Origin of the sequence: Roseateles sp., from assembly GCF_039595295.1 — a bacterium.
Lineage (GTDB): Bacteria > Pseudomonadota > Gammaproteobacteria > Burkholderiales > Burkholderiaceae_C > Roseateles.
This window is the reverse complement of the sequence record NZ_JBCNLU010000010.1, coordinates 114,774-171,259: the sequence shown is the minus strand read 5'-3', so window position 1 is coordinate 171,259 and position 56,486 is coordinate 114,774. Positions and strand designations below refer to the sequence as shown.

General features: G+C 69.6%; 43 protein-coding genes, 2 tRNA genes and 3 pseudogenes. 20 read left to right on the top strand and 28 right to left on the bottom strand.

All coding sequences use genetic code 11. The features are described 5' to 3' along the window. The 5 genes from ABDW59_RS10435 to ccsA form a co-directional block, all read right to left on the bottom strand. Positions 1–835: ATP cone domain-containing protein (locus tag ABDW59_RS10435; RefSeq protein ID WP_343629667.1), on the bottom strand; the 835-nt coding region annotated here is incomplete at its 3' end. A 632-nt stretch (positions 836–1,467) separates the two neighbouring features. After that, entirely contained in the window at positions 1,468–3,105 is a 1,638-nt protein-coding gene (locus ABDW59_RS10430; RefSeq protein ID WP_343629665.1) for a sigma-54 dependent transcriptional regulator, read from the bottom strand. Beyond that, positions 3,095–4,789, bottom strand: coding sequence for an ATP-binding protein (locus tag ABDW59_RS10425; RefSeq protein ID WP_343629664.1), 1,695 nt, complete (start codon positions 4,787–4,789; stop codon positions 3,095–3,097). Before ABDW59_RS10425 ends, ABDW59_RS10430 begins: the two co-directional genes overlap by 11 nt. A gap of 14 nt (positions 4,790–4,803) precedes the next feature. Next, positions 4,804–5,091, bottom strand: coding sequence for a PP0621 family protein (locus tag ABDW59_RS10420; RefSeq protein WP_343629663.1), 288 nt, complete (start codon positions 5,089–5,091; stop codon positions 4,804–4,806). A 31-nt stretch (positions 5,092–5,122) separates the two neighbouring features. Then, complete coding sequence (gene ccsA, locus ABDW59_RS10415) at positions 5,123–5,956, bottom strand: cytochrome c biogenesis protein CcsA (protein ID WP_343629662.1); 834 nt, start codon at positions 5,954–5,956, stop codon at positions 5,123–5,125. A 48-nt stretch (positions 5,957–6,004) separates the two neighbouring features. On the opposite strand from ccsA, the gene ffh reads away from it, so the two are divergent. Then, positions 6,005–7,399 (top strand): signal recognition particle protein, encoded by a 1,395-nt coding sequence (ffh, locus tag ABDW59_RS10410; RefSeq protein ID WP_343629661.1) that lies wholly within the window; start codon positions 6,005–6,007, stop codon positions 7,397–7,399. Between the two features lie 71 nt (positions 7,400–7,470). Here the strand turns inward: ffh and ftsY are convergent, their stop codons facing one another. Further along, positions 7,471–8,763 (bottom strand): signal recognition particle-docking protein FtsY, encoded by a 1,293-nt coding sequence (gene ftsY / locus ABDW59_RS10405; RefSeq protein WP_343629660.1) that lies wholly within the window; start codon positions 8,761–8,763, stop codon positions 7,471–7,473. A 102-nt stretch (positions 8,764–8,865) separates the two neighbouring features. Between ftsY and ABDW59_RS10400 the strand changes: the two genes are divergently transcribed. Beyond that, positions 8,866–8,942 (top strand) — tRNA-Met (locus tag ABDW59_RS10400). A gap of 138 nt (positions 8,943–9,080) precedes the next feature. Further along, the gene (locus ABDW59_RS10395; protein WP_343629659.1) at positions 9,081–9,383 is read left to right on the top strand and encodes a hypothetical protein; all 303 of its coding nucleotides are present in this window, start codon (positions 9,081–9,083) and stop codon (positions 9,381–9,383) included. 77 nt (positions 9,384–9,460) lie between these two features. Here ABDW59_RS10395 and ABDW59_RS10390 read toward each other — a convergent pair whose 3' ends face one another. The 6 genes from ABDW59_RS10390 to ABDW59_RS10365 all read right to left on the bottom strand — a co-directional run bounded on the left by ABDW59_RS10390 (position 9,461) and on the right by ABDW59_RS10365 (position 19,749). Then, entirely contained in the window at positions 9,461–10,912 is a 1,452-nt protein-coding gene (locus ABDW59_RS10390; protein ID WP_343629658.1) for a hypothetical protein, read from the bottom strand. 274 nt (positions 10,913–11,186) lie between these two features. Next, positions 11,187–12,644, bottom strand: coding sequence for an efflux transporter outer membrane subunit (locus tag ABDW59_RS10385; RefSeq protein WP_343629657.1), 1,458 nt, complete (start codon positions 12,642–12,644; stop codon positions 11,187–11,189). Next, complete coding sequence (locus tag ABDW59_RS10380) at positions 12,641–13,852, bottom strand: efflux RND transporter periplasmic adaptor subunit (protein ID WP_343629656.1); 1,212 nt, start codon at positions 13,850–13,852, stop codon at positions 12,641–12,643. Before ABDW59_RS10380 ends, ABDW59_RS10385 begins: the two co-directional genes overlap by 4 nt. Beyond that, entirely contained in the window at positions 13,842–17,087 is a 3,246-nt protein-coding gene (locus tag ABDW59_RS10375; protein ID WP_343629674.1) for an efflux RND transporter permease subunit, read from the bottom strand. Before ABDW59_RS10375 ends, ABDW59_RS10380 begins: the two co-directional genes overlap by 11 nt. Before the next feature lie 215 nt (positions 17,088–17,302). After that, on the bottom strand, positions 17,303–18,760 hold the full coding sequence (locus tag ABDW59_RS10370; protein ID WP_343629655.1) for a GntP family permease: 1,458 nt from the start codon (positions 18,758–18,760) through the stop codon (positions 17,303–17,305). Between the two features lie 2 nt (positions 18,761–18,762). Next, entirely contained in the window at positions 18,763–19,749 is a 987-nt protein-coding gene (locus ABDW59_RS10365) for a patatin-like phospholipase family protein (protein WP_343629673.1), read from the bottom strand. A 431-nt stretch (positions 19,750–20,180) separates the two neighbouring features. Here ABDW59_RS10365 and ABDW59_RS10360 point away from each other — a divergent pair, with 431 nt between their 5' ends. The 3 genes from ABDW59_RS10360 to miaB all read left to right on the top strand — a co-directional run bounded on the left by ABDW59_RS10360 (position 20,181) and on the right by miaB (position 22,924). Then, on the top strand, positions 20,181–20,912 hold the full coding sequence (locus ABDW59_RS10360; protein WP_343629654.1) for a hypothetical protein: 732 nt from the start codon (positions 20,181–20,183) through the stop codon (positions 20,910–20,912). An 81-nt stretch (positions 20,913–20,993) separates the two neighbouring features. Beyond that, positions 20,994–21,428, top strand: coding sequence for a hypothetical protein (locus ABDW59_RS10355; protein WP_343629653.1), 435 nt, complete (start codon positions 20,994–20,996; stop codon positions 21,426–21,428). 107 nt (positions 21,429–21,535) lie between these two features. Then, positions 21,536–22,924: a tRNA (N6-isopentenyl adenosine(37)-C2)-methylthiotransferase MiaB gene (gene miaB, locus ABDW59_RS10350; protein ID WP_343629652.1), complete on the top strand. Its 1,389-nt coding sequence runs from the start codon at positions 21,536–21,538 to the stop codon at positions 22,922–22,924. A gap of 46 nt (positions 22,925–22,970) precedes the next feature. Here the strand turns inward: miaB and ABDW59_RS10345 are convergent, their stop codons facing one another. Continuing rightward, positions 22,971–23,243: a hypothetical protein gene (locus ABDW59_RS10345; protein WP_343629651.1), complete on the bottom strand. Its 273-nt coding sequence runs from the start codon at positions 23,241–23,243 to the stop codon at positions 22,971–22,973. Positions 23,244–23,373: 130 nt separating this feature from the next. Between ABDW59_RS10345 and hemA the strand changes: the two genes are divergently transcribed. The 6 genes from hemA (at position 23,374) to ABDW59_RS10315 (ending at position 28,853) form a co-directional block, all read left to right on the top strand. Beyond that, a complete protein-coding gene (gene hemA / locus ABDW59_RS10340; protein ID WP_343629650.1) occupies positions 23,374–24,720 on the top strand; it encodes a glutamyl-tRNA reductase in 1,347 nt (448 codons plus the stop codon). Positions 24,721–24,886: 166 nt separating this feature from the next. After that, the gene (gene prfA / locus ABDW59_RS10335; RefSeq protein ID WP_343629649.1) at positions 24,887–25,978 is read left to right on the top strand and encodes a peptide chain release factor 1; all 1,092 of its coding nucleotides are present in this window, start codon (positions 24,887–24,889) and stop codon (positions 25,976–25,978) included. After that, the gene (gene prmC, locus ABDW59_RS10330) at positions 25,975–26,814 is read left to right on the top strand and encodes a peptide chain release factor N(5)-glutamine methyltransferase (RefSeq protein ID WP_343629648.1); all 840 of its coding nucleotides are present in this window, start codon (positions 25,975–25,977) and stop codon (positions 26,812–26,814) included. The genes prfA and prmC overlap by 4 nt, the downstream gene beginning before the upstream one ends. Before the next feature lie 258 nt (positions 26,815–27,072). Next, a complete protein-coding gene (locus tag ABDW59_RS10325; protein WP_343629647.1) occupies positions 27,073–27,687 on the top strand; it encodes a hypothetical protein in 615 nt (204 codons plus the stop codon). Between the two features lie 267 nt (positions 27,688–27,954). Beyond that, positions 27,955–28,269, top strand: a complete 315-nt coding sequence (gene grxD, locus ABDW59_RS10320) for a Grx4 family monothiol glutaredoxin (protein WP_343629646.1) — start codon at positions 27,955–27,957, stop codon at positions 28,267–28,269. After that, complete coding sequence (locus ABDW59_RS10315) at positions 28,269–28,853, top strand: UbiX family flavin prenyltransferase (protein ID WP_343629645.1); 585 nt, start codon at positions 28,269–28,271, stop codon at positions 28,851–28,853. The genes grxD and ABDW59_RS10315 overlap by 1 nt, the downstream gene beginning before the upstream one ends. A gap of 12 nt (positions 28,854–28,865) precedes the next feature. On the opposite strand, the gene ABDW59_RS10310 is transcribed toward ABDW59_RS10315, so the two are convergent. The 3 genes from ABDW59_RS10310 to ABDW59_RS10300 form a co-directional block, all read right to left on the bottom strand. Beyond that, positions 28,866–29,417, bottom strand: coding sequence for a lytic transglycosylase domain-containing protein (locus ABDW59_RS10310; RefSeq protein WP_343629672.1), 552 nt, complete (start codon positions 29,415–29,417; stop codon positions 28,866–28,868). A gap of 71 nt (positions 29,418–29,488) precedes the next feature. Further along, complete coding sequence (locus ABDW59_RS10305; RefSeq protein ID WP_343629644.1) at positions 29,489–30,589, bottom strand: DUF418 domain-containing protein; 1,101 nt, start codon at positions 30,587–30,589, stop codon at positions 29,489–29,491. Then, positions 30,586–32,328 (bottom strand): proline--tRNA ligase, encoded by a 1,743-nt coding sequence (locus tag ABDW59_RS10300; RefSeq protein WP_343629643.1) that lies wholly within the window; start codon positions 32,326–32,328, stop codon positions 30,586–30,588. Before ABDW59_RS10300 ends, ABDW59_RS10305 begins: the two co-directional genes overlap by 4 nt. A gap of 136 nt (positions 32,329–32,464) precedes the next feature. On the opposite strand from ABDW59_RS10300, the pseudogene ABDW59_RS10295 reads away from it, so the two are divergent. Further along, positions 32,465–32,977 (top strand): annotated as a pseudogene (locus ABDW59_RS10295) (RNA pyrophosphohydrolase); the annotation flags it as partial. A gap of 312 nt (positions 32,978–33,289) precedes the next feature. On the opposite strand, the gene proB reads toward ABDW59_RS10295, so the two are convergent. The 4 genes from proB to rplU all read right to left on the bottom strand — a co-directional run bounded on the left by proB (position 33,290) and on the right by rplU (position 36,531). Beyond that, positions 33,290–34,423, bottom strand: a complete 1,134-nt coding sequence (gene proB, locus ABDW59_RS10290; RefSeq protein WP_343629642.1) for a glutamate 5-kinase — start codon at positions 34,421–34,423, stop codon at positions 33,290–33,292. Between the two features lie 67 nt (positions 34,424–34,490). After that, positions 34,491–35,687 carry an Obg family GTPase CgtA gene (cgtA, locus tag ABDW59_RS10285; RefSeq protein WP_343629641.1) on the bottom strand — a complete coding sequence of 399 codons (1,197 nt, stop codon included), beginning with the start codon at positions 35,685–35,687 and terminating at the stop codon, positions 34,491–34,493. A gap of 236 nt (positions 35,688–35,923) precedes the next feature. Then, positions 35,924–36,181, bottom strand: a complete 258-nt coding sequence (gene rpmA, locus ABDW59_RS10280; protein ID WP_343629640.1) for a 50S ribosomal protein L27 — start codon at positions 36,179–36,181, stop codon at positions 35,924–35,926. A gap of 38 nt (positions 36,182–36,219) precedes the next feature. After that, entirely contained in the window at positions 36,220–36,531 is a 312-nt protein-coding gene (gene rplU, locus ABDW59_RS10275; protein ID WP_067065598.1) for a 50S ribosomal protein L21, read from the bottom strand. 388 nt (positions 36,532–36,919) lie between these two features. Between rplU and ABDW59_RS10270 the strand changes: the two genes are divergently transcribed. Beyond that, a complete protein-coding gene (locus ABDW59_RS10270; RefSeq protein ID WP_343629639.1) occupies positions 36,920–37,849 on the top strand; it encodes a polyprenyl synthetase family protein in 930 nt (309 codons plus the stop codon). Positions 37,850–37,865: 16 nt separating this feature from the next. Then, positions 37,866–37,942 (top strand) — tRNA-Pro (locus ABDW59_RS10265). 110 nt (positions 37,943–38,052) lie between these two features. On the opposite strand, the gene ABDW59_RS10260 is transcribed toward ABDW59_RS10265, so the two are convergent. From ABDW59_RS10260 to ABDW59_RS10235, 6 genes and pseudogenes are all read right to left on the bottom strand, one after another. Next, complete coding sequence (locus ABDW59_RS10260) at positions 38,053–39,474, bottom strand: amidase (RefSeq protein ID WP_343629638.1); 1,422 nt, start codon at positions 39,472–39,474, stop codon at positions 38,053–38,055. A gap of 7 nt (positions 39,475–39,481) precedes the next feature. Beyond that, positions 39,482–40,273 (bottom strand): annotated as a pseudogene (locus ABDW59_RS10255) (alpha/beta hydrolase); the annotation flags it as partial. 156 nt (positions 40,274–40,429) lie between these two features. Next, positions 40,430–41,860, bottom strand: a pseudogene (locus ABDW59_RS10250) (M81 family metallopeptidase); the annotation flags it as partial. Between the two features lie 59 nt (positions 41,861–41,919). After that, positions 41,920–43,698, bottom strand: coding sequence for a serine hydrolase domain-containing protein (locus ABDW59_RS10245; RefSeq protein WP_343629637.1), 1,779 nt, complete (start codon positions 43,696–43,698; stop codon positions 41,920–41,922). Between the two features lie 5 nt (positions 43,699–43,703). Beyond that, complete coding sequence (locus tag ABDW59_RS10240; protein WP_343629636.1) at positions 43,704–45,182, bottom strand: MFS transporter; 1,479 nt, start codon at positions 45,180–45,182, stop codon at positions 43,704–43,706. Between the two features lie 2 nt (positions 45,183–45,184). After that, complete coding sequence (locus ABDW59_RS10235) at positions 45,185–47,617, bottom strand: TonB-dependent receptor (protein ID WP_343629635.1); 2,433 nt, start codon at positions 47,615–47,617, stop codon at positions 45,185–45,187. A gap of 217 nt (positions 47,618–47,834) precedes the next feature. Here ABDW59_RS10235 and ABDW59_RS10230 point away from each other — a divergent pair, with 217 nt between their 5' ends. Genes ABDW59_RS10230 through ABDW59_RS10220 form a run of 3 tightly spaced genes read left to right on the top strand, consistent with a single transcriptional unit; the run spans position 47,835 to position 52,281 of the window. Further along, complete coding sequence (locus ABDW59_RS10230) at positions 47,835–49,517, top strand: serine hydrolase domain-containing protein (protein ID WP_343629633.1); 1,683 nt, start codon at positions 47,835–47,837, stop codon at positions 49,515–49,517. Beyond that, a complete protein-coding gene (locus ABDW59_RS10225) occupies positions 49,514–51,121 on the top strand; it encodes a M81 family metallopeptidase (protein ID WP_343629632.1) in 1,608 nt (535 codons plus the stop codon). Before ABDW59_RS10230 ends, ABDW59_RS10225 begins: the two co-directional genes overlap by 4 nt. Next, complete coding sequence (locus ABDW59_RS10220; RefSeq protein ID WP_343629631.1) at positions 51,118–52,281, top strand: FAD-dependent oxidoreductase; 1,164 nt, start codon at positions 51,118–51,120, stop codon at positions 52,279–52,281. The genes ABDW59_RS10225 and ABDW59_RS10220 overlap by 4 nt, the downstream gene beginning before the upstream one ends. Before the next feature lie 166 nt (positions 52,282–52,447). Here the strand turns inward: ABDW59_RS10220 and dgcA are convergent, their stop codons facing one another. Further along, a complete protein-coding gene (gene dgcA, locus ABDW59_RS10215) occupies positions 52,448–53,434 on the bottom strand; it encodes an N-acetyl-D-Glu racemase DgcA (protein ID WP_343629630.1) in 987 nt (328 codons plus the stop codon). Then, positions 53,424–54,452: a DUF1611 domain-containing protein gene (locus tag ABDW59_RS10210; RefSeq protein ID WP_343629629.1), complete on the bottom strand. Its 1,029-nt coding sequence runs from the start codon at positions 54,450–54,452 to the stop codon at positions 53,424–53,426. Before ABDW59_RS10210 ends, dgcA begins: the two co-directional genes overlap by 11 nt. Before the next feature lie 350 nt (positions 54,453–54,802). Between ABDW59_RS10210 and ABDW59_RS10205 the strand changes: the two genes are divergently transcribed. After that, positions 54,803–55,378, top strand: a complete 576-nt coding sequence (locus ABDW59_RS10205) for an RNA polymerase sigma factor (protein WP_343629627.1) — start codon at positions 54,803–54,805, stop codon at positions 55,376–55,378. Continuing rightward, positions 55,375–56,460, top strand: a complete 1,086-nt coding sequence (locus tag ABDW59_RS10200; protein ID WP_343629625.1) for a FecR domain-containing protein — start codon at positions 55,375–55,377, stop codon at positions 56,458–56,460. Before ABDW59_RS10205 ends, ABDW59_RS10200 begins: the two co-directional genes overlap by 4 nt. Positions 56,461–56,486: the final 26 nt, after the last annotated feature.

Here is a 56,486-nt window from a genome sequence, read left to right as displayed (position 1 = left end):
CGCCCAGGCGGGCCAGGTCGTACTGCTGCAGCTTCTCGTCCAGCAGCTCGGCCTGCACGCCCTTCTTGATGAAGCCGGGGAAGTAGTCGGCGTACTTGGTGGCCATGTCGGCCTGCGTGTACTCCTGACCCAGGATCTCCTTGCGGATCGTGTGCATCAGCAGACGAGCGGTGGCGCGGGTGTAGCCCGGGTCCTTCTCGATCAGCGTGCGGGCGGCCAGGATGGCGGCCTTGTAGACCTCGTCGATGGGCACGCCGTCGTACAGGTTGCGCTTGGTCTCGGCCAGGATCGGGTCCGGCTTGACGTCGGCGCCCAGGTTCTCGCAGCTGGACGTGATCAGCGCCGACAGCTTGTTCAGGTCCAGCGGGACCCGCACGCCGTTCTCGGTCACCGAGATGCCGGACTCCAGCACCGCGGCCTGCTGCTGCTCGCCCTGGCGCGCACGCTCTTGCGTGCGGCGCTCGCGGTACAGCACGTAGGCGCGCGCCACTTCATGGTGGCCGCCGCGCATCAGCGCCAGCTCGACGTGATCCTGCACGTCCTCGATGTGGAAGGTGCCGCCGCCCGGACGCGAGCGCACCAGAGCGCGCACCACGGAGTCGGTCAGCGCGTCGACGGTCTCGCGCACGCTGGCGGAGGCCGCGCCGCTGGTGCCGTGCACCGCGAGGAAGGCCTTCATCATCGCCACGGCCACCTTGCTGGGCTCGAAGTGCACCACCGCGCCGTTGCGGCGGATGATCTGGTGCTGCGGGAAGCTGGCGGCGGCGGAAGTGGACTCGCGCGGGGTCTGAGCCAGGCCCGTTTCAGCGGTCGGTGTGGCGGCGACTGTCTGCATGGGATCCTCGTCTGTTCTGGGGTCTAAAAACAAAGAAAGCTGCGCCCGGCCCGGGTTCAAAGCGTGGGCCCGACGGTCAGGGATTCAGGGGGTGTTCGCGATGCTGCGGAAGCTCCGTGGACTGTGCGTCCATGCCCGGCGAGAGGGTCGCCGCGGGCCGGAACAAGACTTCTGTAGGAGCATTCATCGCCTGTTTGCGAAGACCGCAGGATAGCATGCAAAACACTATATCTAGTGGTCCGCCCACCTTCAAGGAACTACCGCTAGTGCCATCTCGGCTTGACTCCCGGCACCCGCTGGGCTAGCCGGAAAGCCGGTCGGCGCGCAGCCCCGATGGATTCGCGCATCGGGTCCGAAGCGCGAGGATTGGCGCGGTCTGCGGGACCGAAACGCCCGCCAGAGCCCATGTCCGCTGAGCTCTCGTCGATGGCGGTTTGATGACGGTCCGGACCGGGTGTCCCCGGGGATCAGGACAAGCCCCATCAGGACCTTCCCGAAGCCGTCGAGGCGGTGGGGTCATGGTCGTCCTGCGAGCGACGCGGGCGAGGATCGAGCGCGCGATGGCCGTGATCCGTCATGCGCCGTCCTCATGCGGCGGCTCATGCGCGGAGCGCGGATCGATCAATGAAACATCAGGCCTCGTCGCCGCCGATCGAGATTCCCAGCCGCGCCATGCGGTAGCGGATCTGCCGCAGCGACAGGCCCAGGCTGGCGCCGGCCGCGGTGCGGTTGTTGCGGTACTGCTCCAGCGCCCGCAGCAGGATGCGGCGCTCGACCTCGTCCAGATAGACGGCCAGGTCCTTGGGCAGCGGACTGCCGTCGCGCAGCTCGGGCGGGAGCGACGCGCCGGAGGCGGCCACAACGGGCGCGTCCAGGGCCGCCTCCAGCGCGCCATAGGCCGACTCGCTCACGACCGCGTCCGCGCCCAGCAGGCTGTCGGGCAGGCCCAGGTCCTCGAGCTCGATGCCATCGCCACCGGACAAGGCCAGCGCACGATGCAGGAGGTTCTCGAGCTCCCGCACATTGCCGGGGAAGTTGTAGCGCGACAGCGTCGCCAGCGCCGCCGGCGTGAGCCGCGGCACCGGCGACACGCCGGCATCGGCGGCGATGCGCTCCAGGATGCGGGTGCTGATCGGGGTCAGGTCCTCCATGCGCTCGCGCAGCGGCGGGACGCGGATCTGGATGACGTTGAGCCGGTAATACAAGTCCTGCCGGAAGCGGCCCGCGGCCACCTCGGCCGCCAGGTCCTTGTGGGTCGCGCTGAGCAGACGGACGTTGACCGGCATCTCGGCCACCGCGCCGACCGGCCGCACCGAGCGCTCCTGCAGCGCGCGCAGCAGCTTGGACTGCATCGCCAGCGGCAGGTCGCCGATCTCGTCGAGGAAGAGCGTGCCGTTGTGGGCGGCCTGGAAGAAGCCCTCGCGGTCCTCGCTCGCGCCGGTGAAGGCGCCCTTGCGATAGCCGAAGAACTCAGCCTCGAGCAGCTGCTCCGGGATCGCGCCGCAGTTCACCGCGATGAAGGGCTGCGGGCGGCGCGCGCTGACGTCGTGGATCGCGCGGGCGACCAGCTCCTTGCCGGTGCCGGACTCGCCGTGCAGCAGCACGGGCGCCATGCTGCGCGCGACCTTCACGATCAGGTCCCGCACCTGGCGCATCGCGGCGGAGTCGCCGACCAGTCGATCCAGCGCCGACGAGGTGCCGGCCGCGCGCGCCTCGGCGGACGCGGGGCTGCGCTTCTCGGTCACCGGCTTGCGCGGCTCGGCCGGCGCGGCGGACGGGGGGCGAGCCGCGGCGGACCCTCCGCCGCCGAACGACGCGGCGGGGGCCGAAGCCCCGGATGCGGGCGGCGTCGCCGCGATGGCGGACGCGAACGCGCGCGGCGCCGATTCCTCGCTCTTGGGCGCGCGGCCCAGCGCGGACGCCACGACCATGCGGAACTGGCGCAGGTCCACCGGCTTGGTCAGGTAGTCGTAGGCGCCGGCCTTGAGCGCCTCGACGGCGTTCTCGGCCGAGCCGTAGGCGGTGATCACCAGCGCGCGCTCGCCGCGGCCCTGCTGCTCCAGCCAGCGCAGGATGTCCAGGCCGCTGCCGTCGGGCAGGCGCATGTCGGTGATGACGGCGTCGTAGCGGCGCGCGCCGAGCAGCTCCACCGCGTCCTCCACGGTGCCGGCGCTGTCCAGCGTGTAGCCCTCGCGCAGCAGCGTCATTTCATAGAGGGTGCGCAGGTCGGGCTCGTCGTCGACGACCAGCAGGCGGGGATCAGCGCTCATGGGAGAAGAGGTCTTGTGCGGGAGGGGGCGGCGGCGAAGCCAGACGCGGCAGCAGCACGCGGAATTCGTTCATGTCGGCGGGCTGTCGGTGATAGTCGATGCGACCGCCGTAGCGCTCGCACAGCTCCCGGCAAATGTACAGGCCGAGGCCGGAGCCGCGACTGCGCGTCGAGAAGAAGGGCTCGAAGAGATGACGTTCGACCTCCGCCGGGATCGGGTCGCCGCGGCTGAGCACCGACACCCGCGCCCAGTCGCCCTCCTCGGCCAGCTCCACGCGCAGCGTGCCCGGACCGGGATGCGCGTGCCGCAGACCGTTGTCGAGCAGGTTGATCAGGATGCGGCGCAGGTGCTCGGGGTCGAAGCTGATCAAGGGGGTCTCGCTGCCGATCTCCAGCCGCAGCGGGCTGGACTCGTCCAGCGGCAGGCGCTGCGTGTCGGCCCAGTCGACGGCGATCTCGCGCAGCAGCGGGGCCAGCGTCAGCGTCAGCGCCACCGGCGGGATGCCGGGCGCGACCTCCATCACGTCGTCGACCAGCCGCTTCAGACGCTCGACATTGGACGCGACCATGCGGGTCAGCGGCTCCAGGCGCGGCTCGCGGGCCAGGTCCTCGGCCAGCAGCGCGTTGGCCTGCGCGATCGCGGTCAGCGGGTTGCGGATCTCGTGCGCGATGCCGGCCGACACCCGGCCCATCGCGGCCAGCTTCTCCTGGCGGTTGCGGGCCTCGAGCAGGCGGTTGTCCTCGATGAAGAGCACGCACAGGTCGTCGCCGTCCAGCGGACGCGGCGTGAAGCGCATGCGCACCCGCAGCGAGCGCTGCGAGCCGCGACCGAAATCCAGCAGCAGATCGCGACCCGTCTCGGGCCAATGCTCGCCGCCGAAGGCCTGCTCGATGGCGCGCAGCAGCGGCAGCCAGGCAGGCGCGGCGTCGAGCCGGAACGGACCGGCTCGCAGCGCGGCGCCCTCGGCCAGCAGCACGCGCGCCGCCGGGTTGGCGGTGCGCACCAGACCGCGCCGGTCGACCACGGCCACGCCCTCCTCCATCTCCTCGATCACGAGGCGGTTGAGGTCGGCCTGCTGGCGCGCGTACTCGAGGCTGCCGCGCGCGGCGCGCTCCTCGCGGGCGAGCCGTCCGGCGATCTCGTTGGCCAGCAGCGTGACCACGAACAGACCGCAGCCCAGCAGGCCGGCCTGGCTCAGCCGCAAGCCGCCCTCGTGTCCGATGAACACCACCCACGCGCCCATGCCCAGCAGCACCAGGCTCGCGAGCGCCGCGATGCCCAGCGCGCGCAGCCGCGGCTGCAAGGCGCCGCCCATCAGCGCCGGCATGAAGAACAGCGCGCCGTAGGCGCCGCTGGGCTCGTGCACCTGCAGCAGGCTGAACAGCAGCAGGTCCACGCCGATGCTGACCAGGATCTGGCGCGTCGTCAGGCCGGGTCGGTCCCGTCCCTGCGCGTCGCCGCCGCCGAACCAGGTCGGCAGCAGCCAAGCCAGCACCGCCTGCACGCCGTAGATCAGCGACAGCAGCGCCACCCAGCCGGCCGGTCGGGCGCCCATCATGCCGGCCAGCGACTGCGTCGCCAGCACCGCCAGGCCCAGCGCGGCGCGCGCGCCCATGAAGGCGCGGAACAGCCGCTGGACGGTGCCGGCGCTGATGGCGCCGGCGGTCGGATCGGAGTGCGGCATGCGTGGCTGCGCGATCAGGAGCGATCCGCCCGCGGCGCGCCGAGGCGGGCCTCGTGCGCGCTGCGATGCTCGGCGCTGCAGAACACGCCGCCGCGGCCGGGCAAGGCTTCGCTCGCCGGCAGGTGGGTGCCGCATTCGGCGCAACTCACCATGGGCTCGAGATCGCTCACGGCGCTCGGGGCCGGCGGCGCGGGCGGGGCGTCGCGGCGCGGGGATGGACGCTCGGGCGGGCGGCCGCGTTTGAAGCCGAGCACGAAGGCGACGACCGCCAGCAGGACGACCCAGAAGAGAATTTTGATCACGATGCGTGGAGATGGCCGAAGAGAAGGCGGCTCAAGGCGTGGGCCGCTGGAGGATGACCTCGAGCACGAAGCGCGAGCCCGCGTAGGACAGCAGCAGCAGCCCGGCGCCGAAGTAGAGCCAGCGGGTGGCGCGCTTGCCGCGCCAGCCGAACACGCGGCGGCCGGTCAGCAGGCCGGTCAACACGACCCAGCCCAGCACGGCGAACAGGGTCTTGTGGTCCCACTTCCAGTGCGGGGTGAAGGCCACGCCCAGCAGCAGCGCGATCGACAGCACCACCACGCCGGCGGTGACGAACTGGAAGGTCAGCCGCTCCAGCCGCAACAGCGGCGTGCCGAAGGCGGGCGCGCCCTGCCCTTTCTGCGCGCGCATCTGGCGCTCGGCGCGATTCAGCATCACCGCATGCATCACCGCGACGCCGCACAGGCCGTAGGACGCCAGGCCCATCGCCCAGTGCAGCGGCGCGAGCGGGGAGCCCGCCTGCGGCCGGTATTCGCCCGGGAACATCCAGGCCAGCAGCATCACGATCAGGCCGAGGATGCTGAGCAGGCGCTGCGCAGAGGGCAGCGGCAGGAAGCGGCTCTCGACCAGGTAGACGCCGGTCACCAGCCACAGCGTCATCGACAGCGAGGGGGCGAAACCGAAGCGCGCCGCATGCGCGCCGTCGACCGGCGCGGCGCCGATGCCGCCGATGTCCACGACCAGCGCGGCCAGGTGCAGGACCCAGGCCAGGACCAGCACGGAGCGCCAGGTGCGGGGACGTTGGCGCGCCCAGGCCGCCGCGCCCGCGTAGGCCAGCGCGCCGGCGGCGCTGAAGACGGCCAGAAGGTGGCCGCTGGGCTCTGCGGAGGCGACGGATAAAATCATCCGCAAAGTGTAATGACGCGCGCCCCTCTTATCAGGGGCGCCTATACGATGGCTTCCACCCTGACCGATCGACTGAGCCGGCTCGTGAAGACGATGCGCGGCCAGGCCCGCATCACCGAGTCCAATGTGCAGGACATGCTGCGCGAGGTGCGCATGGCGCTGCTGGAGGCCGACGTGGCGCTTCCGGTGGTCCGCGACTTCATCGCGCGGGTGAAGGAGAAAGCGCTGGGCCAGGAGGTTGTGGCTTCGCTGAACCCGGGCCAGGTGCTGGTCTCCGTGGTCCACAAGGAACTCGCCGCCACCATGGGCGAGGGCGTGGCCGACCTGAACCTGGCCGCCCAGCCGCCCGCGATCATCCTGATGGCCGGTCTGCAGGGCGCGGGCAAGACCACGACGACCGCCAAGCTCGCCAAGCACCTGATCGAGAAGCGCAAGAAGAAGGTGCTGACGGTCTCCGCGGACGTGTATCGCCCGGCCGCGATCGAGCAGCTCAAGACGGTCACGAAGCAGGCCGGCGCCGAATGGTTCCCGTCCGCGCCGGACCAGAAGCCGCACGACATCGCGCTGGCGGCGCTGGATCACGCCAAGCGTCACTTCTTCGACGTGCTGCTGGTCGACACGGCCGGCCGGCTGGCGATCGACGAGGCCCTGATGGCCGAGATCCGCGATCTGCACGCGACGCTGAATCCGGTGGAGACGCTGTTCGTCGTCGACGCGATGCAGGGCCAGGACGCGGTGAACACCGCCAAGGCCTTCAAGGAAGCGCTCCCGCTGACGGGCATCGTGCTGACCAAGCTGGACGGCGACTCGCGCGGCGGCGCGGCGCTTTCGGTGCGGCAGGTCACCGGCGCTCCGATCAAGTTCGCGGGCGTATCCGAGAAGATCGACGGCCTGGAGGTCTTCGATGCCGACCGTCATGCCGGCCGTGTGCTGGGCATGGGCGACATCGTCGCGCTGGTGGAAGAGGTCCAGAAGGGCGTGGACGTCGAGGCGGCGCAGAAGCTGGCCGAGAAGCTCAAGTCCGGTGACGGCTTCGACCTGAACGACTTCCTGGCGCAGATCTCGCAGATGAAGAAGATGGGCGGGCTGTCGGGGCTGATGGACAAGCTGCCCACGCAGATGACCGCCAAGGCCGGCGCGGCCGACATGGACAAGGCCGAGCGCGACATGAAGCGCATGGAAGGCATCCTCAACGCGATGACCGCGAAGGAGCGCCGCCAGCCCTCGCTGCTGATGGACGGCAAGTCCAAGGCCAGCCGCAAGCGCCGCATCGCCGCCGGCGCGGGCGTTCAGATCCAGGAGGTCAACCGCCTGCTGAATCAGTTCGACCAGATGCAGGGGATGATGAAGAAGATGAAGGGCGGCGGCCTGATGAAGATGATGAAGAAGATGGGCGGCCTGAAGAACCTCATGGGCGGCGGAGGCGGCGGCTTCCCGATGTGATCGGTTCGTCCGCGACGCACCAACGAAAAGAGCTCCCTCGGGAGCTCTTTTGCGTTTGGGCGAGGCGAGTCTTATTCGAGCAGCGCCTGCGCAAACTCGCGCGCGTCGAAGGTCTGCAGGTCCTCGAGCTTTTCGCCCACGCCGATGAAGTAGACCGGGATGGGCCGCTCGCGCGCGATGGCCGCGAGCACGCCGCCCTTGGCCGTGCCGTCGAGCTTGGTCACGATGAGCGCGGTCAGGCCGAGCGCGTCGTCGAAGGCCTTGACCTGGGTCAGCGCGTTCTGGCCGGTGTTGCCGTCCACGACCAGCAGCACCTCGTGCGGCGCGCCGTCCTGCGCCTTGCCGATCACGCGCTTGATCTTCTTGAGCTCTTCCATCAGATGGATCTGCGTGGGCAGGCGGCCGGCGGTGTCGGCGATGACGACGTCGCTGCCCCGCGCCTTGCCGGCGACGACGGCGTCGAAGGTCACGGCGGACGGATCGCCGCCCTCCTGGCTGACGATCTGCACGCGGTTGCGGTCGGCCCAGACGGCGAGCTGCTCGCGCGCGGCGGCGCGGAAGGTGTCGGCGGCGGCGAGCAGCACGTTGGCTTCGGCCTCGGCCAGGTGGCGGGTCAGCTTGCCGATGCTGGTCGTCTTGCCGGCGCCGTTCACGCCGACGACCATCACCACGGTGGGCGTGTGCTCGCCGATCACCAGCTGGCGCTGCAGCGGCTGCAGCAGCTCGGTGAGCGCGTCCACCAGCAGGTGGCGAACGGCGGCGGGATCGGTGGCCTTGGCGTCCTTGACGCGGCGCTTCAGGTCGTCGAGCAGGAACTCGGTCGCCTTCACCCCGGCGTCGGCCATCAGCAGCGCGGCTTCGAGTTCTTCATAGAGCGCGTCGTCGATCTGCGTGCCGGTGAAGACCTGGGCGATGCTGGAGCCGGTCTTGCGCAGCCCCTGGCGCAGCTTGTCCATCCAGCTCTTGCGGGGAGCGGGTTCGGGCGCGGCGACCGGTGCCGGAGCAGGTGCGGGAGCAGGCGCCGGAGCCGGAACGGGAGCGGCCACGATCGGCGCGGGCTTCGCGACGGGAGCAGGCGCTGGGACCGGTGCTGGTGCGGGGACAGGTGCCGGCGCGTGGATCGGGGCAGGCGCAGGGACCGGCACGGCGACGGGAGCTGGCGCCGGAGCGATCACAGGCGCGGGAGCCGGCGCAGCGACGGGCGGCGGGGTCAGGGCTTGCGGCGCGGGAGCGACGGGAGGAACGGGAGCAGGAGCCGGAGCGGGCTCGACGGCCGGAGCGGGTGCGGGCGCGGCCTCTGGGGCGGGCGCGGGAGTGGGTTCATTCGAGCCGAAGCCGAGTTTTTTCTTGAGGAAGCTGAACATGGAGAGCTCGTGAGGAACGGGCCGCCGAAACTTTTTTTGGTGTCGACGTCGGCAGGACTTGCATTGTCAACGAAAAGCTTGCTATAGTCGCGTTCTTCGCAAGGCGCTTTAGCTCAGCCGGTTAGAGCGACGGAATCATAATCCGCAGGTCCGGGGTTCGAATCCCTGAAGCGCCACCAAATTTCAAAGCCCGCAAGACGCAAGTCTTGCGGGCTTTGTTCATTGGGCCCGAGGGTCTCGATCGTCAGCAAGTGCAGATCAAACTCTTGCCACCCACCCCCACACCGAGGTCGCTCAACTACCCAGAAAGGGGCGACATGCCTACGCTGAAGAAAAGCGACCTCAAGTACAGCGACTACAGCTGGACGGCCGTGCCGGGAGACGACCCGACGAAGACCGCCGACGATGCTGATCGCTTCAGCCGCAAGGAAGGCTACGAGGTGCTCACCTTGATCAACTCCCTCACCGCCAAGAATGGCGCGGATCTGGATCTTCGCGTTCGACAGATCTGCGAATGGATGATCCACGAGCAGTTGCCCTCCAACATCCAAGGGCGCTCCAAGGTGAAGGCCTGGATCTTCGAGAACTACCCCCTGTTATCGAAGCGATATCCGTTCTGATCGCCGGTCTCGGCGGAAATCGAACAGGCCCTCGCGGAGCGAACCGCACGCCGCGAGGGCCTCTTCATCTCAGGCGCTCAATTGCAGCTCAAGGTCCCCAACCCCTTCCCCGCCCCCGCCACGTTCAGCAGCTTCTGCTTCACGCAAGCCGGATCCTGCACCGTGTACGAGTACGGGATCCCCACCGGGAAGTTAGCCGTCGTGGTCCAGTCGCTCGCATCCCGCGAGGGGCTGGATCCGCTCGCGACCCAGGTGATGCCGTAGGTCGCGAAATCGGCGGGGCTCCTCACGTTGTTGTTGCGCAGCTCCCAGTAGCCGATGGACGAGCTGTCCCGCGAGGTCACCGGGTTCTGCGCGTTCTCGAAGTAGTTGCCCTCGATCAGCGAGTAGCCGCCCATCCGGATGTTCGCGCCCGACGTCAGCACCTTCGAGTACAGGTTGTTGTAGAGGTGCGTGTAGCCCGCGCGCTGCAGTGGCAGGCGCGAGCCGACGTTGCTGTACACGTTGTGGTGGAAGGTGATGTAGCGGTCGCTGGCGTCGCTGTCGCTGGAGCCGATCAGGCCGACCTTGTGGTGGTCGCGGATCAGGTTGTAGGAGTAGGTGATGTGATGCGCGCCGGCCTTGCTGTCGATCAGGCCGTCGAACTCCAGATCGCCCGCGCCCGAGCATTCCGCCGTCGAGCTGAACAGCGTGTTGTGGTCGATCCAGATATAGCCCGGGAACTTGCCGCTCTGGCCTTCGATGCCGATGGCGTCGATGGAGCCGGGCAGCAGACCGATGGTCATGTTGCGGATGATGATGTTGGTCGCCGCCGCCTTGATCGCCAGCCCGAAGTTGGCCGCCGAGCCGTTCACGCCCTCGATCGTCACGTCGCTCTTGTTCTTGATCTCGACGACGGCGCCGGCCGGCATTTTCCATTGCGCGCAGGGGTCGGGAATCGTGCCGAAGTCGAAGGTCCCCGCGTAGCGGATCACCAGCCCGCCGCTGCCGCTGTAGGCGTTGATCGCGGCTTGCATCTCGGCCGCCGTGGTCACGGTCACCGGCGTGGCCGAGCCGCCACCACTGACCTGTCCCGCGTAGCCCCCGCTATGACCGGCCGGGGACGGAGACGGTGCAGGCGACGGCGAAGGCGCCGGGGACGGCGCGGGCGATGGCGCCGGAGCGGGCGAAGGCGCGGGCGTGCCGACCGGCCCGACCGCGCATTTCTCCTTCACGCCGGGATTCGGATCGGCGCCGTCGAAGGTCGCGGACGTGCAGGCGACGTTGCCGCTGAGCGTCTTGATGACCCACTTGTCCTTCACGCCGAAGGACACCTGGCGGGCGGTGTCGCCGGCCTTGCAGGTGCCCCCTTCGTCCGCGCATTTGGAGAAGCCGGACGGCCAGTCCACGGCCTGCGCCGCGCCGAGTGGCGCCATGGCGCCTGCGACCACCGCCATGAGGGTCAGGCCTTGCCTGGGGCCGGGCGCGCGCAGCACGGGCGGCTTGGGCGCGATCAGCGTGGCGGTCTCGTTCGAATGGATGCTCTTCATCGAATGTCTCCCAGTTCGTTGTTGGGGCGATCCGGCGCGGGCATGGCTCCGCCCTCACCGGTCTCCGGTGAATCGAAAAATCGACAAGGAACCCAACTGCCTATCCCTCCGCCTCGCGCGACGCGGACCAGCAGGATCCGCATCGGGGACGGTGACCGTGGGCAGCGGCCATGTGTCGACGCGCCAGCGCGCAGGCGCGGCCACGTCGACAACCGGCGCAGACTATCGAGAACGCCTGAATTCGGAAAGGCGTTTTACATTTACCGGGTCAGCGTTACGGGTTTTGATTCGGCCCCGCCCAACCCCCACCCAGCGCCCTGACCAACGCCACCGTCGCGCGGCGCTGGCGGGTCGCCAGATCCACCGCGCTGCGGCGCGCCTGCAGGCCGGCGGTCTGCGAGGTCACGACCTCCAGATACGCCGCCGCGCCCGCGCGGTACCGATTCGTCGCCAGCGCGAGCGAACGCTCCGCCGCATCGACCGATTTGCGCTCCGCCTCCAACGCTTCGCCGTATCGGTCCAACAGCACCAGCTGATCCTCGACCTGCTGGAAGGCCGTCAGCACCGTCCCGCGATAGCGCTCCGACACCTCGTCCAGCGAGGCCTTCGCGCGCGCTTCCTCGGCCTTGCGGCGGCCGCCGTCGAACAGGTTGAAGGCCAGCGTCGGACCGATGGCCCAGAACAGATTCGGCGCCTCGACGAAGCGGCCCAGGTCTGCCGTCTGGAAGCCGCCCTGCCCGCCCAGCACCACCGACGGGAAGTACGCCGTCTTGGCCACGCCCAGCGTCGCCGTCGCGGCCACCACGCGCTCGCGCGCGGCGACGATGTCGGGACGCCGCTCCAGCAGCGTCGACGGCAGACCCGTCGGCACCACCGGCATCGCCAGCTCGACCTTCGCCGGCGCGATGCTGAAGGTCGACGGGTTCGCGCCGACCAGCGCGGCGATCGCGTGCTCCAGCACCGCGCGCTGGGCCTGCGACTGCCGATGCTGCGAGCGCGCCGATTCCAGTTGGCCCTCGGCGCGCGCCTGATCCAGCCCCGACGCAATGCCCGCCTTGTGTCGCCTGTCGATCAGATCGAAGGCGCGGGCATAGGCTTGCTCGGCATCGGCGAGCAGCTCGTCATCGCGGTCCAGCCCGCGCAGCGCGAGCATGGCGTCCGCCAGCTGCGCCTGCAGCGCCAGCCGCGCCGCGGCGAGATCCGCCTGCGCCGCATGCTCGGACGCGAGCCCCGCCGCCACCTGCTGCGAGATGCGACCCCACAGGTCCACCTCATAGCTGACGTCCAATCCCAACGTCGCGCTGTTGTACCAATCGGGCGAGGTCGGCCCCAGCACCCGCAAGGGGCGGCGCTCCGACTGACGGTCCCGCTGCACGTTGAGCGAGCTGTTCACCGTCGGCGTCTGCGCTGCGCGCAGCGTGTCGGTCGCGGCCCGCGCCTGCTGATAGCGCGCCAGCGCCGACGCGAGATCGGGGCTGTTGTCGACCAGCCGCTGTTGCAGCGCGTCCAGCTCCGGATCACCGTAGGCCTTCCACCAGCCGTCGAAGACGATGGCGGGTGAGCTGGACGTCGCCGCTTCGACCCACGGCCCGCGCGCTTCCTTGAAGGCCGGCGCGGCGGGGACCTCGGGCAGTTGCACTTTGGGCGCCTCGGCGCAGCCGGCGGCCAGCGCGACCGTCGCGGCCGCGGCGACCGCGATCAGGCTCGCGCGACGCAAAGCCGGGGCGCTCACGAACGGCCCTTCGCCGATGCCGCCGCCGCGGGCTGCGACGCCGGTTGAGCCACGCGCACCACGTCGCCTTCGCTCAGGCCGTCGGGCGGGTTCTCGATGACGCGGTCCTTGGCGCTCAAGCCGGCGCCGAGCTCGACCCGCGTGCCCATGTCGCGCGCGATCGTGACCTTGCGCAGACGGACGCGGTTCTCCGCATCGACGGTCGCGACCTGCACGCCGTCCTTGCCGATGATCACCGCGCCCGGCGGCAGCGACACGCCCGCATCAGCCTGCGCCGAGGCCGCGTCGCCGCTCGCGCCGGCGCCTGTGAAGCGCACCGTCGCGAAGCCGCCCGGCAGCAACTGGTCATGGTCGTTGTCGACCATCAGCTGCACCAGCATCGCGCCGGTGCCCGTGTTGATGGACTGCGACAGCGATTGCACCGTCGCGGCGAAGCGCTGCCCCGGCCGCTCCGGCACCGTCAGCTCCGCCTTCGCGCCCGCACGCACCAGCGCCACCTGGCGCTGCGGCACGTTCACATAGACCCGCAGCTTGCTGGTGTCGGAGACGACGAAGAGCTCGCTGCCCGGCGCGCCGCCGACGTTGATCAACGCGCCCACATCGGTGTTGCGCGCGGTCACCACGCCGTCGAAGGGCGCCGTCAGCTGCGTGAAGCGCTTGAGCGCCTCGATGCGATCGAGATTGGCCTGCAGCGCCGCGACCTGCGACTGCTTCGCCGTCATGTCGCCGGTGCGTTCGTCCACTTCTTGTTTGGAGACCGAGTCCGACTCCAGCAGCCCTTGCCAGCGCTTGGCCGTGCTCGCGGCCAACGCCGCATTGCTGCGCGCGGTCGCCAGCTCCGCCTTCGCCTGCATCAGCTGTTGATCGAGGTCGGGGGTCTCGATCTCGGCCAGTTGCTGGCCGGCCTTGACCTTGCCGCCAATGTCGACGTTCCAGCGCTTCAGATAGCCGCTCACGCGCGCATAGATGGGGGCGCGCGACCAGGCCTCGATGCGGGCGGGCAGCTCCAGTCCGGCGCTGCTCAGCGGCTGCGGCGCGATCAGCGCGACCGTCGGTTGTCCGCGATCGGTGGCCGCCGATTGCAGTTGCTCGGCATTGGACTTGCGGGCCCACAGCCCCGCCACGACCACGCCGGCCGCGATCAGCAGCGCGACGGAGGCCGCCAGCTTGAAGCGCGGGGGACGGGATTGAACGGCATCAGTTCGCATGGGAAGGATCTCCTGACGCGGCCAGCGGAGGCAGCGCGTCGGCACGGGATTCGGATTCAGAGTGGGATTCGGAGGCGGCCTTGCGATGGTGTCGATGCACGAGGCTGAACACCACCGGCACGAAGACCAGGGTCGCGAAGGTCGCGAAGATCAGGCCGCCGATGACGGCGCGGCCCAGCGGCGCGTTCTGCTCGCCGCCCTCGCCCAGGCCCAGCGCCATCGGCAGCATGCCGATGACCATCGCCAGCGCGGTCATGAGCACCGGACGGAAGCGCACGAAGCCCGCCTCCAGCGCGGCGGCGGTCGCGTCGCCCAGCTCCTCGAGCCGCTCACGCGCGAAGCTGATCACCAGCACGCTGTTGGCCGTGGCCACGCCCATGCACATGATGGCGCCCGTCAACGCGGGCACCGACAGCGTCGTCCCGGTCGCGAAGAGCATCCACACGATGCCCGCCAGCGCCGCCGGCAACGCCGACACGATCACCGCCGGATCCAGCCAGGACTGGAAGTTCACGACGATCAGCAGGTAGATCAGCACCACCGCGCCCAGCAGCCCGAAGAGCAGGCCGGAGAACGCGCGGTCCATGGTCTTCACCTGGCCCAGCAGCTGCACGTTGGAGCCCTTGGGCACGTCGGCCGCAGTCTCGGCGATGACCTTGCGGATGTCGGCGGCGACGGCGCCCAGGTCGCGGTCCTGCGTGGTCGCGTGGATCTGCACCATGGTGGCCACGTCGTACTGGCTGATCAGCGCGGGGCTGTTGCTGCGCTGGAACGAAGCCAGCCCGCCCAGCGTCGTCGTCCCCGGCTGCGCGCCATTGCCGACGGGCAGGTTGCCCAGCGCGGTCAGCGAGTCCAGCTGGAACTGCGGCGTCTGCATCACGATCGAATAGCTCACCCCGTTGGCCGGATTCAGCCAGAAGGTGGGCGCGACCTGCGAGCTGCCCGCCAGGTTCACCACCAGGCTGTTGACCACGTCGCGCGTGCTCAGCCCCAGCAGCTGCGCCTGCGTGCGGTCCACGTCGACATTGAAGGTCGGCGCCTTGTTGGACTGCTGGATGCGCGCGTCCGCCACGCCCGGGATCGCCTTGATGCGCTTGAGCAGCTGCTGCGCATAGGCGAAGTTGCCGTCGATGTCGCGGCCCCGCACCTGCACGTCGATCGGCGCCGGCGCGCCGAAGTTCAGGATCTGGCTGACGATGTCGGCCGGCGGGAAGGAGAAGGTCGTGTCGGGGAACTCGCGCGGCAGCCGCTCGCGCAGCTCGCGCACGTAGTCGGCCGTCGGGCGATGGCCTTCCTTGAGCGCGATCTGGAAGTCGCCGTCGGACGAGCCCAGCACGCCGGTGTTGTTGTAGGTCAGGTTGATCGAGGACGGCGGCAGACCGATGTTGTCGACCATGGTCTCGATCAGCTCCGACGGGATCACGCGGCGGACGGCCTGCTCGATCTTGGCGAAGCGGGCGGCGGTCTCCTCCACGCGCGTGCCCACCGGCACGCGGGCGTGCATCAGGATCTGGCCCGAATCGACCTGCGGGAAGAAGTTGCTGCCGATGAAGGGCACCAGCAGGAAGGACGCCAGCACCACCGCCGCGAAGCCGATCAGGAAGGGCCCGCGCCGGCCCAGCGCGGCTTCGAGCAGACCGCGGTAGCGTTCACGCACGCCTTCGAAGCGGGCCTCGAACTTGCGCTGGAAGCGCACCAGCGGATTGCGCGAGGGCGGCTGCGCCAGATGGCCGTGGCCGTCGGTCAGCGGCGCGTGCGGCTTGAGCAGGTACTTCGCCATCGTCGGCACCAGCGTGCGCGACAGGATGAAGGAGCACACCATCGCGAAGATCACCGCCTCGGCCATGGGCACGAACAGGAAGCGCGACACGCCCTCGAGGAAGAACATCGGAATGAACACGATGCAGATGCACAGCAGCGAGACGAAGGCCGGCGTCACGATCTGACGCGCGCCGTCCATGATCGATTCCTCGACGCCCTTGCCGTGCTCCAGGTGCCAATTGATGTTCTCGATGGTCACCGTCGCGTCGTCGACCAGGATGCCCACCGCCAGCGCCAGGCCGCCCAGGGTCATCAGGTTGAGCGTCTCGCCGATCGCCGCCAGGCCCAGGATGGAGCCCATGATGGACAGCGGAATCGACACCGCGATGATCACCGTCGAGCGCCAGCTGCCCAGGAACAGCAGGATCATCGCGCTGGTCAGCGCCGCGGCGATGGCGCCTTCGGTGGCCACGCCCTTGATGGCGGCGCGCACGAAGACCGACTGGTCGTTGATGGGCTTCACTTCCAGCGTGTCGGGCAGCGAGGTCTTGAGCTCCGCCAGCTTCGCGCGCACGCCGTCGACGATCGCGAGCGTGGACGCGGCGCCGTTCTTCAGCACCGACATCAGCACCGAGCGCCCCCCGTCGACGTGGACGATGTTGGTCTGCGGCGCGTTGCCGTCGTGGACGTCGGCGACGTCGCGCAGATAGATGGTCGAGCCGCCCACGACCTTGACCGGCAGCCGGCCCAGATCCTCGATCGCGGAGGGCGCGCTGTTGAGCTGCAGCGTGTACTCCAGGCCGCCGATCTTCTGCGTGCCGATGGGCGTGAGCACGTTCTGCGTCGCCAGCGCGCTGGCCACGTCCTGCGCGGACAGGCCGCGCGCTTGCAGCGCGGCGGGGTTGACGTCGATCTGGACCTGGCGCTGCTTGCCGCCGTAGGGCAGCGGGATGGCGGCGCCGGGCACCGTCACCAGCGGCGTGCGCACGGTGTTGAAGCCCAGGTCGAAGAGCTGCTGCTCCGACAGGCCCTTGCCCGACAGCGCCAGCTGCAGGATGGGCACGGTGGCCGCGTTGTAGTTCAGGATCAGCGGCGGCGTGGTGCCGGCGGGCATCTGACGCACGGCGACCTGCGCGACCGCGGTCACCTGGGCGTTGGCCACCGCGATGTTCACGCCCGGTTGGAAGAAGATCTTCACCACCGAGACGCCGGGATAGGTGTTGGCCTCGATGTGCTCGATGTCGTTGACCGTGGTGGTCAGCGTGCGCTGGAACAGCGTCGAGATGCGGCCCGCCATCTGATCGGGCGGCAGGCCGGTGTACTGCCAGGCCACCGCGATCACCGGGATGCGGATCTCCGGGAAGATGTCGGTGGGCGTGCGCATCGCCGCCAGCGGCCCGAGGATGAGCAGCAACAGCGCCAGCACGAAGAAGGTGTAAGGGCGTCGCAGCGCGACGCGCACGGCAGCCATCAGCATGGACAGGTTCCCACGATCGTTGTCATCGTCGCTCTTCGGTTTTTCGGCTGAATCTCAGCGGCGGATTCTGATGTGTCAGCGCGCGGCGGGATGTTGCTGCGCGGTAATGACGTACGCGTACGCGGGGCGATGTCGTCCGCGCCGCGCGACAGGCTGGCGCGCCTCGCATCCAGCGGGCGATTGACGCGCAAGGGCACCGGGCTGGGGCTGGCTCAGAAGCTCCCGAACATCCCGCCCAGCGCGATCACCGCGACCAGCGCCAGCAGTGCGCCGAGGATGCCGACGACGACGATGTCGCGATAGCTCTCCTTGTGCGTGCAGCCGCAGACGGCCAGCAGCGACACGACCGCGCCGTTGTGCGGCAGGCTGTCCAGCGTGCCGGCGCCGATCACCGCGACGCGGTGCAGCAGCGCCGGGTCCAGGCCCGTCGTGTGCGCCACCTGCATGAAGGTCGGTCCGAGCGCCTCCAGCGCGATCGTCAGCCCGCCCGAGGCGGACCCGGTCAGCGCCGCCAGCAGATTCGTCGACACCGCCAGCGACACCAGCGGACCGCCCTCGATGCCCAGCACCCAGTCCTTCACCAGCCCGAAGGCCGGCAGCGAGGCCACGACCGCGCCGAAGCCCACCAGACTCGCCACGGAGAGCACCGGCAAGACGGCGGCGTTCGCGCCCGCGTCGATGCTGCGCTTGAGGTCGCTCAGCCGGCGCCAATGCAGCGCGACCAGCACCAGGTTCGCGACGAAAAGCGCGATCAGCACCGCCCACACGCCGCCCACGGCGGTGAGGTCGACCCCGCCGAAGCGGCGCTCGGCGAGGTAGCCGGTGTCCAGGCGCGGCAGCACAACGAGACTCGTCAGCAGATTGACACCGACGACCACCAGCAGCGGCAGCGCCGCCGCCACGATGCCGGGAGGGCCTGCGCCGTTGAAGGAGGACGAGAGCTCCGCCGGATCGAAGTGGCCGGCCATGTTGCCGCGCTCGCGCAGCAGCGGATCGGTGGCGGCGTCGCGCGTGGGGCCGGGCGCGCGATAGCCCTCGCCGGCGCGGCGGGCGCGGCGCTCGACCACGCCCAGCCACCACAGGCCGAAGCCCAGCATGATGGCCGCCGCGATCAGGCCCAGTCCCGGCGCGGCGAAGGCCGTCGTGCCGAAGAACGGCATGGGGATGGCGTTCTGGATCGCCGGCGTGCCGGGCAGCGCGGACATGGTGAAGGTCGAGGTGCCCAGCGCGATCGCCGCCGGCATCAGTCGAGGCGGCAGATCGGCCGCGCGGAACATCGCGTGGCCCATGGGCGCCAGCACGAAGAAGGCGACGAACAGGCTCACCCCGCCGTAGGTCACCGCCGCGCCCGCCAGCACCACCGCCAGCAGCGCCCGTTTCGGCCCCAGCCAGCCGGTCATGAAGCCCGCGATCGCCCGCACCGAGCCGCTGTCCTCCATCAACTTGCCGAAGATGGCGCCCATCAGGAACAGCGGGAAGAACTGCGCCAAGAAGCCCGCCGCCGCGGGCATGAAGACCTGCGTCCAGTGCGCCAGCACCGGCTGGCCCGACAGCGCCGCCGCGACCAGTGCCGCGGCCGGCGCCAGCAGCAACACCGTCCAGCCGCGATACGAGAAGCCGACCAGCAGCGCCAGTCCGACCACGATGCCCAGCAGGCCGATCGCATGCATGGTCAGGCCTCCCCGATGAGCGCGTCGAGGTCGAAGGTCGAGCGCTGGCCCAGGTCGTCCGCATGCGCGGCGATGAAGGCGCCCGCCGCCGCTCGGCCTTCGTCGCGCAGGCGCTCGAAGAAGCGCCATTCGGCCAGCATCTTGGACGAGGCGCCCAGGTTGTCCACCGCGTCGGTGCCGATGCGGTGGATGCGCATGCGCGCCCATTGGCGGCCTTCGCTCTGGCCCGCGTCGGCGACCTGGCGCAGGATCGCAATCATGCGCAGCTCCTTGAGCAGCGGCGCATTGAAGGACAGCTCGTTGATGCGGTTGTGGATGGCGCGCGCGTCGCGCGGCACATCCTCGCGCGCGACCGGATTGATCTGGACCAGGATGGTGTCCTCCGAGCGGCAATGCCGCACCAGCGGCGTGATCGTCGGGTTGCCGGCGTAGCCGCCGTCCCAGTAGCTTTCGCCGTCGATCTCCACCGCGTGGAACAGGCTGGGCAGGCAGGCCGAGGCCATCAGTACCTCGGGCCGCAACTCGGCGTTGACGAAGACGCGGCCGCGGCCAGTGCGCACATTGGTCGCGGTGACGAAGAGCTTCACTTCCGAGGCCGCCAGGCGCTCGAAGTCCACGTGGGAGTCCAGCAGCGCGCCCAGCGGGTTGCTGCCGCGCGGGTTGAAGTCGTAGGGTGACCAGACGCGCGCGGCCAGGTCCAGCATCAGGAACATCGGCGAGTTGTCCAGCGCCCATTGGCCGGTGAGGATGTCCAGCGGACCGCGCCGCAGCGGGCTCAGCAGCGCCGCATCCGCGACGCCGCGCCAGAACGCGGCCAGCGCCTCGCGCGCGCCGTCGCGGCCGCCGCGCTCCAGGCCGGTGAGCATCACCGCCGCGTTCATCGCCCCGGCCGAGGTGCCGGAGATGCCGTCCAGCTTCAGCCAGCCCTCTTCCAGCAGCCGGTCCAGCACGCCCCAGGTGAAGGCGCCGTGCGATCCCCCGCCCTGCAGCGCCAGATCCACCCGCACCGGCTCGCGATCCGCGTTGCGCGAGCCGGTGGGCTGTGGCGTGATGTGGTCGTCGTGCGCGTCGCTCGCAGCGTGCGCGTCAACAGCGCCGAGATCGACGCCATCGCTCGCAGGGGAGGACGCCGCAGGCAGGGCGTCATCCAGGTCTTCCGTCGTGGCGGCCATGGGAGGTCCTTCCGGGAAACCGGCAGCGGCTTTGCTGCACCGCAACATCCTAGCGGCATACGAACAAGCGGCGTGAATCCGTCGCGGTATTCGCACGGCTTACAAATTCCCGGGAAAGTCCGGGCGTTTGGGCGGTCACATCTCCGATTGAAACAAGTCGCTTCTCCTTAATATCCCGCCCCAGCGGACACCTCGGCCCCACGCCGAAGCGAACCCAACCCGTCCGCGAGAAAGACATCGGGCTGTACATGAAGGCTTTCGGGTGGTGGAGAAAGCGCGAGATCCGCGCTCGTTCGGGCTGGTTCCAGCTGGCGATGCCAGTGACGGCCACGTGCGCGATGGCGGCGCTGACGGCGCTGACGGCGCTGTCGCTGGGCGTTCCCAGCGCGCAGGCGCAGCCGGCCGCGCCGCAAGCCGCCGTCGACTTCCGCGGCGAATCCGCCTCCCCCGAAGCCCGCGACATGGCCCGCAACGCTTTCGAGCGCGGCGACGCCCAAGGCCGGCCCTTCGCCGTCGTCGACAAGAAGGAGGCCAAGCTCTTCGTCTTCACCGCCGACGGCCGCCTGGTCGGCGCGGCCCCCGCGCTGCTGGGCCTGGCGCGCGGCGACACCGTCGCTCCCGGCGTCGGCCAGATGGTCGCCACCGGCATCCCGGCGGCGCTGCGCACCACGCCGGCCGGCCGCTACGACAGCCAGCCCGGTCCCAACCTCAAGGGCGAAACGGTGATCTGGGTGGATTACGACGCCGCCTTCGCCATCCACCGCCTGCGCCCCAGCCCGGCCTCGGAGCGCCGCGCCGAGCGCCTGGCCTCACCCTCGCCGGACGACAACCGCATCTCGCTGGGCTGCGTCGTGGTCACCGGCGAGTTCTTCGACCGCGTCGTCACCCCGGTCCTGGGCCACGGCCCGGGCGTGGTCTACGTGCTGCCGGAGCCCGCGCAGGCCGCGCTGGCGCAGAACACCGGCGGCGCCCGGTTCTGACCCGGCGGGCATCGCCGGACACGCCTGCCGGCGGGCCGCCCGCTACACTCGCGGCTTTTCCGCAGCCACTGGATCTACACCATGTACCGCTGTGCCACGCCCGCCCTGCCCCGCCGTCGACTGCTGACGGCGCTGGTCGCCAGCACCGCCCTCGCCGGACTGTTCGCCGCCTCCGCGGCTCACGCGCAGATCGCGCCCGGCCATCGCTACTTCCCGCAGCGCGCCCTGCGCGGCGAGCTGATCGTGGGCGTCGCTCCCGACGTCACGCTCAACAAGAAGCCGGCCCGCCTCGCGCCCGGCGCCCGCATCCGCAACGCGGTCGACCAATGGGCCTCGCCCGGCTCGCTCTTCAACACCAAGCTGACCGTGATCTACACGACCGACATGAACGGTCTGCTGATGGACGTCTGGGTGTTGAACGACGTGGAGCTCGCCAACAAGACCTGGCCGACCTCGGCCGAGCAGGCTTCCAAGCTGGTCTTCGACCAGGCCAGCCAGGTCTGGCTCAAGCCCTGATCCACTGATTCCCGCCCGCGTCGCGCCGGCCGTCCTCGTCGACGCCGCGACCCGCGGGCCACCGCATTTCCCCACGCGGCCGCGCCGCGTTTCTCCCGGAGTTCCCCATGAGCAAGAAAGTCTTCATCAAGACCTTCGGCTGCCAGATGAACGAGTACGACTCGGACAAGATGGCCGACGTGCTGCGCGCCGCCGAGGGCTATGAGCCCACCACCGACGTCGACCAGGCCGACCTGGTGCTGTTCAACACCTGCTCGGTGCGCGAGAAGGCGCAGGAGAAGGTCTTCTCCGACCTGGGCCGCATCAAGCATCTGAAGGCCAAGGGCGTGATGATCGGCGTGGGCGGCTGCGTCGCCAGCCAGGAAGGCGAGGCCATCATCGAACGCGCCCCGTACGTGGACGTCGTCTTCGGCCCGCAGACCCTGCACCGCTTGCCACAGATGCTGGCAGAGCGCCGGCAGCAGCAGCGCCCGCAAGTCGACATCTCCTTCCCCGAGATCGAAAAGTTCGACAACCTGCCGCCGGCCAAGGTCGAGGGCGCCTCGGCCTTCGTCTCCATCATGGAAGGCTGCTCCAAGTACTGCTCCTACTGCGTCGTGCCCTACACCCGCGGCGAGGAAGTCAGCCGGCCCTTCGAGGACGTGCTGGAGGAAGTCGCCGGGCTGGCCGATCAGGGCGTCAAGGAAGTGACGCTGCTGGGCCAGAACGTCAACGCCTATCGCGGCCGCCTGGGCGAGGCGGCCTCCGGTACCGGCAACGCCGCGAATGCCGCGAATGCGGATGACGACGAGGAGATCGCCGACTTCGCCATGCTGCTGGAGTACGTGGCCGAGATCCCTGGCATCGAGCGCATCCGCTACACGACCAGCCATCCCAACGAGTTCAGCCAGCGCCTGATCGACGCCTACGCCAAGATCCCGCAGCTGGTGGACCATGTGCATCTGCCGGTGCAGCACGGCTCGGACCGCATCCTGATGGCGATGAAGCGCGGCTACACCGCGCTGCAGTTCAAGAGCATCGTGCGCAAGCTGCGCGCGGTGCGGCCCAACATCCGCATCGCCTCCGATTTCATCGTCGGCTTCCCCGGCGAGACCGAGGAAGACCACGCCAAGACCATGCAGCTGGTGCGCGACATCGGCTTCGACGCGTCCTTCAGCTTCATCTTCAGCCCGCGTCCCGGGACGCCGGCCGCCAACCTGGCCGACGACACGCCGCATGAGGTGAAGGTGCGCCGCCTGCGCGAGCTCCAGGCCGAGATCGAGGCCACCGCCCTCCGCCACAACGAGAGCCTGGTCGGCCAGACGGTGCCGGTGCTGGTCTCGGGCCACGCCAAGCGCGACGCCACCGAACTGATGGGCCGCACCGAGTGCAACCGCATCGTCAACTTCAAGGGCCACGAGCGCCTGATGCACCAGATCATCCCGGTGCGCATCTCCGAGGCCTACGCGCACTCGCTGCGCGGCGAGGTGCCGCTGACCGAGGACCTGCCCGGCTGAACCGGGGCGACGTCAGCCCGGTCGGCTCGCGCCTGGGCTGCCTGGGCTATTTCTTGACGCTCACCCCCCATTGCGCGAGCGTCACGCCCAGCAGCATCAGGCCGTAGCCGGCCATGGTGCCGTCACGTCCCAACAGGACCAGCGCGGCCACGATGCCCAGCGTCCCGCCCAGCCCGCCCCAGGCGGCCAGCGTGCGCCAGCGCATCCCGGACACGGCCTGCCGCCAGATCAGCTTGAGCGCCAGCGCCATCAGCGCGGCCACGCCCCAGGCGGGCAGGAACAGGTTGCCGAAATGCCAGAAGGCGTCGAGTGGATCCACGAAAGGGTTCGCTCCGGGCGAGGGGTGAAAGCGTCACGAATGCGTCGTTCTTGACGCTTCCCCGGGCGCAGAGCGCTCGGGCAAGTCCCGGGTGACACACGGGGCGGGGCGGAATTTTATAATCGTGCCCATGTCCGTTTTCGCCCTCGGTCTGAACCACACGTCCGCGCCGCTCGATCTGCGCGGACGTTTTGCGTTCACGCTCGAGCAATTGGCCCCCACGCTGCTGCGTTTCCAGGACCAGGTCAGCACCGGCCGCCGCCGTCCGACGCCGGCCGCCGAGGCCGCGATGCTGTCCACCTGCAACCGCACCGAGCTCTACGTCGCCGGCGACGCCGACATGGTCCGCCCGGCGGTGGACTGGCTGGCCCAACTGGGCGGCGTGGGCAGCGCGACGCTGATGGACCACTCGTATGTCGTCGAGGGCACGGCCGCCGCGCGCCACGCCTTCCGCGTCGCCAGCGGGCTGGACTCCATGGTGCTGGGCGAGCCGCAAATCCTGGGCCAGCTCAAGCAGGCGGTGCGGGAGGCCGACCAGGCCGGCACCCTGGGCACGACGCTGCATCAGCTCTTCCAGCGCAGCTTCTCGGTGGCCAAGGAAGTCCGCAGCTCGACGGAGATCGGCAGCCACTCGATCAGCATGGCGGCCGCGTCGGTGCGCCTGGCCTCGCAGCTGTTCGAGAACCTGGCCGACATCAAGGTGCTGCTGGTCGGCGCCGGCGAGATGATCGAACTGGTCGGCACACATTTCTCGGCCAAGGGCCCGAAGGCCATCGCCGTCGCCAACCGGACCCTGGAACGCGGCGAGAAGCTCGCCTCTCACTTGAGCGCCGAGGCTTTCCGTCTGGCCGACCTGCCCGAGCGCCTGCATGAATTCGACGCGGTGATCTCCTGCACCGCGTCCTCGCTCCCGCTCATCGGTCTGGGCGCCGTGGAGCGCGCGCTGAAGAAGCGCCGTCACCGTCCGATGTTCATGGTCGATCTGGCCGTCCCGCGCGACATCGAGCCCGAGGTCGCCCAGCTGGACGACGTCTATCTCTACACCGTGGACGACCTCTCGCAGCTGGTGCAGACCGCCGGCGAGAAGCGCCAGGCCGCCGTCCAGCAGGCCGAGGCCATCATCGAGAACGGCGTGCAGAGCTTCGCCCACTGGCTGGGCCAGCGCCACACCGTTCCCTTGATCCAGGCCCTGCATCAGCAGGCCGACAGCTGGCGCGAGGCCGAGCTCCAGCGCGCCCGCAAGCGGCTCGCCAAGGGCGAGGACATGGAGGCGGTGCTGGATGCGCTCGCGCGCGGCCTGACCCAGAAGATGCTGCACGGCGCGATGGCCGAGCTCAACGGCAGCGAGGGCGAGCAACGCATGGCGATGGCGCAGACGGTCTCGCGGCTGTTCCTGCGCGACAGCGCCCGGACGCCCGGTCTGCGGCCGGACGGCGTCGGAGGCCCCGGCGCCGGCCACGAGCGCGCCGACTCCTAGCGACGCTCCAGCGATCCGGTCCGCCCCGCGCGGCGACCGGCGAGGCGCCGCCCGCTTGGCGGAACCTCAACGACCCGTCCCGGAGCCCGCCGGACCGGTCACTTCCTCGACGCATCACCGGCCTCGTGCCCTCAGCGGCCTCGCCGTCCACCGGATTTCGGCTCCCATGAAAGACGCCCTGCGCCAGCAGTTCGACCGCCTCGGCTACCGCCTGAGCGAACTCGACACCATCCTTGCCGACGGCAGCGTCGCCGCCGACATGAAGCGCTATCGCGCCCTCACGCGCGAGCAGGCGGAGGTGTCCTCGCTGGTCGAGCGCTACCGGCGCTACGTCCAACGCGAGAGCGACCTGAACGCCGCCCGGGAGCTGCTCGACGCCGGCGACGCCGACATGGCCGAGATGGCGCGCGAGGAGATCGCCTCGGCGCAGGACGACCTGGCGCGGCTGGACCAGGAGCTGCAGCTGGCGCTCATCCCCAAGGATCCGGACGACGACCGCCCCGCTTTCCTCGAAATCCGCGCCGGCACCGGCGGGGACGAATCGGCGCTTTTCGCTGGCGACCTGACGCGCATGTACACCCGCTTCGCCGAGGCCCGCGGCTGGCGCTGCGAGGTCCTGTCGGCGAATGAATCCGACCTGGGCGGCTACAAGGAAATCGTGCTGCGCCTGGATGGCGACAGCGTCTACGGGCAGCTGAAGTTCGAGTCCGGCGGCCACCGGGTGCAGCGCGTTCCCGCCACCGAGTCGCAGGGCCGCATCCACACCAGCGCCTGCACCGTGGCCGTGATGCCCGAGCCGGACGAGGCCGAGGAGATCCAGCTCAACCCGGCCGAGCTGCGCATCGACACCTTCCGCGCCAGCGGCGCCGGCGGGCAGCACGTCAACAAGACCGACAGCGCGATCCGCATCACGCACCTGCCCACCGGCCTGGTCGCCGAATGCCAGGACGATCGCAGCCAGCATCGCAACAAGGCCAAGGCGATGGCCGTGCTCGCCGCCCGCCTGCGCGAGAAGGACCGCAGCGAGCGGGCCGCCAAGGAGGCGGCGCAGCGCAAGAGCCTGATCGGCAGCGGCGACCGCAGCGATCGCATCCGGACCTACAACTTCCCGCAGGGCCGGCTGACCGACCACCGCATCAATCTGACGCTCTACAAGCTGGGCGCGATCATGGACGGCGACCTGGACGACGTGCTGCAGGGGCTGCAGCAGGCACAGGCGGCGGAGCAGCTCGCGGCGCTGGAAGGCGGCAACGCATGAGCGACGTGACCGCCCCGCTGACCGTGCTCGGCGCCGAGCGCGCCGCCATCGCTGCCGGGCTGCCGCGCGCGGAGGCGCAGTACCTGCTGCAGGCGCTGCTGAATGTCTCGCGCGCCTGGCTGATCAGCCACGACACCGACCTGCTGGACGACGCCAGCGCCGAGCGCTTCCGGCACTGGCTCGCCCGACGGCTGGACGAGGTGCCGCTGGCCTATCTGGTCGGTGAGAAGGAGTTCTTCGGCCTGACGCTGCGCGTCACCCCCGAGACCCTGATCCCCCGTCCCGATACCGAGTTGCTGGTGCAATGGGCGCTGGAGCGCCTCGACGGCCCGCGCTCGCCGCGCGTCGTGGACCTGGGCACCGGCACCGGCGCGATCGCGCTGGCCATCAAGTCGGGCCGCGCCGATGCCGACGTCCGCATGGTCGACGCCAGTCCGGGCGCGCTCGCGGTGGCGCTGGAGAACGCCCGCCGCCTGAACCTGCCGGTCGACGGCCACCTGGGCAGCTGGTTCGAGCCGCTGGCCGGCCAGCCGCCCTTCGACCTGATCGTCAGCAATCCGCCCTACGTCGCCGGCGACGATCACCACCTGGCCGCACTGCGCCACGAGCCCCGCATGGCGCTGACCCCCGAGGGCGACGGCCTGGACGACCTGCGCCACCTCGTCGCCACCGCGCCCGAATGGCTTCGACCGGGCGGCTGGCTGCTGCTGGAGCACGGCTGGGACCAAGCGGAGGCCGTGATGGCGCTGCTGCGCGAGCGCGGATTCACCGAGGTCGAGAATCGCCGGGACCTGGGCGGACAGCCCCGCGCCACGGGTGGCCGCTGGCCGGAATAGTTTCCTGTCGTTCCTGCACGACACCCCCGGGTTCGGAAAGGTCGCCAGACTAGGCGCGAGACCCCGCCGCATCGCCCAGCTATGCAAGGGGTTGAGCAACGACGTATGGCGGCCTTTCCGGACCCGGGGCCAGGAACAAGGGCACGGGAACCCCGCATATCGATATGGCGCGGTAACTCGGCCGGGCGTAGCATCGTCTCACCCGCCCCCGGATTTTTCCTATCCGGGCCCGTCTTCCGTCCGCCCAGGAGACTCCCCATGCGTGCCGCCCCGCTGTCCTTGCGCCTCGCCACCGTCCTGATCGGTGGTCTTCTGGCCGGATCCGCCTGGGCGCAGCAGGGCTTGCAGTTGCGGGCCAAGCCCCAGGCCTTCAGCAGCTGGCAGGCGCGGCTTCAGATCAGCCAGAGCCTGGACGACAACGCGAGCTCCTACGACGCCCGCCGCGGCAGCCGGCTGCTCAGCGCCAACCTGCTGGCGGACTATTACCTGACCGGCTCCGGTTTCGGCAGCGGCACTCGCGGCGGCCTGCGCGCCACCGGCGGCCTGATGCTGGGCCCGATGTCCCTGCTGCAAAGCAGCAGCGGTCTCGCCCTGGGCCGCGGCGCCAGCATCAGCCCGACGCTCTCCGCCGGCAACCGCAACCTCAGCCTGCTCACCGCCCTGGACCGCGAGCCCAACCTGTCGCTGTCCTACGTCGGCCTGGGCTACACGAGTTACTCGCTGCGCAACGGCTGGGGCTTCAGCGCCGACCTGGGCGTGATCGCCAATGGCGCGCCCGGCCTGCGCCTGGGCAACAGCGCGCCGCAGGCCGACCTGTCCGGCGACTACCGCTACAAGCCGATCGTCCAGTTCGGCGTCAGCTACAGCTTCTGAGCGACGGCGTCCGCCGGCAGTTTCCAGGGCCGCCCCAGGGCGGCCTTCTGCTTTGCGCGACACCTGGCCGGGCCCGGCGCAGCGAGGACATTCCCGCTGCCCGATAATCCCGGGATCGCGCGGCGCCCCGCTCGAGCCGCTTCCCCATCTCGGGAACGGCACCTGCCGCGCCGCGACACGAGATCCCGCAGATCCGCAGATCCGCAGATCCGCAATTTCGCAGTTCCGCATTCCCGCATCCGCCACCGCATTCGAGAGGATTCCGCCATGAGCGACGTTCAGCAACGCATCGACGACCTGGTCAAGGGCAACCGCGTCATGCTCTTCATGAAGGGCACGGCCCAGTTCCCGATGTGCGGTTTCTCCGGCCGCGCGATCCAGATCCTGAAGGCCAGCGGCGCCACCGAGATCAAGACCTTCAACGTCCTCGAGGACGAAGGCGTGCGCCAGGGCATCAAGGAATACGCCAACTGGCCGACCATCCCGCAGCTCTACATCGGCGGCGAGTTCGTCGGCGGCTCCGACATCATGATGGAGATGTACGAGAGCGGCGAACTGCAGCAGCTGCTGGCCACCGCCTGATGAGCCCGGTGCGTCCGCGCCTGATCGTCGGCATCACCGGCGCGACCGGCGCGGCCTACGGGCTGCAGTTGCTGCGTCGCGCCCGCGCGCTCGGCGCCGAGACGCACCTGATCCTGAGCCCGGCGGGCGTGCTCAACGCCCATCACGAACTGGGGCTGACCCGCGCCCAACTCGAGGCCGAGGCCGATGCGGCCTACTCGCCCGGGGACGTCGGCGCCTGCGTCGCCAGCGGCAGCTTCCCGACCGCGGCGATGGTCGTCGCGCCGTGTTCGATGCGCACGTTGGCCGCGGTCGCGCACGGGCTGTCGGACAACCTCATGACGCGCGCCGCCGATGTGACGCTCAAGGAGCGTCGCCGGCTGATCCTGATGGTGCGGGAAACGCCGCTCAACCTCGCCCACCTGCGCAACATGACCGCGGTGACCGAGATGGGCGGGATCATCTTCCCGCCGCTGCCCGCGCTGTATCTGCACCCCAAGTCCATCGACGAGATGGTCGCCGAGACGGTGGAACGCGTGCTGGAGCTGTCGCAACTGCCCGGCGCCGCGCCGCAGGCCTGGCAGGGCTTGCGACCCTCGGCCTGATCGCACGGAGCGTCAGGTCTTGCCCGGCATCAGCCAGCGCTTGCGGGCGCCCATCACCAGGTTCGGATACTCCGGCCGGCCGCGGCTGCCGTTGTAGCGGCCCAGCGCCAGGTAGAGGTCGCCCTTCTCGATGTCGAGGTAGTGGCGCAGGATCACGCAGCCGAAGCGCAGGTTGGTCTGCATGTGGAAGAGCCGCGAGGCCTGCCCATCGCCGATCAGCCGCGACCAGAACGGCATCACCTGCATGTAGCCGCGCGCGCCCGCGACGCTGATGGCGTACTTGCGGAAGCCGCTCTCGACCTGGATCAGCCCCAGCACCAGCGCCGGCTCCAGTCCCGCGCGCACGCTCTCGTACCAGACGGTCTCCAGGAACTCCAGCCGGGTCTGCGCCTCGCTCTTGTTCTTCTTGATGCGCTCGCTCATCTCGCCCAGCCAGCGCAGATAGGCCAGACGCGGCTCGATCGCGCTGAACTGCGGCTTGGGCGGCGCGTCGAAGGCGATCGCGGCGGACAAGGCCGAGCGCACTGCGTCGGCGAGGGGCTCCTCGACCTGCGCGCCGGCCATCGCGGGCCGGGGCAGGCAGGCCACCGCGCCGCTCAGCAGCAGCGCGCGTCGGAACCGGGAAGGAAGGCGATTCATCGGGACAACCAGGCTTCGAGCGGCAGACGCCTCGGACCGATCAGGTGCGCCAGCGCCACGCCGCCGCCCCAGTAGGCGAGCGACAGCAGCGCCACGACCACCGTTCCCGGCTTCCAGGCCAGCCCCGCGCCGCTGAAGAGCACGAAGCTCAGCACCGAGCTCAGCAGATAGAGCGTCAGCGTATGTCGGCCCAGCGGGGCCAGCAAGTGCAGCAGGCGCGGATCACGCCGCAGGCGCAGCACCATCGCCGGCACCGCGGCGCTCAGCAGCAGCAGCGTCGGATAGAGATAAAAGATCGCGTACTGGCCGCTGATGAACGCATCGCCGTCGCGCAGGCCGGGCCAGAGCAGCGTCGTGAACACGATGTTGACCGCGATCGCGGGCAGCAGCCAGCGCCGCGACCAGCGGCTGAGCATCGGCTCCCAGCGCCGGTGCGAGAACAAGCGCAGCCGCGCCGCCATCAGCCCCGCCGTCATCAGCAGCAGCGGCGTGGGCAGACCCAGGATCACGAAGGCGATGGTCGAGGACAGGAAGTGGCCGCCGTTGCGCAGCGTCCATTCGGCCCAGCCGGCCGGCTGCGACAGCGGCGTCGAGGGCGTTTGGTCCATCACCAGCGTGGCCATGAAGAAGGTCAGCGCGATCACGCCCAGGTCCAGCACCAGCAGCACGGCCATGCGCACCTTGAGCTGGGACAGGCGGATGCCCGCCCACATCGCCAGCACCGAGCCCGCGACCGCGTAGAGCGTCAGGATGTCGCCCATGTACAGCAGCGTGCCGTGCAGGACGCCCAGGAGCAGCATCTTGCCCAGGCGCCGACGGCGCCGCGCCAGGCCGGCCTCCCCGCGGTCCTGCGACAAGCCCTGGCTGTAGCCGAACAGGAACGCGAGCAGCGAGATGCCCTTGCCCGCGATCAGCGCGTGGAGGACCCAGGAGACCGCTTCCGCCAGACCGCTGCCGGCGGGGGTGGGGGGCGCCATCGGCCCCATGTCGGGGAGCGCGCCGTAGCCGCCCCAGTTCACCGCGACCACCGGCAGCAAGGCCAGCGCGCGCAAGGCGTCCACCGCCGCGACGCGCTGCGGCGGACGGGCCGGGCTCACGCCAGGCGTTGCTTCAGATGAGCGACGACGTCGGCCAGCGCCAGCTTGCTGGCTTCGGCGTCACGACGGCCCTGGTACTCGACCTGACCTTCCTTGAGGCCGCGATCCGAGATCACCACGCGGTGCGGCACGCCGACCAGCTCCCAGTCCGCGAACATCGCGCCAGGGCGCTCGCCGCGGTCGTCCAGCAGCACGTCGACGCCCAGCGCCAGCAGCTCGTCGTAGAGCTTCGTGGCGGCGGCCTTCACTTCCTCGCTGCGGTCCATGCCGATCGGGCAGATCACCGCCGTGAACGGGGCGATCGAGTCCGGCCAGACGATGCCGCGCTCATCGTGGTTCTGCTCGATGGCGGCGCCCAGGATGCGGGTCACGCCGATGCCGTAGCAGCCCATCTCGAACAACTGCGGCTTGCCGTTCTCGTCCAGGAAGGTCGCGTTCATCGCGGCCGAGTACTTCGTGCCCAGATAGAAGACGTGGCCGACCTCGATGCCGCGCTGGATCGCCAGCACGCCCTTGCCGTCGGGCGAGGGGTCGCCCTCGACGACGTTGCGGATGTCGGCCACCAGATCCGGTTCGGGCAGATCGCGGCCCCAGTTGGCGCCGGTGAAGTGGAAGTCGGCCTCGTTGGCGCCGCAGACGAAGTCGGCCATGTGGGCGACGGTGCGGTCGGCGATGACCTTGAGCGGCTGCTTCAGGCCGATCGGGCCCAGGTAGCCGGGCTTGCAGCCGAAGTGGGCGTCGATCTCGGCGGCGGTGGCGAAGCGGAAACCTCCCTTCAGGCCTTCCAGCTTGCCGACCTTGACTTCGTTCAGGTCGTGATCGCCGCGCACCAGCAGCAGCCAGACCTGCGACTTCACGATGGTGCCGTGCTCGTCGAGCTCGTCGGTGGCCAGCACCAGCGACTTGACCGTCTGCGTCAGCGGGAGCTTCAGCAGCTCGGCAACATCCGCGCAGGTCGCCTTGCCGGGCGTCGCGGTCTTGGTCAACGCCTGCGTCGCGGCGCCGCGCGTCGCGATCAGCGACAGCGCCTCGGCCAGCTCGATGTTGGCGGCGTAGTCGCTGGTCGGGCAGTAGATGATCGCGTCCTCGCCGGTGTCGGCGATGACCTGGAACTCGTGCGAGCGGTCGCCGCCGATGGCGCCGGTGTCGGCCGCCACGGCGCGGTACTGCAGGCCCAGGCGATCGAAGATCTTGCCGTAGGCGGCGTACATGTTGTCGTAGCTGCGGCCGGCGGCGTCCTTGTCACGGTCGAAGGAATACGCGTCCTTCATCGTGAACTCGCGGCCACGCATCACGCCGAAGCGGGGACGGCGCTCGTCGCGGAACTTGGTCTGGATGTGGAAGAAGTTCTTCGGGAGTTGCTTGTAGCTGCGCAGCTCCTGGCGGGCGATGTCGGTGACGACCTCTTCCGACGTGGGCTGGATGATGAAGTCGCGGCCATGGCGATCCTTCACCCGCAGCAGCTCGGGGCCCATCTTGTCGAAGCGGCCCGTCTCCTGCCACAGCTCGGCGGGCTGCACCACGGGCATCACCAGCTCGACCGCGCCGGCGCGAGTCATCTCGGTGCGGATGATGTTCTCCACCTTGCGGATCACGCGCAGGCCCATCGGCATGTAGTTGTAGATGCCGGCGCCCAGGCGCTTGATCATGCCGGCCCGCATCATCAGCTTGTGGCTGACGATCTCCGCATCGGCGGGGGCTTCCTTGAGCGTGGAGATGAAGAACTGGGAGGCTTTCATGGGCGCAGAAAATAAAAGTCCGCGGACAGCCTGGCCGCCGCGGAAGAACCGGTTCAACACCGAGGGTTAGCGATGATCGCGCCGGGCCTCAGCCCCGGTGCAATAATCAATCCAACGAATGATTTGAAGGTTGATTATGCTCGACCGTGAAGGCTTCCGGCCCAACGTCGGCATCATCCTGCTCAACCACAAGAACGAGGTGTTCTGGGGCAAGCGCATACGCACCCATTCTTGGCAGTTCCCCCAAGGGGGCATCAAGCATGGGGAGACGCCCGAGCAGGCGATGTTCAGAGAGCTGCATGAGGAAGTGGGCCTCGTCGCAGACCATGTGCGGATCATCGCGCGCACGCGCGATTGGCTGCGCTACGAGGTCCCCGATCACTTCATCCGGCGCGACGCGCGTGGCCATTACCGCGGCCAGAAGCAGATCTGGTTCCTGTTGCAGCTGACCGGTCGCGACAGCGACATGAACCTGCGCGCGACCGACCATCCCGAGTTCGACGCCTGGCGCTGGAACGAGTACTGGGTTCCTCTGGAAGCCGTGATCGAGTTCAAGCGCGGCGTCTATCAGATGGCGCTGACGGAACTCGCCCGCTTCCTGCCGCGGCTGAACCACCACAACCGCTACCTGCGGGCGGGGATGCGCCCTCCGCCACGGGGCGACCGCTATGGCGGCCCGGGCGAGCATGACGCCCATCGGCACGATCGCTTCCAGGACACGCAGCCGCATGACGAGCATCGGCATGACGGACATCCTCATCAGGGACATCCTCATCAGGGGCATCCTCATGAGGGGCATCCGCACGATGCGCATCCGCATGAGGAGCGCCGTCATGATGCGCACGGCGGCCCCGAGGGCCATGACGACCGTGAGGTCCGCACCGCTCAAGCCGAACACGGACCGATCGAGCCTGGCAAGACCTGACACTGGCGCGCGGAGCGCCAGCATCGCCGGCCGCGCTCAGCGCAGAACCAGGTTGTCGCGGTGGATGAGTTCCGGCTCGGCGGCGTAGCCGAGCACGCGCTCGATGTCGAAGGACGGCTTGCGGGCGATCAGGCGCGCCTCGGCGCTCCCGTAGTTCGTCAGGCCCCGCGCCAGCTCCGCGCCATTCATGTCCAGCACGGCGATCACGTCGCCGCGGTGGAAATCGCCGGAGACGTCCTGCACGCCGATGGGCAGCAGGCTCTTGCCCTCCTCGCGCAGCTTGATCGCCGCGCCCGCGTCCACGCGGACTGAGCCGCGCATCTGCAGGTGATCGACCATCCATTGCTTGCGCGCCGCCAGCTTGGCGGTCGACGCGAGCAGCGCCGTCCCGATCGCCTCGCCGCGCGCCAGGCGCAGCAGCACGTCGGGCTCGCGACCCCAGGCGATGACGGTGTTGGCGCCGCTGCCCGCGGCCCGCTTCGCCGCCAGAATCTTCGTGATCATGCCGCCCCGCCCCAGGCTGGAGCCGGCACCGCCGGCCATGTCCTCGAGCTCCGGCTTGCCGGCCGTGGCGACATCGATGAAACGGGCGTTCGGGTCCTTGCGCGGATCAGCGGAGTACAGCCCCCTCTGATCCGTGAGGATCACCAGCGCGTCGGCTTCGACCAGATTGGCCACCAGCGCGCCCAGGGTGTCGTTGTCGCCGAACTTGATTTCGTCGTTGACGACGGTGTCGTTCTCGTTGATGACCGGCACCACGCGGTGCTGCAGCAGCGCGAGCAGCGTCGAGCGGCCGTTCAGATAGCGCTCGCGGTCGGCCAGGTCAGCATGCGTGAGCAGCACTTGCGCGCTGGTCAGGCCCTGCTCCCGCAGCTTGGTCTCGTACATCTGCGCCAAGCCCATCTGGCCGACAGCGGCCGCCGCCTGCAGCTCGTGCACTTCCTTGGGCCGGCTGGCCCAGCCCAGGCGCTTCATCCCCTCGGCGATCGCGCCGCTGGAGACCATCACCACCTCACGCCCCTCGCGCGCCAGCTCCGCGAGTTGGCGACACCAGTTACCGATCGCCTCGGCGTCGACGCCGCGCCCCTCGTTGGTCACCAGACTCGAACCGACCTTGACGACGATGCGTCGCGCGTCCTTCAGGACGCCCTTCAATTCGACAGTGCTCATGCGCGGAGGTGCTCGGAGGAAGTGATGAAGGGGACGCGCTCTGGGCCGCGGCATCGCGGCCGGTGGATCAGGGCAGCGGATCGAAGCGCGGATCGCGCTCGGGCGGCTTCTCGGCCTTCGCCGCTTTCTCGGCCTTGGCGGCCTTGGCGGCCTTGACCTTGGCCGCGCGCGTCTTGCGCGTTTCCTGGAAAGCCTTGGGCGCGTCGGGCACCGGCTCGTCGAAGCGGGCGTCCGGATCTTCCACCGGCGGCGCCTGGAGGGCGGCCACGTGGTCGTAAATGGCGCGGATCAGCGGCTCGCAGCCCTCGCGCGTCAGCGCGGAGATCTCGAACACCGGACCCTTCCACTTGTAGCGCTTCACGAAGTCCTTCACGCGGGCGGCGCGCTCATCCTCCGGGACCATGTCCAGCTTGTTGAGCACCAGCCATCGCGGCTTGGCGTGCAGCGCCTCGTCGTACTTCTTGAGTTCCTTGACGATGGCCTTGGCCTCGGCGACCGGGTCCACGTCCGGATTGAACGGGGCCAGATCGACCACATGCAGCAGCACGCGAGTGCGCTGCAGATGGCGCAGGAACTGATGGCCCAGTCCGGCGCCCTCGGCGGCGCCCTCGATCAGGCCGGGGATGTCGGCAATGACGAAGCTCTTCTCCGGACCGACGCGCACGACGCCCAGGTTCGGATACAGCGTGGTGAAGGGGTAGTCCGCGATCTTGGGGCGCGCATTGGACACGGCCGCGATCAGCGTGGACTTGCCGGCGTTGGGCTGCCCCAACAGGCCGACGTCGGCCAACACGCGCAGCTCCATCTTGATCTTCTTGACCTCGCCGGGCCAGCCGGGCGTCTTCTGACGCGGCGCGCGGTTGGTCGAGGTCTTGAAATGCAGATTGCCGTAGCCGCCGTCGCCGCCCTTGGCCAGCAGCACCGGGACATCGGGCTCGAGCAGCTCGGCGATGATTTCCTCGGTCTCCAGGTCGCGCACGATGGTGCCAACGGGGACCTTGAGGATGATGTCCTCGGCGGCGGCGCCGAACTGGTCGGAGCCGCGACCGGCTTCACCGTTGCGCGCCTCGTGACGACGCGCGTAGCGGTAGTCGATCAGCGTGTTGAGGTTGCGGTCGGCCATCGCGAAGACGCTGCCGCCGCGGCCGCCGTCGCCGCCGTCCGGGCCGCCGAAGGGGATGAACTTCTCGCGGCGGAAACTGGCGCAGCCGGCGCCGCCGTTGCCGGCGGCAATATCGATGGTGGCTTCGTCAACGAACTTCATGGGTGGCCTTCGGTTCCCGGAGCGGGGCTATCGTAATTCACACCCCCACGCTCCCGCGCAAGGTCATGCTTTGAATCAGCGCGAGTCAGGATTCGCCGGGACTCGCGGTCGGCGCGGATCGTGCTGAGCATGCGCGATCCGAAAAAAGCAAAGCCCCGGACAAGGCCGGGGCTCTGGGGTCCGCCGCGATCATCCGGGCTTGCGCCCGGGACCGCGGCATCAGGACTTCAACAAGCTCAGATCGCCGTGACGACGACGGTCGAGCGGTTGTTTTCGCCCTTGACAGCGAAGGACACCGTGCCGTCGATCAGCGCGAACAGCGTGTGGTCCTTGCCCATGCCCACGTTGGTACCAGCGTGGAACTTCGTGCCGCGTTGGCGGACGATGATCGAGCCAGCCGAGATGGTCTGGCCGCCGTACACCTTGACGCCCAGCATCTTCGGCTTCGAGTCGCGGCCGTTTCGTGTCGAGCCGCCGCCCTTTTTCTGTGCCATGGATTACTCCTAGATCAGATTATGAGAGTGACAAGAGATCAGCCGTTGACCGCGCTGATTTCCAGCTCGGTGAACGTCTGACGATGGCCTTGGCTCTTCTTGTAGTGCTTGCGACGACGCAGCTTGAAGATGCGCACCTTGTCGTGCTTGCCATGAGCCACCACGGTGGCCTTGACGCTGGCGCCAGCAACCAAGGGAGTCCCGATCTTCAGGTCAGCGCCGTTTCCGACTGCCAGAACCTGGTCGATCACGATCTCTTGGCCAACTTCCGCAGCAATCTGTTCTACCTTGATCTTTTCGCCAGCAGCAACCTTGTATTGCTTGCCACCGGTTTTTATGACCGCGTACATATCAGCCCTTTCAACACAGGAAGGCGAACCGCCGAGAGCGATGCGAGACCGCCACCCAGCGCGAAGGTCATCAAGACGATCGCCCAAGAAAAAACACCGCAATGAGATGCGGAGCCCGCGAATATAGCACAGCACCCCACCCTGATGCAAACCCTGATGTGGCGCGGGACCCGTGGCCATCGGCCTTCGCGCGGGGAGTCGCCCTGGGATCCGTCGATTTTCTGGATCGACCGCGTACGGCGCACGCGCTTGTGCGAGACCGAACCGATACGGGCGAAGGACGGCTGTTCGCCTTCCTATAATCGCCGCTTCCCCTCACAGTGAGTCGAGAGTGCAACCCATTGCCTCTACCCCCGTCGCCGAGGTCCTCGAGGCGTTGAATGCACAGATGGATGAAGTCGATGCCGTGATCGCGCAGCGCCTTCGCTCAGACGTCGCGCTGATCAATCAGATCTCCGCATACATCATTCACGCTGGCGGCAAGCGCATGCGGCCGAAGATGGTGTTGATGTTCGCCAACGCGCTGGGCGCGGACTCTCCCCACAGCCGCGAGCTGGCGGCGGTCGTCGAATTCATCCACACCGCCACGCTGCTGCACGACGACGTCGTCGACGAGTCCGAGTTGCGCCGCGGCAAGCAGACCGCCAATGCGATGTTCGGCAACGCGGCGAGCGTGCTGGTGGGCGACTTTCTGTACTCGCGCGCCTTCCAGATGATGGTGTCCGTGAACCGGATGCGCGTCCTGGAGGTGCTGGCCGACGCGACCAACGTGATCGCCGAGGGCGAGGTCCTGCAGCTGATGAACATGCACGACCCCGACGTCGCGGTCGACAGCTATCTGCGCGTCATCCGCTACAAGACCGCCAAGCTGTTCGAGGCCAGCGCCCGTCTGGGCGCCGTGCTGGCCGACGCGCCCGAAGCGCTGGAAGAAGCCTGCGCCGGCTACGGACGCGCGCTGGGCACCGCGTTCCAGCTGATCGACGACGTACTGGACTATGAAGGCACGGCCGACTCGCTGGGCAAGAACGTCGGCGACGACCTGCGCGAAGGCAAGCCCACGCTGCCGCTGCTGATCGCGATGGAGCGCGGCACCGACGACGAGCGCGCGCTGATCCGCCACGCGATCGAGCACGGCGAGGTCGAGCGTCTGAAGGACATCGTGGCCATCGTCCAGCGCACCGGCGCGCTCGAAGCCACCCGCGAAGCCGCTCGCGCGGAAGTCGCACAAGCCAAACAACATTTGTCGCTGCTACCCCTTTCCAAGTGGAAAGAAAGCCTGCTAGAATTTGCGGCTCAGTCGGTAGAGAGAAGTTCTTGAAACCGAGTGACCAAAACGGGGTGTAGCTTAGCCTGGTAGAGCGCTACGTTCGGGACGTAGAGGCCGGAGGTTCGAATCCTCTCACCCCGACCAGGACAACGAAAACGCCGCAGATCGCAAGATCTGCGGCGTTTTTCTTTGGTCGATCGACAGACACGCGCTCGATCGGGGTCAGGTGTTGCCTGCTGCGTCTGCCTTGGCCTTCAGCGATGCCACATCGGCGGATGACGCTGATGCCAGGCGAAGACCTGCTCCAGCAAACCGGACAGGCTCATCAGCAACTCGTCCTGCCCCGGCCGCGCCATCAGCTGCACGCCGACGGGCACACCGCACGCGTTCTGATGCACCGGCAGACTGACCGCCGGCGCCCCGCAGAAGTTGGCCCAGGGCGTGAACGCGCTCCAGCGCAGCATCGCCTCGCTCGACGCCCAGCCGTCGTCCAGCCGCAGCGCGCCGCTGGGCAGCGCCGGCGCCGAACTGGTCGGCGTCATCAGCACGTCGACCTCCGATTGCCACTTCAGCCACGCGCTCGCCGCGGCCGCGATGCGCGCCTGCGATTGCGCGTGGCGGATTCCGCTGATCTCCACCGCCCGCTGCGCGTGCCAGCGCGTGTAAGGCATCAGCGCGGCGCGGCGCTCCTCGGGAATCTGCAGCTGCACATGCCCGGCGATGCCGACGCTGAGCACGTCGCACAGCGGCTCCAGCAGCGTCCAAATGCGCAAGGCCGATGGCAAGGCCACCGGCACGATCTCATAGCCCAGCGTCTCCAGGGCCCGCGCGGCGACGGCGCAAGCCTCCTGGCAATCGGCGTGGGCCTCGGTCTCGTCGCTGCCCGGATCGATCAGCAGGCCGATGCGCAGTCGATCGGGCGGCGGCATTCGCGCGGCCCGGCGGTGCGCATCGGGCGTCCAGGTCGGTTGACGCCAAAGCTCACCCGGTCCGATCGTGCCGACGGCGTCGAGATAGAGCGCCGCATCGCCGACCGTGCGCGCCACCGGCCCTTCGCTGCCGAGCTGATACCAACCCGGCAGCACCGATGGGATACGTCCCCGGCTGGGCTTGAAGCCCACCAGGCCGCAGTTCGACGCGGGCGTCCGCGTCGAGCCCAAGCCATCGCTGGCATGCGCCAACGGCGCGAGTCCGGCCGCCACCGCGGCAGCGGCGCCGCCGCTGCTGCCGCTGGCCGACAGTCCCTGCCCATACGGGCTCAGCGCGGGCGGCGCCAGCGGCGTCTCGGTGTAGCAGCAGGGGCCGAACTCAGGCGCGTGGGTCTTGCCGAGCACCACGATGCCGGCCTGCCGCAAGCGGCCGACGACCGCGCCATCCTGCGCCGGGATCCAGCCCTCCAGCGCCGCGCTGCCCATCGACGTGGGCAGACCGGCCGCCGGATGCAGGTCCTTGAGCGGCATCGGCAGACCGTGCAGCAGGCCCTCGGGCGGCTGCGAATCGGCCCGCCGCGCGCCGGCCATCGCCGCTTCGGCAAACACGTTGACGAAGGCGCCCAGCGCCTCGCCGTGACGCTCGATGCGCGCCAGGTAATGCGCCGTCAGCTCGCTGGAGGAGATCTCCCGGCGGCGCAGCGCCGCGCACTGCGCCTCGGCGCTCAGCTCATGCAGATCGGCCATGTGCTTGTCAGCGATCGGCGGCCAGCTGCGCCATCAAGGCGTCGATTTCCTCGGCGACCTGAGCGACGAAGGGCGGCAGCACCGCGATGCCCATGTGATCCGCGCCTTCGAGCGCGCGCACGCGGCCGCGCGTCGACAGATCGGCATGCGCCTCCTGGTAGGCGGGCCAGCGCTGGTAGACCGCATCGAGTCCCTCGACCCCGGTCGACGCCGGTGGCTTGGGCGCCCACAGCACGACCAGCGGACGCGCCCCCAGATCCGGAGAGGCGGCGGCTTGACGCCCCACCTGCCGCAGGCCCTGCACCTCGCCGAGCATCGCGTCGATCGCCTCTGGCGTGAAGGTCGATTTCATCTGCTCGCCGACCTCGGGCATGTCGGCGCACACCGCGTCGATCATCGCGAACTCCGGCGGCGGCGGACCGCCGTTGCGGAGCTTGACGCGCTTGGCTCGCTCGGCCGCCATCTGCTCGACCGGCGCCTCGTTGTAGAGCGCGAACTGGTCCGGGTGGCTGGCGTCCAGCATCATCAGTCCGACCACCTGCTCGGGATAGAGCCCGGCATAGACGCGGTTCAGCAGCCCGCCCAGCGAATGGCCGATGAAGACTACCGGACCGCGCACGCCCGCCGCCTCCAGCAGCGCGTGCAGGCGGCGCGAGTTGCGCTCCGCGTCCAGCGGCAGACCGTCGGGCTGGCTCCAGCCCAGGCCCGGGCGGTCGTAGCTGCAGACCTGGTACTTGCGGGCCAGCGTCCGCTGCAGACGCGCGTACAGCGGCGAAACCGTGCCCGCGCCCGACTCGATCACCACGGTAGGCTGACGCGCGTCGGAGGGCGCGGGGCCGCTCAGGTGCAGATGCAGGCGAAGCCCGTCGATCTCGTAGAGCTGACCCGGCGGCTTCACCGCCGGCGGGACCCAGTGCGGATCGGCCACGCGCGGCCAGTAGTCGAGGCTGCGCACGCGATAGGGCAGTCGCGCGAAGTCCACGTTCACCGCCCCCGGCGTGGAGACGTAGAGCACCGCCGTCGCCAGCGGCGCGAAGCGGGCGTGGAAGTGCTGGGCCGACTTCACGACGATCAGCTTCTTGTCGGTCAGCGTGATGCCGAGTCCGGTGAAGTGCTCGGTCGCCAGCACCTGGCTGCGCTTGCTGATCAGCGCGATGTCGATGCCCTTGCCCGTGCGGACCCAGACGCTGCGGCCCAGACCCATGAAGTCGTCGCCCATCAGGCCGGGCTGGGTGTGGTCCTCCACCACCGCCATCACGGTGACGCTCAGGTCGATCGGATCACCGGACATCGGACCGCCCTTGCCGCCCAGACGCAGCTCGACGCGCGCGCCCACGCCGGCATCGGCGCAGAGCTGCACCGCGCCCAGGTCCCAGAAGCCGCCGATCGCGATGTCGTCGAGGCCGCGCGCCAGCAGCTCGCGCAGGATGAAAGTGCTGTCGCTGAGCGCGCCGCCGCCGGCGTTGTCGGCCATGTCGGCCAGCACCACCGGCCCGCCCTGCGGCGCCAGCAGCGTGGCTTGCGTCAGCGCCTGATCGATGCTCAGCGCCGGCGTGCCGGTCTGTTCCCGGATCGCCCAGAACTCGCGGCCCAGCTGCTCGGCCAGCTCGGCGGCCAGCGCGGGATCGTTGTCCGTGGTCACCCACAGCTTGGCGCCGGACTCCGGCACGTCAGCCCAAGGGAAGCCGTGACCCAGCGACACCGACAGCACGCCCGGCTGCTGCTCCACCGCCTGCATGCGGCGCACGAAGCCGGACATGGGTTCGCGCGTCGTGTGCCACTTGCCGACCATCTTGCAGTCGTAGACCGCGGTGCTCGGCTTGACGCGGCCCAGCGCGGTCTCGCGCACGATGTCGTAGAGCTCACGCATGCGGGCCAGCGCATCCGTATGCGGGTACTCCTTGAACGCGATGATCACGTCCGCCGACGTGCGCATCCGCTCGGTGTAATGGCAGTGCAGATCGAGCTCGACCCCGATGGGCACGGACGGTCCGACGATCTCGCGCACGCGGACGAGCAGGTCGCCCTCGCAGTCGTCGTAGCCGTCGGCCACCATCGCGCCGTGCAGGATCAGGATCACCCCGTCCAGCGGTCCGGCGGCGAGCGTCGCGCGCAGGTCGGCGAGGACGTCGTCGCGCAGCTGCTCGTAGACCGAGCGCACCGTGCGGCCCAGCGGCATCGCGAAGGCGGTCAGGCTCTCGACCAGTTCATCGCCCTCCTGCGCCATCCATTGGCGCAGGGTCAGCGTGCTCAGCCCGAAGCCCTTGGGGTCGCGCGTGCTGGCGTCACCTCGAAAGATGCCGTACTCCTGGAAGCTGCCCCAGCCGGTCGGCGCGACCGCGAAGGTGTTGGTTTCCGTGGCGAGAAAGGCGGTGAAGAACTTCATCTCGGGTACTCCAAATGTCCAGGTGTCCAGGTGTCCTGCGGTCGTGCGGTCCGGACGACTTACTGGCCCACGCGCGCGAAGCGCAGGTGGCGGGTGCGAATGCTCTCGACCCGCAGGCCGACGACCGGACTTCCCGGCCCGGCGGCGCGATCCAGGTTGAGCACATTGCTGTTGGCCAGCACGGCCAGCAGCGGCTCGGTCGGGACGAGCAGCATCACCTCGTCGGAGACGGGATGCGCGCGGTAGCGCAGCTGACCATGCCGGCCCTGCACGGTGAAGCTGAGTCCCGCGTCGTCGGCCTCGATCTGTCCGCCGGCGTCGAGGTCCGCGCTGTGGAATGCGCCGACCAAGCCGGGCGCGAGTGACGCCGCCGTGGGCGCGGTCTCCGGCGCCAGCCGCAGGCGCATCAGCTCGCCACCCTCGCGGACCTCCAGGGTTTCGGGCGCTTGCGCGGGATCCACGCCGCTCAGGTCGATCTCGACCGAGCTGGTCGCCGTCTCCATCACGCCGATCCACACGCGATGCCCGATGCCCTTGCGCAGCGGCAGCACATGGCTGCCATGCACCGACACGCCCAGCAGACCGGCGACGGTGCCGAAGCGCATCAGCAGGCCGCTCGCGGGATCGTGATAGTGGCGGCCTTGCAGCCCGGGGAAGGCGTCGGCCGCAACACGCGCCACCGCTTCCTGCGCGGTGAGCGGCAGTTGGTCGGCCAGCAGCAGATCGATCAGCTTGAACGCGACCGCGGCGGGGTTGGCCGCGCAGCCGTTGGTCATGATCGTGATGTCCAGTCCATGCGCCGGCACGGTGATCATCTGCGAGCCGCCGCCCAGCACCGCGCCGTTGTGATGGATCACCTCGACCCCGCGATAGGGATGGCGGATCAGGCCGAAGCCGTAGGGCGTCACCTCGCCCGAGGTCAGCGTCGTCGCCTCCAGCATCTGCGCCCAGCTCTTCGCGGTGCCCACCGTCTTGCGTTCGCTGCGCAGGTGGGCCAGCCAGATGAGCATGTCGTCGACCGTGGAGACCAGCGAGCCGCTGCCCTCGAACTCCGTGGGATAGGTCGCGCGGGTCCAGCGTCCGCGCGCGCCGGGCGCGGCGCCCAGCACCGGCAGGTAGAGACCTGCCAGACCTTCGCGCACATCGAGCACGTTGGGAATCGACTCGGTGTCCAGCATGCCCAGCGGCTCGAAGATGCGCTGGCGCAGGAACTCGGCGAAGCTCAGGCCGCTGACCCGCTCGACGATGCGCGCCAGCATCAGGTAGCCGCCGTTGCTGTAGATCATGCGGGTGCCGGGCTCGTAGTTGAGTTCGCTCTGCCGCGCCATCATCGACAGGCTGATGCCCGCCGGCTGCGGGTTCAGGCCGTTGGCCCAGGCCCAGAGCTCCTCATGACCGCGCCAGCCGCCGGTGTGCTGCATCAGCTGGCGCAGGGTCGGCCCCGCGGCGCTGAGTTCGGGCAGCTCGGGCAGGTGGCGGCGCGCCATGTCGTCGATGTCCAGCTTGCCGTCCTCGGCCAGCAGCAGGATGGCCAGCGCGGTGAAGTGCTTGCTGGTCGAGGCCAGCCGCATGCGCGTGCGCGGCGTGTTGATCACGCCGAGTTCCAGGCTGGCCAGGCCGAAGCCGCGGCGGTACAGCAGCTCGCCGTGGCGGCTGATGCCGATCACCATGCCGGGCTCGTCGGCGCGCAGCAGCGGCTCCAGCGCCGCGTCGATGGTCTTGACCAGCTCGGCCTTGGCGGCGGCGGACGCTGCTGCCGCAGCGCAGGCGTCGGAGGCGGCTGCGGTGGAAGACGGCGCGCCGGCGCGGGAGGTGGTTGTCGAGGTCGAGGTGTTCATCGCGGTCATGAGGTGGCGTTGACTTTCTTGAGCAGCCGCACGAAGGCGGCTTCGGTGGCGCGCAGCAAGGCAGCGCCGGCGAGGCAGCCGGTCAGGGTCGCGGCCACGATGGCCATGGCGAGCCCGTTGGGAATGGACTTGACCGCGTCGGAGATCACGCCGATCGCCAGCGGCCCGAGCACCGCGAAGGGCAGGCTGCCCATCGACAGCAGCCCGATGACGCGGGCGCGCAGATGCGCCGGCGCGACCTCCTGCAGCACGTTGGGCAGCACGACCGCGCCGCAGATCAGCGGCACCAGCAGCAGGCCCAGCAGCAGGAAGACGTCGTTGGCCGAGCGCACGAACAGCAGGCCGATCGAGATCAGCGCCGCGGTGCAATAGCCGATCACCAGCACGCGCACCGGCGCGGCCAGGCCGACGCGGCGCCGCGCCAGTCGCATCGCCTTGACGCCCAGCACGCCGCCGACCAGCGTGCCGGCCATCACCGCGATGCCGATGCCCTGCCCCAGCTGCGCCGGCTGGATGCCGAACTGACGCGCCGCGACGATCGGGATCCAGCTGCCGATCGAGCTCAGTCCCACCGAGGCCAAGCCCGAGCCCGCCACCAGACAGGCCAGCGTGCGCCAATGCGCGCGCAGGTAGTCGCGAAAGCTGATGCCGCCGAGCACGGCGCCGTCCGCGCCGACCGCGGCCACGGGGGCAGCCGCGCGGGAAGTGGATCCCGTGCTCGCGCCGTTGGCATGGCCCTCGACGGGTTCGTCGGACTCGGCGGTCGGCGGCTCATAGCCGGCCGCGGCCTTGCCGCGCGCGCTGCGGATGGTCAGCACCAGCAGGATCACCGGCAGGCCGACGAAGGCCATCACGAAGAAGGTCAGGCGCCAGGTCTCGTAGCCCTGCCAGCCGACCGGCATCAGATGACGCGACTTCTCCACCGCCAGCACGATGCTGCCGCCCAGCACCGCGCCGAGCGCGCTGCCGAAGATCGACGAGATACCGAAGATCGCGTTGGCCAGCACGCGTTGAGCGCGCGGGAAGAGATCGGGGATCAGGCTGTTGGTGATGGGGCCAAGTCCGGCCTCGCCCACGCCCAGTCCGATCGACGCGACGAACAGCATCGTGTAGTCCATCGCCGTGCCGCGCAGCCCGGTGGCCGCGCTCCACACGAGCACGCAGGCGGCGAGCACCAGCCGGCGGTCGTAGCGGTCGCCCAGCCAGCCCAGCGGCAGCGTCGCCAAGCCGGTGAACAGCACCAGCCCGGCGCCCTTGAGCATCCCGATCTGGGTGTCGCTGAGCGACAGCGTGGCCCGCATCGGCTCGGTCAGCAGCGTGACCAGCATCGAATCGACCGATCCGAGGATGGTCGCCACCAGCAGCACGGCCAGCGTATACCAGGACGCGACCCCGGCCTTGCGGGCCGGAATCACCGTCGTAGGGACGTGCGAAGGGGAAGCCGCCGGGTCGGCGGTCGTTGCGAAGAGCGTCATGATCAGAAGGGGACGTTGACGGCCACGCCGATGGTGCGCGGCTCCACCACCACGGCCTTGCCGGCGGTGGCGGAGGCGACGGCGACGGCGGCCAGGCCGCGGCTGTTGGCCAGGTTGCGCACGTAGGCGGAGAGCTGGAAACGCCGATAGTCGATGCCGGCCTGCAGGCCCAGCACCGTGTAGGCCGGCAGCCGGTAGTCCAGCGCCAGCGTGCTGCCGGGGAAGCCGGCGTTGCGCGCGCCGGTGTGGCGCAGATTGGCGCCGAGATAGGCCGGACGGCCGAAGAGCTCGAGGTTGCGCGTGGCCGCCAGCGAGGCGCTGACGCGCGCGGTGTTGGGCAGCCGGTCGCCCGCATGTCCGCCCAGACCCGAGGCGTCGGTGCGCAGCTTGGCGTCGATCAGCGAGAGCGATCCGTCGAAGCGCCAGGCCGCGCTGGGCAGCCAGCTCAGCGCCAGTTCCGCGCCGCGGATGCGCGCTTTGCCCGCGTTGGTGAAGAAGCCGAAGATGCTGCCGTCGGTCACGGTCTGCTGGATGTCGGTCCACTCGATGTCGTAGAGCGCGGCATCGATCACCAGCCGGCGGTCCAGCAGCGCCGCCTTGTAGCCGGCCTCATAGCTCCACAGCGAGTCCGACTTGAACATCGGCTTGATGGTCGGCGAGGTCGTCGGCAGCAGGCCGTTGGGTCCGCCGGGCCGGTAGCCGCTGGCGACGCGGGTGTAGATCGAGTTCTGCGCGTCCAGCTTGTAGCCGGCGGTGGCCAGCCAGGTCGTGGCGGTCTCCTTCGAATCGCCGCCGTTGGACGAGGCGCCGCCCGCGAGCAGGCCGTCAGAGGTGTTGGTGAAGCTCTGCGACATGCGGCCCACGCGCACGCCGCCGGTCAGCGCCAGCGAGGGCGTGGCGTGCCAGGTCACGTCGCCGTAGGCCGCGAGGTCGCGGTAGGTCGCGGGCTTGGTCGTCTCGTAGAGCTTGAGCGAGCCGGGGCCGGTGGCGGTGGCGTATCGGATGCCGCCGTCCACGCTGGAGCGCTCGCGGTTGATGTACAGCCCGGCCAGCCATTCGATGTCGCGCGAGGCGCGCGAGGTCAGGCGGAACTCCTGGCTGACGCGATGCTGCTTGCCGCGGCTGTCGCCCCACACGGAAGTCACCGGCAGACCGGCGCGCACGAGCACCGGCAGGATGGTCGCGGACGCGTCCTGCAGACCGTGCAGCTTCACGTCCTGCACCGAGGTGATGGCGTTGAGCCGCGCCCAGCCCATGTCGTACTCGACGTCCAGACCCAGCAGATGGGTGCGGACGCTGCTGGGCTCCTCGGCGTCCAGCCGGCGCAGGCGCTCGCCCAGCGTGGGCTGGCCGGTGACGAGGTTCAGGTCCTCGTAGTCGTTGCCGACGCGCTTGGCCTCCTGGGACGTCAAGGTCAGGCGCATCGACAAGTTCCGGGCCGGCGTCAGCAAGGCCGAGATCCGCGCGCCGGTCGTGGTGCCGCGATTGACGTTCTTCTGCGCGGCCAACCCGACGGTGTCGTCGTAGCCGCCGAAGCGCGTGGTGTAGGCCGCCACTCGCACCGCCGCCACGTCCTGCTTGATGGGCACGTTCACCACGCCGTTGATGGTGTGGCCCATGCCGCCGTCCCGGGTGGCGCTCAGCGCGACTCGCGCGTTGCCGGAGAACTCGCCGGTGTCGGGCTCGTTGGTGACGTACTTGATCAGGCCGCCCATCGCGCCGGCGCCATACAGCGTGCCCTGCGGGCCGCGCAGGATTTCGATGTGATGCAGGTCCAGCAGGCCCATGTCCAGCGGCGTCACCGCGCCCAGGCCGTAGGGCGCGCTGGAGCCGGTGGCCACGTCGTCGACATAGACGCCGACCGAGGACGCGCCGACCGAGGCCGTCGCCAAGCCGCGGATGCTCAGCGCGCCGGCGAAGGCGCCGCCGTGCGTCAGCGTGACGCCGGGCTGGTTGGCGACGTAATCGCCGAGTTCGCGGGCGCCGGTACGCTCCAGGGTCTCGGTCTGCAGCACGTCGACCTTGAGCGGCACCTCACGCACCGGCTCGCGGCGGCGCGCCGCGCTGACCACGACCGAGTCCAGCGTCGACACGTCGGCGCGCGGCTTCGGATCCTCCGGCGGGCCGACGAACAGCACCATCGCGCCGCTCTCGTCGCGACGCACTTTCAGGCGCGTGCCTTCGAGCAGTCGGGCCAGCGCGTCCTCGGGCGAGAGCTTGCCCTTCAGGCCCTTGGTCGACAGGCCCTTGAGGTCCTCGACCTTGTAGAACAGCTGAACACCGGCCTGGGCGATGTAGGCATCGAGCGCGCTCTTCAGGTCGCCCGCAGCGACGTCGAAATCGCGGCTCTGCGCATGGACGGTGGCGGCAGCGACGACCAGGGTGCAGGCGATGGCCAATCGACGGAGGGACGGGCCGCGTACGCATTTCTTCATTTGGGGGGATCCTCGGTGGGAAAACGATGAACTGCTACCCAACCAAGACGGACGGGCCGTCATATTCCGGCAGCATTTCATCCCCTCTCGGCGTAAACACCTACGCATCGCACGCGGCTCTCATCGAGACCAACCCGAGGGTGTACCGGAAGCGCGCCGCTCGCCCGTCTTGAGGAAGGAGTCCTTCACTCCTTCACCCTTCATACGGGCACGCCTCATGACCCCCACCCCCGACACTCCGCAACCGACCGGCCTGGCGGCCGTCGACGCCCTGCTCCAGCCCTTCAATCGCAGCGACGCGCCGGGCCTGGTCGTGGGCATCGCGCGCGCCGGCAAGATCCTCTATCGACGCGGCGTCGGCCTGGCCAGCATCGAGCAGGGCGTGACCATGTCGCCGCGCACGCGCGTGCGCATCGCCTCCACCAGCAAGCAGTTCACCTGCCTGGCCGTGTTGCTGCTGGCCGAGGACGGGCTGCTGGACATCGACGATCTCGTCTACCGCCATCTGCCGGAGCTGACCGTGCTGCACTCCGCCGGCCCGACGCTACGCCAGCTGATGCAGCACCTGGGAGGATGGCGCACCGACCTGCCCTCGGTCGCGCAAGGCCTGGCCCTGCTGCCCACGGCGGACTGGTCCCGGCCCATCGTCGATCCCAATCGCGAGCTCAACTTCGAGCCGGGCACACGGATGATGTACTCGAACACCGGCTATCAATTGCTGGCGCGGGTGGTCGAGCGCCTGAGCGGCCGCAGCTTCGCGGACTTTCTGCGCGAGCGCATCTTCGCGCCGCTGCGCATGCACGACACCGAGTCGCTCACCAGCGACCTCGAGATCCGCCCCGGCATGGCGATGCAGTACCAGGCGCAGCCGGTCTCGGTCGGCGGGGGCTTGCGTCGCGGCATCTATCCGAGCGAGCTGCGCGGCAGCGGCTCGCTGGTCTCCACCGTCGACGACATGCTGCGCTGGCTGGCGCATCTGCGCAGCCCGAGCAAGATCGTCGGCAGCCCCGACAGCTGGTCCCGCATGATCGAGCGGCCGACGCTGTCCACCGGCGTGCGCCTGCCCTACGCGCTGGGCCTGATCCGCCACGACTATCGCGGCGTCGAGGTCATCCAGCATTCGGGTGCGGTGCTGGGCGCGACCTCGCAGATGATCACCGTCCCCGCGCACGGGCTGGACATCGTCATCCTGGTCAACGGCGCGCCGGTCTCGCCGGTGGCGCTGGCCTTCCAGATCATCGATGCGCTGCTGGGCGACGCGCTGGGCGATCCGTCCGTCCACGTCCCGGCCGAGCCCCACGCGGCGCTGCTGGGTCGGCGCTATCACTCGCCGGAGACCGGCGCGGTGTTCGGCTTCGAGGATGCGGGCGGCAAGCTCGGACTCAGCTGGCTGGGGGGACGCGGCATGCCACTGCGCCAGATCAACGGCGCGGCCGTCGTGCCCTGCGAGGACAGCGCGCTGAGCCCGCTGGGGCTGTCGCTCGAAGAGCTCGCGAGCGAGACCGCGCCGCAAGTCCTGACCCTCGATGACGGCGGCCGACTGCTGCGCTGCGCGCTGCTGCCCGAGCAGGCGCCCAGCATCGCCTCGCTGGCGTCCACGCTCGTCGGCCGCTACCTGGCGCCGGATCTGGCGATCGAGGTGCCGGTCGAGATCGAAGGCGAGGGCGCGGACATGCAGGTCGTGGTGCGCCTGCACGGCCCGCATGGCCGCAGCGCCTATCGCCTGGAGCCGCTGTCGTCTGACGTGATGCTGGCCATTCCCACGGATGGGCTGTTCTCCGGCATGGGCGGCGCGAGTGTCGTCAACATCGATCGCGAGGGCGATCGCGTCGTCGGCCTGCGCCTGGACGCGCCGCGCCTGAGCCGCCTGCGCTTCATCCGCGAGGAGGCCCTTGCATGAACAGCGTCAGCATGACCGGCACCGCCAGCACGACCGGCACGACCAACAAGAACAATGAGAGCGAGAGCAGCATGAGCACCACGACGAGCACCACGAGCACAAGCGGCAAGAAGAAGATCTTCGCCGCCTTCCTGGCCACCGAGACCAACACCTACGCCGCCGCGCCCACGGGCTGGGGCTGCTTCCAGGAGTACGGCATCCATCGCGGCGACGCGAGCACGCGCGACCCGTTGGGCATCGGCGGCTCGATGGTCGAGCTGCGCCGCCTGCTCGGCGCCGACGGCCATGAGCTGATCGAGAGCCTGAGCGCCTTCGCCCAGCCGCTGGGCCGCACGGTGCGCGCGGTCTATGAGCAGCTGCGCGACGACATCCTGGCCGACCTGCGCGCGTGCGGCCCGGTGGACGGCGTGATCCTGATCCTGCACGGCGCGATGGTGGCGGACGGCTACGACGACTGCGAGGGCGACCTCATCGCCCGCGTGCGCGAGATCGTCGGCCCCGCCGTGCCCATCGGCGTGGAGCTCGATCTGCACTGCCACTACACCGCGCTGATGCAGCGCTCGGCGGACGTGATCATTGCCTACAAGGAGTACCCGCACATCGACGCGACGCCGCGTCTGCAGGAGCTGTTGCGCATCGTGCTCGATGCGAGCGCCGGTCGGGTGAAGCCCACCGCGGCGATGTTCGATTGCAAGATGGTCGGCCTGTGGCACACGACGCGCGAGCCCATGGCCGGTTTCGTCCGGCGCATGCAGGCGGTGGAGCAGCAGCCCGGCGTGCTGTCGGTGTCGCTGGGTCACGGCTTCCCCTGGGGCGACGTGCCCGAGTCGGGCGCGCGGCTGTGGGTTGTCACCGACGACGATGCCGCGCTCGCCGCCTCGCTGGCCGAGCAGCTGGGCCGCGAGTTCTGGGCGCTGCGCGAGCAGACCGCCACGCCGATGCTGCAGATCGACGCGGCGCTGGATCGCGCCGCGGAGGTCGTGGGAGGGCCAGTGGTCATCGCCGACATCGCGGACAACGCCGGCGGCGGCGCGATGAGCGACAGCAGCTTCATCCTGCAGGCGCTGCTGACCCGCGAGGTGAGGGACGCGGCGATCGGCGCGTTCTGGGATCTCGGCGGGATCCAGCTGTGCCGCGATGCCGGCGTGGGCGCGCGCATCGCGCTGCGGCTGGGCGGCAAGTGCGGGCCGGCCTCGGGGACGCCGGTGGATCTGGACGTCACGGTGATGGCGGTGCTCGACGACCATCAACAGATCGGCCTGAACTCGAACGACGAGATCGCGCCGCTGGGCGCCAGCGTCTGGGTGCGGACCACGGGCGGGCTGGACATCGTGCTGGTCAGCGTGCGCAGCCAGACCTTTTCGCCGACGGTGTTCACCGGCCTGGGCATGGACCTGAGCGCCAAGCGGGTGATCGTCGTGAAGTCGACGCAGCACTTCCACGCGCAGTTCGCGCCGCTGGCCAAGGAGATCCTCTACGTCACCACGCCCGGCGCGATCGACATGGACTTCGCCCGGCTGCCCTACCGCGTGCGCGATCTCGACTACTGGCCGCGCGTGGCCGATCCGCACGGCTTCGCCGTCAGGGACGGAGCGCGCGCATGAGTTCGGCCGACATGACTGGGACCGAGATCACCTCGGCCGACTGCCTCGTCATCGGCGGCGGCATCGCGGGCGCGTCCGTGGCGCGCTGGCTGGCGCCGCATGCGCGCACCATCGTGCTGGAGCGGGAGAGCCAGCCCGGATATCACGCGACGGGGCGCTCGGCCGCGCTGTTCATGGAGAGCTACGGCAATCCGCAGGTGCGCGCCCTGACGCGCGCCAGCCGCGCCTTCTTCGAGCAGCCGCCGGCGGGTTACTCCGACCATCCGCTGCTGACGCCGCGGGGGGCGCTGTTCGTCGCCACCGAGGCGCAACGCGAGCCGTATGAGCATCACTGGGAGGTCTTGCGCGCGATCACGCCGAATGCGCATCGGCTCGGCGCCGACGAGGCCTGCGCGATGGTGCCGGTGCTGCGGCGCGAGCTGCTGCACGGCGCGATCCATGAGCCCGAGGCGGTCGACATGGACGTGCACGCGCTGCACCAGGGTTTTCTGCGCGAGCTCCGACGGGAAGGCGGACGGCTGGTCTGCGATGCGGAGGTCACGGCGATCGAGCGGCATGGCGCGGACTGGCGCGTGCGCGCCGGCGGGCAGGTCTACCAGGCGCCGGTGCTGATCAACGCGGCGGGGGCTTGGGCCGACGTGATCGCGGGGCTGGCGGGCGTGCGGCCCATCGGGCTGGAGCCGCGGCGGCGCTCGGCGTTCATGTTCGCGGCGCCGGCCGGGATGGACACGCATGCCTGGCCGCTGGTGTTCGGGGCGGACGAGGACTGGTACATCAAGCCGGATGCGGGCTTGCTGTTGGGGTCGCCCGCGAATGCGGATCCGGTGGCGCCGCATGATGTGCAGCCGGAGGAGCTGGACGTCGCGCTGGCCATTCATCGGATCGAGGAGATGACGACGATGACGATCCGGCGGCCCAGCCACACCTGGGCGGGACTGCGGTCCTTCGTCGCGGATGGGGGATTGGTGGGGGGATTCGATGAGGAGGCGGCGGGGTTCTTCTGGCTGGCCGGACAAGGCGGCTATGGGATCCAGACTTGCGCCGCGATGGGGGAAGCCTGTGCGGCCTTGGCGCTGGGGCGGCCGCTGCCGCAGCGGCTGGTGGACTTCGGGTTGAGCGCGGCGATGTTGTCGCCGACCCGATTGACGGGCCGTTCTTAGCCCCTCGCCCACGGAGTGGGAGAGGGGTTGGGGTGAGGGCCGTGGCACACCAGAGCCTCGACCCTCTTCGAATGCCAACGGCGCTTGCGAAGGCCAACGGCGCTCGCTGCCTGCACCGGCCCTCACCCCAACCCCTCTCCCGCAAGCGGGCGAGGGGCTATGCGCCTCACCCCCAGAGCCCTGCCTCCGCCCCCTCCAACATCGCGCCCTCATACCGCATCGCCGGCGACCGATCCGCGCTCATGAGCATCGGCCCGTCCAGATCCACATACGCGCAATCCTGCGCGATCAAATGCGCCGGCGCCATCGCCAACGACGTCCCCCCCATATTCCCCACCATCAGCCCGAAGCCCATCCTCTTCGCCTCGGCCGCCAACGCCAAGCCCTCGGTCAACCCGCCCGACTTGTCGAGCTTGATGTTCACGTACTGATACCGCCCCGCCAGCGCCGGCAGCGAGCGCCGATCCACGCAGGACTCATCCGCCGCCAGCGGAATCGGCGAGCTCAACCCATCGAGCTCGGCATCCTGCCCACGCTCCACCGGCTGCTCGATCAGCTCCACCCCCTGAGCCTGCAGCTCCGGCAGGATGCGCTCGAGCAGTTCCCGGCTCCAGGCCTGATTCGCATCGATCACCAGCCGCGCCGCCGGATGCTCCTCCCGCGCGAATCGCACCATGTCCAGATGCCGCGTTCCGTCCGCCTTCAGCTTGAGCAGCGGCAGATGCCGCGCCGCGCGAATCTTGCGTCGCACATCCGCCTCGCTTCCCAAACCGATCGTGTAAGCCGTGAGCACCGGCTCCACGCGCGACAGCCCTGCCATCCGCCAGGCGGCCCTGCCCGCCTGCTTCGCCCGCAGGTCCCACAACGCGCAATCCAGCGCGTTGCGCGCCCCGCCTGGCGGCAGCAAGCTCATCAGCTCGGCGCTGCTCAGATCCACCTGCAGCCGCCCGCGCACCGCTTCGATCTGCTCGGCCATCGTGGCCTGCGTCTCGCCCTTGTAGGGCACGCCGGTCGCCTCGCCGTAGCCGCTCCGGCCCTGCTCATCCCGTAGACGCACGACCAGCACCTTGATCTCGGTCATCACGCCGCGCGAGATCTCGAAGGGTTCACGCAGGGGCCAGCTCTCGCCGGCCAGGGTGCATTCAAGCAACATGGGACAGCTCCTCGGAGGAATGGATCGCGTCGGCCAGGCGCTCGACGCCGCCGCGCAGGGGATCGACGACGGGCAGGCCCAGCTCGGCCTCGACCCGCTCGCGATAGAGCCGCCACTCGTCATCGCTCAGCGCCGACGAGTTGACGCTCACGCCGACGCAGCGCACCGCCGCGTTGGTCAGGCGGCCGGCGCGCAGATAGGCCTCGATGGCTTCGTCCAAGGACGGCAGGGGGAAGTCCGGCAGGCTGGCGATGTGCTCCCGCCCGACGTGATGGCACAGCACCAGCGCATCGGGCTGCGAGCCGTGCAGCAGACCAAGCGTCACCCCGGCATAGGCGGGATGGAACAGCGAGCCCTGGCCCTCGATCACGTCCCAATGATCGGGCGCGTTGTCGGGCGAGAGCTGCTCGGCCACGCCGGCGACGAAGTCCGACACGACCGCGTCGATCGCCACGCCGCTGCCGGAGATCATCACGCCGGTCTGGCCGGTCGCGCGGAAGCAGGCCGCCACGCCGCGGGCCTGCAGCGCGCGCGTCAGCGCCAGCGCGGTGTACTTCTTGCCCAGCGCGCAGTCCGTGCCCACCGTCAGCACGCGCCGCCCGCGACGCTTGCGGCCGGTGCCGGTGACGCGCGGCCAAGCGCCGTGGCGCACGTCGTGCAGTTGCGCGCCCGCCAAGCGCGCGGCATCGGCCAGTCCGGGCAGATCGCTCAGGCGCTGGTGCAGACCGCTGACGATGTCCAACCCGGCGCGCACCGCGTCCAGCAGCGTCGGCAGCCAGTGCGCCGGCAGCTTGCCGCCCACCGGCGCGATGCCGATCAGCAGCGAGCCGGCACCGGCCGCCGCGGCCTCGGCGATGGTCATCGCCGGCTTGCCGGTGCTGACGCGGGCGTCGGGGAAGGCAAGCTCCCCCAGCACGTCCTCGGGGCACCAGTCGGCGACGCCGAAAGCGGTCTTCGCATCGACGGCGGAGCTCACGTCGCCGAGGAAGATCAGATAGGGTTTACGCAATACAAGCATGTCGGAACCATCCGCGGAGAAAAGGAAAACGAAGAAGGACCGCGAGCGCTCCGATGCGCTCGGGAGCCATCGGAAGCCATCGGGGGAAAGGGGCGCTCGGGCGCCGCGCGCCGCCAGTACGGCGATCGGTACCCGGGTCGGAGCCCGGGCTCGGACGCCATGGGGCTGCTGTCTTTGAAGACGAGGGGCGGACGGACTTCCGCGCCGCCTCCGGGTATTCCCCCGGTCGATGCGGGCGGGCGCAGAATCTTTGCGCCGCCCGTACCGGATTTGCGTTCGCGCTTCGTCTTGAATGACAGGCGGACACCGTCCACAGATCGTGGCGAGCCCCGTCGGCATGAGGAGCCGTGTTGAACACCGATGAGTTGAACGCCTGGTTCGTGGATGAAGTGCTGCCCCAGGAGGCCATGCTGGAACGATTTCTCAGACGCAACTGGCGCGACATGGACGAGATCCCCGACCTGCGCCAGGAGATCTATGCCCGCGTCTATGACGGCTGCGCCCGCTGCAAGCCCGAGTCCGCCCAGGCCTTCCTGCTCACGACCGCCCGCAATCTGCTGATCGACCGCGCCCGGCGCGCGCAGATCGTGTCCATCGAGACCTATGCCGACATCGAGGCCCTGGCCCCCACGCTGGACGAGCTCAGCCCCGAGCGCCATCTGGCTGCCCGCAGCGAGCTCAAGTTGCTGCAGCTGGCGCTGAACCTGCTGCCCGCGCGATGTCGCGAGGTGATCGAGCTGCGCAAGATCGAAGGTCTGTCGCAGCGCGAGGTCGCCGCGCGCATGGGCATCACCGAGGACACGGTGGAGCGTCAGGTGTCCAAGGGCGTGCGCGCCCTGGCCCAGGCGCTGCAGTCCACGGGGCAAGGCAGCGGCGGCGCCACGCCGGCGGCCGCTTCGCTGCGAAAGGGACGGAAAACACAATGAAGTACAAAAGCAGTGATCTGAACGACATCGAGGCCTGCGCGGCCGACTGGATCGCGGAGCGCGATCGCTCGGACGGGCAGCTCCCGCCCGAGCGCCGCACCGCGCTGGATTCATGGCTGGCCGCGTCGACCGCGCACCGCATCGCCTACCTGCGCCTGGAGCAGGCCTGGGAGCGGGCCAACCGGCTGCGCGCGCTGCAACCCAGCGCGCCGCCGCTCGCCACGCCCGAGCCGCGGCGGCCGGACGTCCACGGCGAGAGCGCCGGCCGCAAGCCCGGCTGGATGTCGGGTGGGACATCCGGTGGGCCGTCCGCCTGGACGTCGGCCGGAGCGCCGGGCTGGTTGTCGACGCGCCTCGCCCTGCGCGGCGCGGCCGGCGTGGGTCTGGCGACCCTGGCCCTGGTGCTGGGGCTGCAGTTCATCGGCCCGCGCCCGGACACCGTCGACTACGCCACCGCCCGCGGCCAGCGCGAGTCGGTGATGCTGGCCGACGGCTCCAGGCTGACCCTGAACACCGCCACCCAGGTGCGCACCGAGGTCACGCCGCAATCCCGCCAGGTCTGGCTGCAGAGCGGCGAAGCCTTCTTCGACATCGCCCACGACGCGCAGCGCCCCTTCGTCATCCACGCCGGCAAGCAGCGGGTGACGGTGCTGGGGACCAAGTTCTCGCTCCAGCGGGACGGGGACAAGCTGCGGGTGACGGTGCTGGAGGGGCGCGTCCAGGTGCAGACCGACCAGCCCAGCAGTCGCCCCACCGTGCTGGCGCGCGCCGACACCGCGGTGGCCGAGGCCGACAACCTGCTGGTGACCCGCGTCTCGCCCCAGCAGCTGTCCGCCCGGCTGGGCTGGCTGCAGGGCAAGCTGGTGCTCAACGAGGTCACGCTGGCCGAGGCCGCCCGCCAGTTCAACCGCTACGGCAAGAAGCAGCTGGTCATCCAGGACGCCGCCGCCGAGCGCATCGTCATCGGCGGCGTGTTCGAGGCGGGCAATGTCGAAGCCTTCGCACGCCTGCTGCATGCGGGCTTCGGCCTGCAGGTCCGGGACGTAGGCGAGGAGATCCAGGTGTCCAGCGCGGGGTCGTGAAGGCCCGATGAACGATGTCCATGGCG

Coding starts and splice junctions, on each gene's coding strand:
- cgtA (WP_343629641.1), bottom strand. CDS start 35,687: ATGAAGTTCGTTGACGAAGCCACCATCGATATTGCCGCCGGCAACGGC.
- ABDW59_RS10325 (WP_343629647.1), top strand. CDS start 27,073: ATGCGTGCCGCCCCGCTGTCCTTGCGCCTCGCCACCGTCCTGATCGGT.
- ABDW59_RS10235 (WP_343629635.1), bottom strand. CDS start 47,617: ATGAAGAAATGCGTACGCGGCCCGTCCCTCCGTCGATTGGCCATCGCC.
- ABDW59_RS10200 (WP_343629625.1), top strand. CDS start 55,375: ATGAAGTACAAAAGCAGTGATCTGAACGACATCGAGGCCTGCGCGGCC.
- ABDW59_RS10370 (WP_343629655.1), bottom strand. CDS start 18,760: ATGCATGCGATCGGCCTGCTGGGCATCGTGGTCGGACTGGCGCTGCTG.
- ABDW59_RS10425 (WP_343629664.1), bottom strand. CDS start 4,789: ATGCCGCACTCCGATCCGACCGCCGGCGCCATCAGCGCCGGCACCGTC.
- ABDW59_RS10390 (WP_343629658.1), bottom strand. CDS start 10,912: ATGAAGAGCATCCATTCGAACGAGACCGCCACGCTGATCGCGCCCAAG.
- ABDW59_RS10210 (WP_343629629.1), bottom strand. CDS start 54,452: ATGCTTGTATTGCGTAAACCCTATCTGATCTTCCTCGGCGACGTGAGC.
- dgcA (WP_343629630.1), bottom strand. CDS start 53,434: ATGTTGCTTGAATGCACCCTGGCCGGCGAGAGCTGGCCCCTGCGTGAA.
- ABDW59_RS10270 (WP_343629639.1), top strand. CDS start 36,920: ATGGATGAAGTCGATGCCGTGATCGCGCAGCGCCTTCGCTCAGACGTC.
- ABDW59_RS10380 (WP_343629656.1), bottom strand. CDS start 13,852: ATGCGAACTGATGCCGTTCAATCCCGTCCCCCGCGCTTCAAGCTGGCG.
- prmC (WP_343629648.1), top strand. CDS start 25,975: ATGAGCGACGTGACCGCCCCGCTGACCGTGCTCGGCGCCGAGCGCGCC.
- rplU (WP_067065598.1), bottom strand. CDS start 36,531: ATGTACGCGGTCATAAAAACCGGTGGCAAGCAATACAAGGTTGCTGCT.
- ABDW59_RS10225 (WP_343629632.1), top strand. CDS start 49,514: ATGAACAGCGTCAGCATGACCGGCACCGCCAGCACGACCGGCACGACC.
- ABDW59_RS10310 (WP_343629672.1), bottom strand. CDS start 29,417: ATGGCCGGCGCGCAGGTCGAGGAGCCCCTCGCCGACGCAGTGCGCTCG.
- ABDW59_RS10395 (WP_343629659.1), top strand. CDS start 9,081: ATGCCTACGCTGAAGAAAAGCGACCTCAAGTACAGCGACTACAGCTGG.
- ABDW59_RS10355 (WP_343629653.1), top strand. CDS start 20,994: ATGTACCGCTGTGCCACGCCCGCCCTGCCCCGCCGTCGACTGCTGACG.
- rpmA (WP_343629640.1), bottom strand. CDS start 36,181: ATGGCACAGAAAAAGGGCGGCGGCTCGACACGAAACGGCCGCGACTCG.
- ftsY (WP_343629660.1), bottom strand. CDS start 8,763: ATGTTCAGCTTCCTCAAGAAAAAACTCGGCTTCGGCTCGAATGAACCC.
- ABDW59_RS10230 (WP_343629633.1), top strand. CDS start 47,835: ATGACCCCCACCCCCGACACTCCGCAACCGACCGGCCTGGCGGCCGTC.
- proB (WP_343629642.1), bottom strand. CDS start 34,423: ATGAGCACTGTCGAATTGAAGGGCGTCCTGAAGGACGCGCGACGCATC.
- ABDW59_RS10360 (WP_343629654.1), top strand. CDS start 20,181: ATGAAGGCTTTCGGGTGGTGGAGAAAGCGCGAGATCCGCGCTCGTTCG.
- ABDW59_RS10240 (WP_343629636.1), bottom strand. CDS start 45,182: ATGACGCTCTTCGCAACGACCGCCGACCCGGCGGCTTCCCCTTCGCAC.
- ABDW59_RS10315 (WP_343629645.1), top strand. CDS start 28,269: ATGAGCCCGGTGCGTCCGCGCCTGATCGTCGGCATCACCGGCGCGACC.
- prfA (WP_343629649.1), top strand. CDS start 24,887: ATGAAAGACGCCCTGCGCCAGCAGTTCGACCGCCTCGGCTACCGCCTG.
- ABDW59_RS10220 (WP_343629631.1), top strand. CDS start 51,118: ATGAGTTCGGCCGACATGACTGGGACCGAGATCACCTCGGCCGACTGC.
- ffh (WP_343629661.1), top strand. CDS start 6,005: ATGGCTTCCACCCTGACCGATCGACTGAGCCGGCTCGTGAAGACGATG.
- ABDW59_RS10245 (WP_343629637.1), bottom strand. CDS start 43,698: ATGAACACCTCGACCTCGACAACCACCTCCCGCGCCGGCGCGCCGTCT.
- ABDW59_RS10260 (WP_343629638.1), bottom strand. CDS start 39,474: ATGGCCGATCTGCATGAGCTGAGCGCCGAGGCGCAGTGCGCGGCGCTG.
- grxD (WP_343629646.1), top strand. CDS start 27,955: ATGAGCGACGTTCAGCAACGCATCGACGACCTGGTCAAGGGCAACCGC.
- miaB (WP_343629652.1), top strand. CDS start 21,536: ATGAGCAAGAAAGTCTTCATCAAGACCTTCGGCTGCCAGATGAACGAG.
- ABDW59_RS10430 (WP_343629665.1), bottom strand. CDS start 3,105: ATGAGCGCTGATCCCCGCCTGCTGGTCGTCGACGACGAGCCCGACCTG.
- hemA (WP_343629650.1), top strand. CDS start 23,374: ATGTCCGTTTTCGCCCTCGGTCTGAACCACACGTCCGCGCCGCTCGAT.
- ccsA (WP_343629662.1), bottom strand. CDS start 5,956: ATGATTTTATCCGTCGCCTCCGCAGAGCCCAGCGGCCACCTTCTGGCC.
- ABDW59_RS10300 (WP_343629643.1), bottom strand. CDS start 32,328: ATGAAAGCCTCCCAGTTCTTCATCTCCACGCTCAAGGAAGCCCCCGCC.